Raw genomic sequence first — 57671 nt, 5'->3', positions numbered from 1 at the left:
CTAGGAATTTTCATACAATTTGTACTAATTTTTTTAATGGCTATTGCTGCACCATTTTTAAATGATCGAAGTTTTAAGCGTTCATTAATGGACTCTTTTGAAAATCAAGAAGCTATTAGCAATAATTTAACTCAAACAGAAACTTCACAATTGTTAGATCATATAAGCCAATTATTTATTGTTGCTTTAGGTTTAGTTATTGTTACGACAATCTTAGCATTAATTTTTGTATTATTAATTAATAAAATACCAAAAACAGTAGGTGTGATATTTATATTACTTGCTATTGTCAGTGTGTTTACATTAAATATTATTACGGCTTTGTTATGGTTAATTGCAGGTATTATACTGTTAGTTAAAAAACCACATAAACATAATAAAAGAAAAAAAGTACATAAAAATTAAATATTGTTCGTTGTCATGATAAAAATAGTCATTTAACAATGAATTAGATGAACTTAGAAACAATTTTAAATCGTCATCATATGAATCATACACTTTCTTTAAGTTCATAATTATATGTATAAAGAAGTTAAAGAAAGTGTTCTTTTAAAGGAATTTGAGCAATATTGAAAAAAGAGAAGTAAAATCGTTAAAAAGATAGATATAAAATGCGATTTATTTTTACAAAAGTTTTTGTAAGCGATTGCATTTGTTGTGTGATACCTATACAATAAAAATAAGAATGGAAGTTTTCCATTTTAGTTTTCTATTTACAAACTTACATGGGGGTAGAAAAAATGGTTGTCAACTATACAAATGAACCAGGCATTGACTTTACTGATAATAGCAATGTCGAATCATTCAAAGAAGCATTAAAGAAAGTTAAAGGTGAATTAAATCAAAAACTTCCGTTAGTGATTAATGGGGAGAAAATTTTTACTAAGGATACATTTCAATCTATCAATCCTGCAAACACTTCTGAAGTTATTGCTGAAGTATCAAAAGCTACAACAAAAGAAGTAGATAAAGCTTTTGATGCGGCTAATGAAGCTTATAAATCTTGGAAACGATGGACACACAGAGATCGTGCTGAATTTTTAATTAGAGTTGCAGCAATTATTAGACGACGCAAAGAAGAAATATCGGCAGTGATGGTGTATGAAGCTGGTAAACCATGGGACGAAGCAGTTGGTGACGCAGCTGAAGGTATTGATTTCATCGAATATTATGCTAGATCAATGATGGAACTCGCAGATGGTAAACCAGTATTAGATAGAGAAGGAGAACACAATCAATATTTTTATAAACCAATTGGTACTGGGGTAACAATCCCACCATGGAACTTCCCATTTGCAATTATGGCGGGTACTACTTTAGCACCAGTTGTTGCTGGTAATACAGTTCTTTTAAAACCTGCAGAAGATACGCCGTTAACAGCGTATAAATTAATGGAAGTATTAGAAGAAGCAGGTTTACCAAAAGGTGTTGTGAACTTTGTTCCTGGTGATCCAAAAGAAATTGGCGACTATCTTGTTGATAGTGTGCACACGCACTTTGTGACGTTTACAGGTTCACGTGCGACAGGTACACGCATCTTTGAAAGAGCTGCAAAAGTTCAAGAAGGACAACAATTTTTAAAACGTGTTATCGCTGAGATGGGCGGTAAAGATGCGATTGTAGTTGATAAAGATATAGATACAGACTTGGCAGCTGAATCGATTGTTTCATCAGCGTTTGGCTTCTCAGGTCAAAAATGTTCTGCTTGTTCACGCGCAATCGTCCATAAAGATGTATATGATGAAGTTTTAGAAAAAGCTGTTAAACTTACACAAGATTTAACTTTAGGAAATACAGAAAACAACACATACATGGGACCAGTTATAAATCAAAAACAATTTGATAAAATTAAAAATTATATCGAAATTGGTAAAAAAGAAGGTAAGTTAGAACAAGGTGGTGGTACTGATGGTGCTACAGGTTACTTTGTTGAACCTACAATTTTCTCTGGTCTTAAATCAAGCGATCAAATCATGCAAGAAGAAATATTTGGACCTGTTGTTGGTTTTGTAAAAGGAAAAGATTTTAATGAGTTATTAGAAATTGCTAATGACACAGATTATGGATTAACAGGCGCAGTTATTACGAATAACCGTGAAAACTGGATTGAAGCTGTTAAAGAATATGACGTTGGTAACTTATATCTAAATCGTGGTTGTACTGCAGCAGTCGTTGGCTACCATCCTTTCGGTGGCTTTAAAATGTCTGGTACAGATGCAAAAACAGGTAGCCCAGACTATCTATTGCACTTCTTAGAACAAAAAGTTGTTTCAGAAATGTTTTAATTATAAAAAATGACTAGGAAATCATCCTAGTATCAAAAAGCCCGTAAATGAATTTTCTGAAATTCATTTACGGGCTTTTTATATATCATATTGCCTACTTACCATATTTAAGGAACTGCACGGTAAGCAAGTTTAGTTTGCTTAGAATTACTTTGTAATACTCACTTTTCATACTATTGTATTAAATACTTACTAAAAATTAAATTAACGTTGATGCAATTCGTCAAAATTATTGATGTGCTAATTTTTTATTCATCATTAACTTGAATATTAATCATTTTATGAAAAAGTGCATCAATGGCTTGAGGTGACATATTGTTACTATGTTCACGCATCCATTCCATAAAACCATATAAAGTAGCACCGTAAACATAAAATACTAAATCTATTGGAACGCTTTGGTCAACCGTTATCCGATGTTCGTTTGCTTTAATATCATTTTGTAGTATACGAATAAAATGATTCTGAACCGTACGTTCAAATTCTTTATCATCTTCTTGTTTATGCTTTATTTTACTAAAATCGTCAATGTGTGTGACGGATTGATCCAAGCTAGTAAAAGGGTTGTTGATACGTTCTTTAATATCTGTTGAAAAGTAATCTTTGGTTAAGTAGGTCATTAAATAAATAAGTAAATCATATTTATCATAAAAATGCTTATAAAAAGTTGTGCGATGAACCAACGCTTCATTGCAAATTTGATTTACTGAAATAGTTGAAAATGCATATTTTTCTAATAATGCATATAAGCTTTGAGATAGTGCCCGCTTTGTTTTGATTACACGCAAATCTTTTTCATTCATTCTACAATTCTCCTAATCTGTAGTTTAAGTATACGGAATTGCATATTTAGTTCTTTTTTAAATAGGGTAAATCATTATAAGATGTCAATAGAAATAATCTACAGTATATGTATAAACTATAACGTTGTTTAATTAAGGAGGCAATAGTTTGGCAAAATTTTTATACAAATTAGGTTCATTTGTTGCAAAGCACAAATGGTGGAGTGTAGTTGCTTGGGTGATTATTCTTGCAGCAATTATTATACCGCTTACAATAAGTTCGCCTAAATTTGATAATGATATAACAATGAATGGCTTACAGTCATTAGATACGAATGACAAAATAGAAGACGAATTTGGACAAGATAGTGAGAAAGCTCAAATTAGAGTAGTCTTTAAAAGTGATTCAGATAATGGCATAGTGAAGCAAGATATGACTAAAGATATCAAAGATACATTGAAAGATATTAAGGATGATGAAGATATTAAAAATATCTCAGATCCTTATGACAATAAACAAATCAGTGAGGACAAATCTACAGCAATCGCTGATATTAATTATGATGTGTCTGCAACGTCATTAAAAGAAAATTCAAAAGATAAAGTGAAAGATCAAGTTGAAAAATTAGAAGATGATCATAACGTACAAGTGGAACTAATGGGTACAGGTATGGAATCTACTGAAGTTGGTGGTTCTTCTGAATTAATCGGAATTATTGTAGCATTTGTTGTACTTCTAATTACGTTTGGTTCGTTTATCGCAGCAGGTATGCCGATTATTAGTGCTTTACTTGGTTTAGGTACTGGCGTAGGCATCATATCATTATTAACCTATGCATTTGATATTCCAAATGTGACTTTAACATTAGCAGTCATGATTGGTTTAGCGGTAGGTATTGATTATGCACTATTTATTTTATTTAGATATCGGCAAATTGTTAAAAGTGAGCCCAATCACATTAAGGCAATAGGTTTAGCAGTAGGTACTGCAGGCAGTGCAGTTATCTTTGCTGGTGTTACAGTTATTATTGCCGTTTGTGGCTTGTCACTTGTTGGTATAGATTTCTTAGCCGTGATGGGCTTTGCTTCTGCAATTAGTGTATTTGTCGCAGTGATTAGTGCATTAACTTTATTACCAGCATTGATCAGTATTTTCCATAAACAAATTCATCCTAAACAAACAAAAACAGAGTTTGCAGGAGATGTAGATACGAAATGGTCTAAATTCGTAGTTGGTAAACCACTTGCAGCAGTACTGATTGGACTTATTATTTTAGTCGTAGCTGCTATACCGATTAATGATATGCGTCTAGGTATACCAGATGATGGTATGAAACCAGCGGATACGACTCAGAAAAAGGCCTATGATATTGTATCTGATAAATTTGGAGAAGGATATAATGGTCAAATTGCAATGCTTGTAAATGTGAAAGATCAAAATGATAATCCTGAAGCGTTGCAAAAAGATTTACAAAGTTTGAGTAAAGATATTAATGATATGGATAATGTGAAGATGGTTGCACCGCCACAATTGAGCAAAAGTAAAGATTATGCATTAGTAGCGGTAATTCCTGATAAAGGTCCAAATGCTAAATCTACTAATGATTTAGTTCATGATTTAAGAGATTATAATGATGATGCTAGAGACAAATATAATTTCAAAACCGAAGTATCTGGACAAAGTGTAATTAATATAGATATGTCGCAAAAACTAAATGAAGCTATTCCATTATTTGCTGGCGTTATCGTAGCATTAGCGTTCGTACTATTAATGGTTGTCTTCCGTTCTATCATTATTCCACTAAAAGCAGTTCTAGGTTTCGTACTTTCTTTAGTGGCAACATTAGGCTTTACTACTTTAGTAATGCAAGAAGGATTTATGTCTGAACTATTTGGCGTAGATACAACGGGACCATTACTAGCATTCTTACCGGTTATTACAATTGGCTTGCTCTTTGGTCTGGCGATGGATTACGAAGTATTCCTTATGTCCCGTATTCATGAAGAGTATAGTAAAACAGGTAATAATGAACACGCGATAAAAGTAGGTATTAAAGAAAGTGGTCCAGTCGTTGTTGCTGCAGCACTTATTATGTTTAGTGTGTTTATTGCATTCGTCTTCCAAGATGATGTGATGATTAAATCTATGGGATTATCACTTGCCTTTGGTATATTGTTTGATGCATTTATCGTACGTTTATTATTGATTCCTGCATTAACACAATTATTTGGCAAAGCATCTTGGTATATGCCAGCATGGTTAAATCGAATATTACCACATGTAGATATTGAAGGGCATGCTCTACAGGGCGAGATGCCGGCATCTAATTATGCACATATCAATCAGTCTGCAGGTAATGATAGCTATGATCGTACATTTAGCATCCGCAAACAACAAAACGCATATAATGAAGAAAATAATACAATATCTGTGGATCAAAAAACGAAAATGCTATATAACGAAATTGCACAACAAACAACGCAACGCGCATTTTTATATGAAGCTTTAAAATCATATAAAAAAGATTTAACACAGTCGCAAAATGAAAGTGATATATCACCGGCCATTTCAACTCGTGTTGATAACAAAAACGAAAATTCGCTTGGTAGTGAAGATGATGAAATTGTTAAGCTACTAGCGCAACAAAGTGAAAATATTCGTCATTTGAATGAATTAATTGAAAAAACAATTAATAAAAAATAAAAGTTTTAGTATGTAACACACATATTTAAAGCAAAAGACTAATCCGTACAACTGCGGATTAGTCTTAGACTGTCGACAAAGTCTCCGACTTTGTTGGCAGTTTTTTTATGCACGCTTTCCGCGGGCACTACCTTAGACTGTAGTCTTCGGCTAATGCTATTCCCGCAGGAGTCGGCATAAATCACTGACAATATTATAATATATTTGGAGACGTGCTCCTTTATGTCTAAATAACGACAAATTAAAAAACAAAATAGCAAACACACATTTATTTTATTAAAATATATTTTAATAAAGAGGTGTGCTATGGAAAAATTTTATAATATCGAATTTAATCACAACAATAATTCAGTGTTTAATTTTAATGATGGTGTACGTATCGTTCTCGTGTTAAAAAATAAGTTGAAATTCGTCAGTGGGACTAGTTTTCATAAATTTCAAGCAGGCGATGTTTTTATTATCAATCATCGAGAGCGCTATCGACTTATAGAAGAGGAAGATACCTTATATACCGCCATTCATTTGAAAGAATCGTATTTAAAGCAATATATTAGTGATTACAATGACAAAATATATATTTTAAATCCACAGACATTGCAAAAAGTTATATACCAACAAATTCTGAATGTTGTGGCTAAGATAGGTATCGTCTATATTCGAAAAGGGAAGTTTTATAGATTATATATGGAACAACTGTTAATTGACTTAATGTTTATGATTGTAAGATATTTGCCAGCTTATGAAAATATAAATCATGAACATGATGTTAATGATCACCGCTTAGATTTTGTATGTAAATATATTGAAAGAAATTTCACCAAACCAATCACGTTAAGTGAGGTAGCTGAGAAGGTGCATTTAAGTCACACATATTTGTCAAAGTTATTTACAAAACATATGGGAATTGGTTTCAATCATTATGTTAATCATATTAGAATTGAACATTGTAAAAACGACTTAGTACAAACAAATGATGCTATTACTCACATTGCCTTGAAAAATGGTTTTAGTAACTCTAATATGCTGCTGAAATATTTTAAATTAGACACCAAATTAACGCCTTCGCAATATAGAAAAAGGTATCAGGTTGGAGATATTGTGGACACTGCCAAAACAACAATTGAATCGGAAAACTATCAAATGTATCTATACTATTTAAATACTTATATCCAACAAACGCTAGGTACTATGATTCAATCTCCTTATAATCAAAAAGTCATTGATATTACGCTGAATTACAATCAAACACACGATTTGTCAGATTATGATCATGTGATTCAAATAGGTAGCCTTGATACATTACTTTTTCAAAGATACAGAAAACAACTGATAGAAGTACAACAATTTTTAGGTTTGGGCCATGTGCTTATCAAAGATCCTATTTTAAAAGGCTATATTGAAAATAAAGTTATTGAAAGTGATGAACTTATTCCTACTATACATCCATATATGAAAGTAGATGAATGCTTAAGTTTTTTATTTGAACATCACATTGGTTTAGGAATTGAAATCGATCCTCCAACATTAACATCACAATTTGTACAATATACAAACGAATTAAGATTTTTATTAGAGCATATTTATAATACAGTGCCGAATAGAAAACAATTTAAATTAGTCATTTACTTGAAGGGTAAAAAAGCCAATGTACTATTAAAAATAATAAGGTTATTTAAAGAATATTTTGAGCATACTCAGATTATACTTAATACGGACATCACTGATGTCAATGAATTGGCAACTGCTAAACAAATTTTGGATAAATCAAGTGAAAGTATTAATAGTATAGCGTTTAGTGCAAATCAAAATGATATTATCAATTTCAATTCAATTGAAAGTAAACAGTATGATTTAGCTAAACGACATATCATAGAACAGTACAATAAGATTACTGATGTGTTCAATATAAAGGGGAAAGATGTTTCGGTTGTGTTGCTTAATTGGAACACATTAACAGGTAATACAAGTCTTACAAATGGTGAATATTTTAGAGCAGGTATCATTTTTGAACAGTTGATTGATATAAATTCTCAAATACAAGCAATTGGCTACTGGCTTAATCATGAATTACACCATCAATATAATTCAAATGAGATTACCTCCGAATTAAATGGTATTGATTTATATCATCAATTTGATGGGAAAAGGCCTGCATTTTTTACAAGTATGTTTTTTAAAAAGTTATTTAACCAAGTGCTTTTTAAAAACGAAGACTGCATGGTTGTAGGGCAGAGGGACCATTTTCAAATCGTAGTGTGGGATGCAGAACATTATAATCCGTATTATACAACAAATGAACAAACAGATTATTTAAGTCATAAAGAGTACCAACTCAATATATCAAATGCCACCACTGGCTCGTATAAAATAAAGCATTTAACATTAGATAGAAATAATGGTGCACTTTATCAAGTTTGGCAGCAGTACAATACACAACATGGCATGGATACAGAGACAATCAATTATGTTAACAGAATCTCTTACCCTAAGTTAGATGTCAGCGAAGTGGATGTCGTAGATACGATTTCTTATCATTTGAAATTGCAAACCAATGCAATACAAATGATTGAATTTAAAAAATACTTTTAATTGTAGTTGTAGAGTGACATAAAAATTGATATATCGCTGTGTCGTATGTTTGGCGATAAAATAATCAGCTTATTCATTTGCAGTTTGGTACAAAATGACAAAAATAATATAGTTCATTTTTGTCATTTAAAACTACAATTGTTATTTAGAAAATAATCGATACTAAAAACCACAATTATTATATATTTTAACAAAATATATCCTACTACTATATTTTATAGAGAGGATAGCAAGTATCATTTATTGAAAATGTCGATAATAAGTACATTTTCCAACTAAGCTAATCTTCCCTATTTGTCATTTTAAAAATATTTTAGGAGGATGAACAAATGACTCAACAGGGAAATACGAAGAGTTATCAAGGTGACAACAAATTAATATTAGGTATTGTATTAGGAGTTGTCACTTTTTGGTTATTTGCGCAATCTTTATTAAACGTAGTTCCTACGTTACAACAATCATTTAATAGTAATATTGGCACAATAAGTATTGCTGTTAGTATTACAGCACTATTCTCAGGAATGTTTGTTGTTGGTGCTGGAAGCTTAGCAGATAAAGTAGGGCGTGTGAGAATAACATATATTGGTTTATGGTTAAGTATCATTGGTTCTTTATTGATTATAATTAGTAACCTGCCGATATTGCTCATTATAGGAAGAGTAATTCAAGGTTTATCAGCAGCAGCGATTATGCCCTCAACTTTAGCAATTATGAAGACTTATTTTGAAGGTAAAGATAGACAGCGTGCACTGAGTTATTGGTCGATTGGTTCATGGGGTGGATCAGGATTAGCATCTCTATTCGGTGGTATGGTTTCAACTTTTATTGGTTGGAGATGGATTTTTATTTTATCTATTATTATTGCCTTAGTTGCAATGTTATTAATAAAAGGCACACCGGAAACCAAATCTGATAATACAACAAACTTGAAATTTGATTTTACTGGGTTGATGCTTTTTGTAATTATGATGTTAAGTATTAACGTCGTAATCACTCAAAGTGGTACATTTGGCATGCTTTCACCTATAATAATAGGACTAGTTATTGTATTTATTATCACAACCATAGCTTTTGTAATAGTTGAAAATAAAAAACATAATCCATTAATTGATTTTAAATTATTTAAAAACAAAGCTTATACAGGGGCGACATTATCCAATTTCTTACTAAATGGTGTTGCAGGTGCTTTGCTTGTAGCCAATACATTCGTTCAAAAAGGTATCGGTTTCAACGCATTCCAAACAGGACTTTTATCGATTACATATTTGGTTACTGTATTGTTGATGATTAGAGTCGGTGAAAAAGTTTTACAAAAAGTAGGGGCTAAAAAACCTATGTTGTTAGGTACAACGTTTAATATGGTTGGTATTATTTTAATATCATTTACATTTTTACCTAGTGCGCTATATGTCGTTGTATGTATTATTGGTTATTTACTCTATGGATTAGGTTTAGGTTTTTATGCAACACCTTCTACAGATATGGCGATATCTAATTCTCCTGAAGATAAAGTTGGTGTAGCTTCAGGTATTTATAAAATGGCTTCCTCATTGGGTGGCGCATTTGGTATAGCTTTATCAGGAGCTTTATATGGCGTTGTTACAGAAGCTACAAATGTGAAGTTTGGTGCGATGGCTGGTTTATGGTTAAATGTATTAATGGCATTGCTTTCATTCGTCATTATTCTTCTAGCTGTGCCATCGTTTAAGAAGCAAAATAGAGCATAATTCATTAATACAACGTTGTCATTTGAAAAGTATATAATGGCATTAAGGTATCGTATATTTCATTGGAGGAATGATTATAATGAAACAATTGATTGAAACATTGAAAGAAAAAGAAACACGTATGATAGAAATACGTCGTTACTTACATCAACACCCAGAACTATCTTTTTGTGAGAAAGAAACACCTAAATATATAGAAGCATTTTATGAAGGTAAAGATTGTAAAGTTGAAACGAATGTGGGTCCAAATGGTTTGAAAGTTACTATTGATAGTGGTAAACCAGGCAAGACAATCGCAATTCGTGCTGATTTTGATGCTTTACCAATTCAAGAAGATACAGGCCTAGCATTTGCTTCGAAAAATGATGGTGTCATGCATGCATGTGGGCATGATGCACATACGGCATATATGTTAATTCTTGCAGAAACACTTATTGAAATGAAAGATCAATTTAATGGTAAAGTTGTTGTCATACATCAACCAGCTGAAGAAGTACCTCCTGGTGGTGCACAAGCAATGATTAAAGACGGTGTTTTAGATGGTGTTGATCATGTATTGGGTGTTCATGTCATGAGTCATATGCCTGCAGGTAATATCTATTACAGAGAAGGTAACGTGCAAACTGGACGTGATTTCTTTAAGCTTAAAGTCAATGGTCAAGGTGGTCATGGGTCGTCTCCACATACAGCAAATGATAGTATTGTAGCAGGTGCATACTTTGTGAATGCATTACAGACGATTGTTTCAAGACGATTAAATCCGTTTGAAACGGGTGTTGTCACAATAGGTTCATTTGATGGTAAAGGACAATTCAATGTGATTAAAGATAGTATTGAAATAGAAGGTGACGTACGCGCGTTAACCGATGATACTAAAAATACAATTAAAAAAGAAGTGACACGTTTGTCCGAAGGATTGGAAGCAATGTTTGGTGTCACATGTGAATTAGACTACCATGATGATTATCCAGCCTTGTACAATGATCCTGAATTCACAAAATTTGTTGTAGATACTATACAAGAAGCGGATACTGATGCAATTTCAAGTGTTGAAAGATGTGAGCCACAACCGCCTTCAGAAGATTTTGCTTACTACGCTAAGGCAATTCCTGGCACATTTATTTATGCTGGAGCTGCACCAGAAAACGGTGATATTCATCCGCACCATCATCCTAAATTTAATATCAGTGAAAGTTCAATGCGAGTTTCTGCAGAAGCTGTAGGATTAACAGTATTAAATTATCTTAAATAACATATTTGTGTTCATTTGTGAATGTTACCATGTGTTTACTGTGGCATACACGAGTTTACAATATTATTTAAAGCCAATTAAAATTTGAGATTAAAAGCGTGCGCATACGGAGTTTATTACATGATAAACCATCTGTATACGCACGTTTTTCATTGTATGAAAAACAAGTATATATAGAAAAAATAAAATTACGATGAAGACTTTTGAGCTATTTCATTAATACAAAAAAGTACGTATGATAACTAAAGGTTTAATATGAGGTCATTTGGTGTATATGTTAAATGAAAAAAGAAAGGAATGATTACATTGAATGGCGAGAAAAAAATAAATACTTTGTTAGAAGACTATAATAAGCAATTAAAAAAATTATTTAAGTATGATAAAGCAAATGCACTTGCTTTTGATAATGAAAGTAGAAGTAAAGTTGCAGAACAAAAAGGTGTTTTTGTGATTTTTGAAAATAAAACACCAATATTTGTAGGACAAGCTGGTGGATTTATGACTGGTTTTAAATTTACGCAAAAAGATTTATATGATAAATTAGGACAATTTAATTCAGCTTCAGACACTGGAACTACAAAATTTAGAAAGGCTTATATAGAACATCACGGTTTAGATGAAGCGGAAATGAAAAACATTAAAGCAAATGAAAAAAAGTTAAAGTTTCAATATATTAAAGTTAAAGATAATTTAGCTTTTATCAATATTTTAGAAATTTTAGCATTAGAGTATGCTAAGAAAAATAAAATAAAATTATTTAATTTCTCTAGTTAAAGCGTGGTGTTTTTGAACTGCTAAGAAGGTGGTGATTAAAATGAATGTTAAAACATTTAAGATTCATTTTCAAGAACATGTGATTTTTGTGAAATTGCCCAAAGCATATGATGAAAAGAAAGAAAGTGGCTATCCGCTGATATTAGTGCAAGATGGAGACGCGTTATTTAAAGATGTTGAGCGAGATATTATATTTGTCGGAGTGCTTCCCAACAATAGAAATCAGGAATATAGCCCATGGGGAGCAGTCGTAGATGGGATTAATTATAGAGGGGAAGCAGATGCTTATATTTTATGGATAACTAAGCATTTGCTTCCTTATTTAAGAAAATGTTTTAATATATCTCAAAGAACTGAAGATATCGGTATAGCTGGTGCTTCATTAGGCGGATTACTTTCTTTGTATACATTATTTAAAAGTCCAGAAAGTTTTGGCCGTTATATATTAATATCACCTTCAGTATGGTATCCAGGATTTGTGGCATTTATGAAACAACAAACGATTATTAAAGAGGACAAACAAATTTATTGGTATGTAGGAGAGCTTGAAGGACAGCAACAGCTTAGCATTAAACAAGAAATGTTTGTTCAAACAGAATTAGCTGTAGATATATTAAGTGAATTAATGATTTCTGAGAAGGCATTACTCTATTATACTACCAATAAAAGAGGCCAACACAATGTAACGTACTTCAAAAGATATTTTGCTAAAGCGATCAAAAAATTATTTTGATATTGTCAATTTTAAGAAAAAATTAAGTTTTTTAAATTTAATTATCAGAAAATTCATAATAATTAGAGGGTAACATCCCAATTTTCTATAAAATAGTGATAATATTTTAGGTATATGAATTTTTATAAATTGTATTATAACTCATTATAGTATTCAAATTTATAAAATGGTGAACGAATGGATTCATCATTATCATTATTGAAATAGGGGATGCTTTTATGACAATGAAGACAGAAAAAGTCTCAGGTAGCATGTTGTTAACTGGTATTGTTTTATCTATATTAACATATTGGTTATTTGCTCAATCTTTTTTGAATATTGGGCCTAAAATACAAACCACTTTTGATGTGAGTCCAGATATCGTAAATATTTCAGTGAGTTTAACATCATTTGTGACAGGTGTATTTATGGTAGTGGCTGGGAATATATCAGATAAATTTGGTAAAGTGAAATTAACTAGAATTGCTTTAGTGTTGAGTATTATCGGTTCGCTGATGTTGATTGTTTCTGGAAATATTGTGATGCTACTACTTGGTAGAATTGTACAGGGCTTTTCTGCAGCGATTATCATGCCAGCCACAATATCTATAGTGAATGACTTTTTTGATGGAGATGATAGACAAAAAGCACTCAGTTTTTGGTCAATCGGTGCATTTGGTGGTACTGGCTTATCTTCCTTTTTTGCAGGTGCAATGGCTACATTTATTTTTTGGCAATCCATTTTCATATTATCGATTATATTATCAATCTTGGCTTTAGTTTTATTGCGTGAATTACCAGAAAGTCGCATTAATAAAGCGGAAGCGAGCCCGTTTGATTATATAGGTTTAATTATTTTTATTATTATGATTGGTAGTATTAGCTTTGTAATTACACAGGGTTATAAAATAGGATGGCTAAATGCTGTAACAGTAATGTTATTTGTCATATTTTTAATTTGTATATACATATTTTTTAAAGTAGAACGAGTCAAAAAGGTGCCATTTATTGATTTAGATTTATTTAAAAATAGACCTTATATTGGTGCTGTTTTAGCTAATTTCTTATTAAATACTGGCGTTGGAGTAATTGCCTTATTAAATATGTACGTACAAAGTGGTTTGAAATTAACAGCTTTCCAAGCAGGATTGTTAACATTGCCTTATTTAATTTCGTTATTGCTTGTCATTCGCTTAGGTGAGAAAAGTATAAAAAGATTTGGTGCCAAACGTGCGATGATTATTGGACCAATATTTACTGGTTTAGGTGTATTAATGTTTAGTTTGACATTTTTTGATACTGCTATTTATGTTGTTGTAGCGCTAATTGGCGCTGTGTTTTTTGGTGGTGGTACAGGATTATTTGCTACACCAGCTTTAAGTACAGCGGTTTCCACGACACCACCAGAAAAAGTTGGTGTCGCTTCAGGTATTTTTAAAATGGGCTCTACATTAGGTGGTGCATTTGGTATTGCAATTATGACTTCTATTTTTACTGGTATTATTCAGAGTGGTCAAAACATGCATATTGCTGCAGGTGTAGGCTTCATAGTAGGGACTTGTTTAGTATTATGTGGTGTTTTAGCAAGTGCAATCGTTATACCAACACGGAAAGTTAAATAGTGAAGACATTTCTTTTATTCATAGTTACGTTGAGTCTGGGACATCATTGATTTGTTCCAGGCTCATTTATATTGTCAGTAGATGGTTTAACTGAAAATTAACGTCACTACTCAATTTATTGAATTAATAGGGCTTATGAATGAACTTCAGCTCGGGTCATCATTTTATATTTTTTAAATACTAGTCATCTTTGTTGGTATTGGACGACGAAATTTATTTGCATAAAATTAGATTTTTCTCTTGTCCTTTATCATAAAGCAAGTGAATTGAGTGGTCAGGTGGAAATAAATATATCATGGTAAATTGAGTCCAATGTAGTAATTGCGCTTTTTGGTATGCAGTAACTAAGTAGCTATGTATTTACTTACGAGGGCTTTCTATTATGAAGAAGTATCAAGATCTATTTTACATTAAAATTTAAAAGGATTATGATAATTACAAAATATACTAGAAAGAAGTGATACGATGCACTATAAGACATATTATGAATCACCAATTGGTCGGGTTGCACTAACGTCGGATGGCGAAGCAATTACAGGATTGTGGTTACCTAAACATGATGATTTTGAATCAAATTATGATGAATCGTTAACAGAAGCAGACTTACCAATTTTTGAAAAAGCGATTATATGGCTTGATAAATATTTTTCTGGAAATAATCCTAAAATAGATTTTGCACTAAAACCTATAGGAACCGAATTCAGGGAGCAAGTTTGGGATGTTTTATTGAAAATACCATATGGAGAGACTGTCACTTATGGTGATATTTCTAAAGAAATAGGTATTAAAAGAAATAAACCAAATATGTCTTCACAAGCAGTGGGTGGTGCTGTTGGTACAAACCCGATTTCTATTATAATTCCATGTCATAGAGTAGTTGGCAAAAACGGTAGTCTTACTGGTTACGGTGGTGGCATTGATACTAAAATTGAGTTATTGAAACTGGAAAAAGTAGATATGCAAACACTTTATAGACCGAAACATAGTACAAAACCGTAAATATAACATAGTTTCCTGACTGAAAATTATTGTAAGTAAATATTATTATTTTATACATTTTGTATTTTTTATCAATAAAATTTCCTAAAAATATAAAGTTGTTTCTCTTACTCAGTGTGTTATCCTATAAAACGTCTTTTTATTATTATTAGAGGGGTGGAAAATTTGGATAATACAAAAAAGTCGTTTTCTAGTGTGTTTATCTATTCGGCACTAGTCGTAGGCTTATTAGTAGTTATTGGAGCTATCTTTCCAGCTAAATTTGGAGAAATTACTGGCGTTATTTCTTCTTGGGTAACAAAAACGTTTGGCTGGTATTATATGTTACTGTATACAGTAATTTTAGGTTTTTGTGTATTTTTAGTCTTCAGCCCTATTGGGAAATTGAAATTAGGTAAACCAACAGATAAACCGGAATTTCACACGGTATCTTGGTTAGCGATGTTATTCAGTGCAGGTATGGGCATAGGTCTCGTATTTTATGGTTCTTCAGAACCGATATCACATTATTTAGCGCCGCCAACAGCAGATCCTGAAACAAAGGAAGCAATGGCACAAGCCTTTAGATCCTCATTTATTGATTATGGATTTCATCCTTGGGCAGTATACGGTGTAGTGGCATTAGGCTTGGCATATTCTCAATTTCGTAAAGGAGAAAATGGCTTAATTTCTAGAACGCTAAGACCAGTGTTGGGCGATAGAGTGGATGGCCCAATTGGTGTCGTAGTAGATGTTTTAGCGGTGTTTGCTACTATTATTGGTGTAGCAGTTTCTTTAGGTGTAGGCGCAATACAAATAAACGGTGGTTTAAATTATTTATTTGGTGTGCCGAATAATGCTGTTGTTCAAGGAATTATTATTGCTGTAGTTACAGTGTTATTTTTATATAGTGCGTGGAGTGGCTTGAGTAAAGGTATCCAATATTTAAGTAATTTAAATATGTTTTTAGCAGCATTATTACTTATTGTTATTTTTATTGTAGGACCAACCGTACTGATATTAAATATGATGACAAGTGGTACTGGTGATTACCTTAATTCACTTATTTTTAATAGTTTAGACGTGGCACCATTAAATGAACAAAAAGCTGAGTGGTTGAAAAGCTGGACAATTTATTATTGGGGCTGGTGGATGAGCTGGAGTCCATTTGTTGGTATATTTATTGCGAGAATCTCTAAAGGTCGTAGTATTCGCGAATTTGTAATTGCCGTATTAGGTGTACCAGTTGTGATTAGTATTATTTGGTTTAGTGCATTTGGTGTAACTGGTATAGACGTAGGGCAATCTCATAGCGAGATATTTAAAATGCCACCAGAAACGCAATTATTCGGTATATTTAACGAGTTGCCATTTGGATTTATACTATCAATTATTGCGTTAGCATTAATCGCTTCATTCTTTATCACTTCTGCAGACTCTGCAACCTTTGTTTTAGGTATGCAAACTGCATATGGTACATTGAATCCGTCAGGATTTATAAAAATTGTCTGGGGACTTGCATTAGCAGCTATCGCGTACGTACTATTATTGGCTGGTGGTGACACTGGATTAGATGCACTGCAATCTGCGGCAATTATTTCAGCATTACCGTTTAGTTTTGTAGTTATCTTAATGATGATTTCCTTATATAAAGATGGAAATGAAGAACGTAAATATTTAGGGTTATCGTTACAACCCAAAAGAGATATTGAAACGCAAGATTTAGACGAAACGAACCGTGGTTAAATCTCATAGGTAATCTAATCATAATGTGTTTAACATAATAAAAGAGGATGGCTTTTATGTAAGTGAAGTAAAAGTCATCCTCTTTATTTTATATAAAAAAACCCGTAATTGAATATCAAAAAATTCATTTACGGGCTTGAATATTTGGAATTGTATTTAACCTTCGATTTTAGATAAAGTTTTTTAGATACATATACCATTTTCTATGTCACCAATCATACTAAATGAAGTGAGGTAAGATTAAGTGAATTGAAACTTAATTTAATGTATTATAATTACGAATATGATCACTGATGCTTTCGAGATAGAAAATACCTTTTGTTTCATTTGCTAACTCTATATCATGATCAAATTCAAGGTTGTCGAAACGTTTGAAAAATGTTTCATATGTGTCAACAGAGATTTCTGTACGATGATTTAATAGATCTTTATGTTTTTCTATATCAAGTGCATCTTGATAGCCTTCGACTAATTTACCACTAAAGAATTCACCAACAGAACCTGAACCATAGCTGAACAAACCAATTGTATCACCAGCGTTTAATTCAGTATGTGTTTCTAACAATGAAATTAGACTTAAGTACAATGACCCAGTATAAATATTACCTACATAACGATTGTAATAAGTTGCTGCGTCATACCCTGTAGTTAATCGTTCTTTAGTTTCTGTGTTGATATCTTCTGTTAAGATAGAATCGAGTGCTTTTTTACCCATTTTAGTAAATGGTACGTGGAAACATAATGATTTAAATGTATCTAATGTAGTATTATATCTACGTGCATATTCATTCCAACTTTCTTGGAATGAGTGGATATAGGCATCTTTTGATAATGCACCATCCACTAACGGGTACGGTTGTCCACTTGGACGCCAAAAATCGTATACATCTTCTGTAAATGCGACTGCGTCATCATTTAGTTCAAGAATACGTGGGTTTTGTGTTATCATCATAGCAACTGCACCTGCGCCTTGCGTTGGCTCACCGCCAGATTCTAGACCATAGCGAGCAGTATCACTAGCAATAACTAAAACTTTTTCGTTAGGGCGGCTGGCAATATAATCTTTCGCTAATTGAATGGCAGGCGTAGCAGCGTAACAAGCTTCTTTCATTTCAATACAACGCGCGAATGGTTGAATACCTAATAGATTATGTATTTGAACCGCAGATGCTTTAGCAGAATCTATAGCAGATTCAGTAGCAACAATAACCATACTAATTTGTTTTTTATCATCTTCAGTGATGATTTCTTTGGCAGCATTAGCACCCATAGTTACAATATCTTGGCTCATTGGGCTAACTGCCATTTCATTTTGCCCAATGCCAATAAGAAATTTATTTGGGTCAACTTGACGAGATTCGGCAAGTTTAGCCATGTCTACATAAAAATTTGGAACATAAAAATTGATTTGATCAATACCAACTGTCATAAAGTGTATCGACACCTTTCTTTTAATAAATAAGCAATTGTATCATATCAAATCATATGTATAAAAGACAATTATTTACAATATGCTCAAAAGGAGAATAATAATGAAAAAAATAGCAATCGTAAGTGCCAAGCGGACACCTATAGGAAAATTCAGAGGTAAATTAAGTAATTATACTGCAGTAGAATTAGGTACAAAAACGTTAGAGGCTGCTATGTCAGCCATTAATCTCAAACCTGAAATGATAGAGCAAGTCATTTATGGCAATGTACTTCAGGCTGGAAGTGGCCAAAATCCTGCACGACAAGTTAGTATCAATGCTGGTGTGCCTAATACAACACCTGCGATGACGATTAACGAAGTTTGTGGTTCTGGGTTAAAATCTATCATACTTGGCAAGCAACAAATCCAATTAGGAGAAGCAAAAGTAGTAGCTGTTGGAGGTATTGAAAGTATGACAAATGCGCCCAAAATACTATTTGATGAAGAAGCAACACCAGTTGAAAGTTTTATGCATGACGGTTTAACTGATGCATTTCTAAATGTACCAATGGGTGTTACAGCAGAGAAAATAGCGGAAAAATATAATGTCACACGAGAACAACAAGATGCGTTTGCGAACGATTCACAACATAAAGCAGCGCAAGCTTCAGAAGCAGGTAAATTTGATAATGAAATTGTTACATTAACAGATAATGAAGGCGAATTAATGACGGTAGATGAAGGCATTCGTGGCAATAGTAGTATTGAAAAATTAAGTACTTTAAAAACAATATTTAAAGAAGATGGCACTGTCACAGGTGGGAATGCTTCAAGTATCAATGATGGCGCATCAACAATTATTTTGATGGATGCGGATTATGCAAGGCAAGAAGGCTTTGAAATTATTGCAACATTAGGTGAACACGCGGAAATTGGCTGTGATCCTACCTATATGGGGTACGCGCCGTATCATGCAGTGACGGAATTATTAACAAAATCCAAGAAAGACATGGATGATATTGACGTTGTGGAAATGACAGAAGCATTTGCTGCTCAAAGTATACCGGTTAAAAACAATTTAGAGATACATCCTGATAAGCTTAACTTATATGGTGGTGCCATTGCTTTAGGTCATCCAATAGGTGCAAGTGGTACACGATTGGTGACTACTTTAGTAAATATCTTATCACAAGAAAATAAACGAAACGGGATTGCAACTGCATGTATTGGTGGCGGTTTAGGTATCGCATTATATGTAGAAAAGGGGGATGCCTAATGTTACCTTTAGGTAAAGATTTTCGCCATTTATCACGTGAGGAGAAGTTAGATTGTCTACTTGATTATGGTTGGTTGAATAAAGATAATCACGATATGTTATTAACACATCCTTTAATTCCAGAAGAAATTGCCAACAGTTTAATTGAAAATGTGATTGGTCAAGGTGCGTTGCCTGTCGGGTTACTACCTGAAATTATTGTAGACGACAAATCATATGTTGTTCCAATGATGGTTGAAGAACCCTCTGTTGTTGCAGCTGCAAGCTATGGTGCAAAGTTAGTCAACGAAACAGGTGGGTTTCATGTCGTAGCTAGTGAGCGATTAATGATTGGACAAATTGTTTTTGATAACGTAAAGGATACACAACGTTTATCTCAAAATATTAAAGATCTTGAGCCGAAGATTAAGCAAATTGCAGATGAGTCTTATCCTAGTATTATTGAAAGAGGTGGCGGTTACCGTCGAATTGAAATAGATACTTTTCCAGAAGCGGAGTTATTATCGCTCAAAGTATTTGTAGATACAAAAGATGCAATGGGTGCTAACATGTTAAATACAATATTAGAGGGGATTTCTGCATATTTAAAAACGGAACTTGAAGATGTAGATATATTAATGAGTATTCTATCTAATCACGCCACTGCTTCTGTTGTTAAAGTACAAGGTGAGATAGATATTCAATCACTATCCAAAGGTGGACGTGACGGTGCCGAAGTAGCACGTAGAATGGAAAGAGCATCTGTGTTAGCGCAAGTAGATATTCATCGTGCAGCGACGCATAACAAGGGTGTGATGAATGGCATTCACGCAGTTGTCTTAGCTACAGGTAATGATACGCGTGGTGCTGAAGCTAGTGCTCACGCATATGCGAGTAAAGATGGACAGTATCGAGGTATAGCTACTTGGCAATATGATGTAACACGCCAAAAATTAATTGGTACGATTGAGGTGCCAATGACACTGGCAACAGTTGGTGGAGGTACACGTGTCTTACCTATTGCTCGAGCTGCTTTAGATTTAATGAAAGTTGATTCAGCACAAGAACTTGGTCATGTTGTAGCTGCAGTTGGTTTAGCTCAAAACTTTGCAGCATGTCGTGCACTGGTTTCGGAAGGTATTCAAAAAGGTCATATGAGTTTACAATATAAATCATTAGCAATTGTTGTGGGTGCGCAAGGTGATGAAATCGCTAGAGTCGCTGAACTGTTAAAAGAAAAACCGAGCGCAAATGCAGCTATGGCAGAACAGATTCTCAATCAAATTAGAGAAGCACATTAGCGATTGAATTATATTTTTGATAGGTATCATTGAGACTTTAAAATATTTAATATGATTGACGGAGTAATGACTCATTGTTTTCATTACTCCGTCTTTTTGCGCAATAAATGAATTTGAATTAAAATATAAATATTTTATTTTGTGATTTGAGTTCCATATAATATAAATTACAAGCTCGAAAGAAAAGATTAAAAGAAAAGAGAGAGTATGATGGGGAATAATCTACCGGCATTATCATATGATCACAAGAATCATTCTGTGGTGCCAATTTTAGCATCGGAACAAAGTCTACAAACAATAACTGCAGAACCTTGGTTGGAAATTTCAAATGAAGGATTACAATTAGAAGGTTTATGCTTTGATAGAAATGGTGATTTAACACTTTGCGAAGTGTTTGGGGGAACTGTTTTTCATGTGACTTTGCCAGACAAAAAAGTAACTCAGCTTTTTACATCACATAAAGAAAATCCTGCAGCTGTTAAAATCCACAAGGATGGAAGATTATTTGTTTGTTATTTGGGTGACTTTGAGCGTTCAGGCGGCGTGTTTGCAGTTAATGCTGAGGGAGAAGCAGAAGAGACGATTGTGTCAGACATTGACACAGAATATTGTGTAGATGATTTAGTGTTTGATAGTAAAGGTGGATTTTATTTTACTGATTTTAGAGGATACTCTACGAATCTTAAAGGTGGCGTATATTATGTTGCGCCAGATTATAAATCCATAACACCTGTGCTTCAAAATTTAGCTGTTGCCAATGGCGTAGCTTTAAGTACTGACGAAAAAACACTTTGGGTAACTGAAACAAATGCGAACCGATTACATCGTATTGATTTACTAGAAGACGGTGTAACCATTGCACCATTTGGCGCTTCTATACCTTACCATTTTACTGGACACGAAGGGCCAGATTCATGTTGTATAGACAGTGATGATAATTTATACGTAGTAATGTATGGACAGGGCAGAGTATTAGTGTTTAATAAAAAAGGTTATCCTATTGGACAAATTTTAATCCCGGGTCGTGATCAAGGGCATATGCTTCGTTCAACCCATCCAGCATCCAGGGACGGATCAGTTAGTGATTTGTGCTAATGATATTGAACAAGGCGGAGGTTCTTGGATTTATACGGCGAAAGGCTTTGCAAAAAGTCATCATAGCTATCAATTTCAGTAAATATGGCTCATAAAAATGTTTTAGAGCGCGGATAGAAATCTAATTTTATTATAATAATTTCGTCATCTCAGCTTGGCAAAGATGACGAATATTGAAGAAAGTATAAAATGATTACCTGAACTTCACTTCATGTATAAGCACTACTAACTCAATTACAGACAATATGAAAAAGTCTAGGATGAAGCAATGTCGTCTAGACTTTTTTTAGTATATACCACCTTTGTTAATGGTATTTATATTTTATTGTTGTAAAAATCAAAGAATTTAAATCATTATTTGAAGTTTACAGACAGGAGAGTAAGTCGAGTAATGACGCTGATTTTAAGTATAACAATAAATTAATTGAGATAAAATTCATTAAAAATTTATAAATACACTATTGAAAGCGCATACATTTTTAAGTATGATATAAAATAACAAAGGTAGGTGTTTGTTATTTTAAAGCCAAAAGATAAGCATAACGAAGAAAAACATGATTTAAAGAAGCCACTAGGTGTTACGTCGGCAGTCGTTACATTGTCAATTATGATTATTACGATGTTAATAACTGTGGCTGTATTAGAAAAAGAACCTCATATTCCTCTAATGATTGGTACTGCGGTCGCTATCATTGTGACTATGTTGCATGGATATGAATTTAGTGAAGTAGAAGAAATGATGTACAAGGGCATACGGCATGCTTTGCCAGCGATTGTTATTATTATACTTGTAGGTTTAGTTATTGGCTCATGGATTGGTAGCGGTGTCGTAGCAACAATGATATTTTATGGGCTTCAGTTAATAGACCCTCGTTATTTTTTAGCAGTTGTAGTTATATTATGTGGTGTCGTAGCGTTAGCTATCGGTAGTAGTTGGTCGACAATGGCTACTGTTGGTGTTGCATCAATGGGTATTGGTGTTAGTATGGGTATTTCTCCAGGCATGGTCGCTGGTGCAGTCATTTGTGGTGCTTATTTTGGTGATAAGATGAGCCCATTATCAGATACGACAAATCTTGCTTCAGGATTATCTGGTGTTGAATTATTTGAGCATATTAAACATATGTTCTATACCACAATTCCAGCTGTGATTATTGCGTTAATTGCATTTTTCTTTATTGGTATACAGTATGGTAATAAAAATTTTGATACGAAGCGTATCGATGCAATTCTTAACACTATGCAAGATAATTTTGTGATTACACCATGGTTGTTGTTAGTACCTTTAGTAGTTATTGTATTAGTAACGTTCAAAGTTCCAGCTATTCCAGCAATTTGTGTCGGCATTATATTTGGATTTTTTGCTCAAATTTTTGTGCAAGGTGGAAGCATAACGGAAGCGCTGACTGCTTTGCAAACAGGATATACGATTGAATCAGGTAATAAACTTGTAGATGAACTGTTTAATCGTGGCGGTTTAGAATCAATGTTTTATACGATTTCATTGACTTTAGTAGCGATGACTTTTGGTGGCGTATTGGAATATTCGGGTATGCTATCTGCATTAATTTCGGTGATTTTAAAAGTAGCGAGAACAACTGGTTCATTGATTGCATCAGTGATTATTTCTTGTATCGGCACTAACTTTACATGTTCAGAACAATACATATCTATTATTGTACCTTCTAGAATGTATGCGAGTGCTTTTAAAGACAAAGGCTTACATCCTAAGAACCTATCTAGGGCATTAGAAGATGGTGGAACATTAACTTCAGTATTCGTACCTTGGAATACATGTGGTGTATTTATCGCATCTACGTTAGGTGTATCGGTAATGGAATATGCACCATTTGCCATTGTGAATTATACAGTTCCTATAATTTCAGTTATTTTTGGATTTATTGGGTTTAAAATAATTAAATTAAAAGATTCAGATGAAGGAAATACAGACAATGCTAACTTAGCTTAATTTAGCGGAGTTTATGAAATTCTATCATTTACTATAAAAAGAGGAGAAATCAAGTGTGATATTTGGTTTCTCTTTTTTATAGTGAAAATGAGCATAGAAATTGATTATACATATCAGGATGATTTTTCAATAGTCCTAATCATTTCAATACATTAAATAATGCATAAACTAAAAAGATTGAAAAAATAGTATATAACCGTATACTAGGATATACACATTGAAGTTAAGTATAGAGGAGCACGCATATGGATATTAAACATATGAAGTATTTTGTAGAAGTAGTAAACCAACAAGGTATGACAAATGCATCTAAATCATTGTATATCGCTCAGCCAACGATAAGTAAAGCAATTAAAGACATTGAAAAAGAATTGAATATGCCATTGTTTGATCGAAGCAAACGTCAACTTGTCCTAACGGATGCTGGCTCAGTTTTTTATCATAAAAGTAAAGAAATCTTATCATTATACAAAGATCTGCCTAAAGAAATTAATAGTTTATTAGGTTTAGAAACAGGTCATATTAGCATTGGTTTGTCTGCAGTCATGAATATGAATAAGTTTATTCATATTTTAGGTGAATTCCATCAGCAGTATCCTAATGTAACGTATAACTTAGTGGAAAACGGTGGCAAAATGATTGAACATCAATTAATTAATGATGAAATAGATATAGGAATTACAACATTACCAGTAGACCAATCTATTTTCCATTCCTTGCCATTATATCAAGAAGAGTTGAAATTAGTTTTGAATAAAGAACATCGTCTTGCTCAATATCAACAAGTGAAAATGAGCATGCTAAAAGACGAAGATTTTATACTTTTTAATGAAGATTTTTACTTGAATGATAAGATTATCGAAGCGGCAAAAAATGCAGGTTATATACCTAATACAATATCCAAGATTTCACAATGGAACTTTATTGAAAATCTTTTAAATGCTCATTTAGGTGTAAGTATTTTACCAGAGAATATAGTGGGATTATTAAACAGTGACTTTAAAAATATAACACTTGAGGATCCAGGCATGAGTTGGGAATTAGGTGTGATATGGAAACGAGATAAATATTTAAGTTATGCAACCAGACAATGGATAGATTTTATGAAACAACGTTTATAAAGACGTAGGTTAGTATTCATATTATGTGATAATGAAACAACATTTGAATAAAACGATTGAATCAATTGTGTGTTAATAATAGAAATTTCAACCATAGCGTAGAGTAATTTTAGGTATTGGTGGGAGTAGATTGCGCAATCAAACGGATGTTTTGATTCCAATCCTGTTCCCACTATTTTTAGTTGTAAAAGCTATGCTATGAAATCATTTGAAAAGGACACATAGTAAAATAGTTGATTTGTTTTATTAACTATAGCTAATTGGAATATGTAAAATCGCTTTCATAGAAAAAAGTAATTGGTATTATGAAAAAACAATATTTTTATTATATTTAATGGCGCGTTATACTTAGTCATGTAATCAACAAAGTAGTTAAAAATAGTCAGCAGTTCAAAAGTAATAAAAAGGGTGATGAGTATTGCAGGTAGTGCTAAAGATAATCAAAATTATGTTTCAAGCATTAATTATTATGGGTATTACTTTTATTGGTAATAAAATTCAAATGATTTTTGATATTCCGATTGCAGGTAGTATCGTTGGATTAATATTATTTTTCTTATTACTACAATTTAAAATTATTCCAACAAAATGGGTAGAAGAAGGCTCTAAATTTTTCTTAGCTACCATGGTATTTTTCTTTGTTCCATCTGTCGTAGGTATTATGGATGTCGCTAATATGATCAATTTTAATTTTATTTTATTCTTTATCATGATTGTTCTAGGCACATGTTGTGTTGCTTTAATTTCAGGGTTTATTGCTGAAAAAATGGTTAAAGCTGAACAATACGGGAATGGTCAAGATTAGATGGTACTTCTAAAAGCATTGTTAATGATTCTACTGACAGTTTTTATGTACGTTGGAGCAAAAAAATTACAGTTTCAATACCGGAGCCCATTTTTAAACCCTGCACTTATATCATCAATTGGAATTATCGTTGTATTATTGTTATTTAACTTAGATTATAAACAATATATGGTCGGTGGAAAGTGGATACACCAACTGTTGAATTGTACAGTGGTAACATTAGCGTATCCACTATATCAAAATCGTCATAAAATATTAGCTAATGGTAAAATTATATTTAGTAGTGTGATTACAGCAGTAATTTTGAACTTTGCATTTGTTTATGTCATATTAAAAATGTTTGGTTATTCAAAAGAAGTTATTGTTACGATGTTACCAAGATCAATTACAGCTGCTGTAGGTATTCAAGTATCTCACCAAATGGGTGGTGTGGATGCAATAGCAGTGTTATTTATCGTAGCAACTGGTTTAATCGGGAGCATTTTAGGTGCGTATTTGATTAAATTTGGAAGATTTAAAACTTCTATTGCAAAAGGTTTAACATTTGGTAACGCATCACATGCTTTTGGTACAGCTCAAGCACTTGATATTGATTTAGAAGCAGGTGCGTTTAGTTCAATTGGTATGATTTTGACTGCATTATTAAGTTCAATCGTTCTCCCGATACTCATAATCTTTTTATATTAAGCGTAGTGTTAAAACACAGTATTAACTATTTTAGGGTAAAAATAAATCGTTAAAATTTGGAAGGAGCAATTTTTACAATGGCAAAAATTAAAGCAAATGAAGCATTAGTAAAAGCATTACAAGCATGGGAGATAGACCACTTATATGGTATCCCAGGAGATTCTATAGATGCGGTAGTAGATAGTTTAAGAACTGAAAGAGATAATATTGAATTTGTTCATGTACGTCATGAAGAAGTAGCAAGTTTAGCAGCTGCAAGTCATACAAAATTGACTGGTAAAATTGGAGTTGCATTAAGTATCGGTGGTCCAGGTGTCGTTCACTTACTTAATGGTATGTATGATGCGAAAATGGATAATGTTCCTCAACTTATTTTAGCAGGACAAACAGATAGTACAGCTTTAGGAACAAAAGCATTCCAAGAAACAGATATTAGCAAAATGGTAGACGATGTAGCTGTTTATAACCGTCAAATCTCTGAGAATGATAAAGATATATTCGGCATTGTTAATGAAGCAATCCGTACGGCTTATGAGAAAAAAGGTGTTGCAGTCTTAATTCTGCCAAATAACCTATTGACAAACAAAGTGAAAGATACAACAAATACACCAATGGACACTGCACCACCAGCACGTGTTGCACCAAAACCACGTAGCATTAAAAAAGCCACTAAGCTTATTAATAAAAGTAAACGTCCGGTTATGATTATCGGTACTGGTGCTAAACATGCTAAAGACGAAGTGCAAGAATTTATTGAAGCGGTTAAAATTCCGTCAATCATTACTTTACCTGCTAAAGGTATCTTAGCAGATGCTCACCCATATAATTTGGGTAACTTAGGTAAAATTGGTACTAAAGTGTCTTATCAAACGATTCAAGACGCTGATTTACTAATAATGGTAGGTACAAACTATCCTTATGTTGACTATTTACCTAAGAAAAATATCAAAGCAATTCAAATAGATACAAATCCAGAAAATATTGGACATCGTTTCGACGTGAATGCAGGTATAATTGGTGATAGTAAATTAGCATTGCAACAATTAACAGATAGTGCCAAACACGTGAAAAATCGTGATTTCTTAAATAAAACATTAGAAAGAAAAGCAACTTGGGATTCTTGGATGGATAAAGATAAAGCAGATGAAAGTTCACCAATCCGTCCAGAACGTCTAATGGATGCAATCAACCAAGTGAGAACAGATGACGCGATTTTCTCAATCGATGTCGGTACATCTACTGTATGGTCAACACGTTATTTAGATCTAACAGTGAATAATAAATTCATCGTTTCTAGTTGGTTAGGTACGATGGGCTGTGCATTACCAGGTGCATTAGCAGCAAAACGTGCTTACCCTAACCGTCAAGTAGTGGGTATAGCAGGCGATGGTGCGTTTGAAATGGTAATGCAAGACTTTGCAACAGCAGTACAATATGATTTACCAATGACTATATTTGTTTTAAATAACCAAGAACTATCATTCATTAAATATGAACAACAAGCTGCTGGTGAATTAGAATATGCAATCAACTTCACTGATATAGACTTAGCACAATTTGCGGAAAGTTGCGGTGGCGTTGGTTATACGCTTAAAGATCCTAATAGAATTGATGAAGTTGTAGAAGAAGCAATGGCTCAAGATAGACCAACAATTGTCAACGTTTATGTTGATCCAAATGCTGCGCCATTACCTGGTAAAATTGTTAAAGACGAAGCAATTAATTACGGTAAATGGGCATACAGATCTATTACTGAAGATAAAAAATTAGATTTAGATGAAATTCCTCCAATGTCAACAGCTGTTAAACGTTTCTTCTAAGTTGATATAAGTAAAAAATTAGAGACTTTAATTTCTCTGACTAAAAATAAACGCCAATTTCTATTGAAATATTATAGAAATTGGCGTTTTCTTTGCTTTGTGAAGTTTTGCATCACGTTCGTCTTGAATCGAAACCTAATAAATTAAAATGATGTCATAGTGTGCTGAAATCTAGAGGAATGATATGAGCGAGAGACTACAGACTCGAATCATATCTCAGGCAAGCATGCACGTTTAAAATCATAATATTTTAAAAGATATAAAATAGCTGCAACATGAAATGATTAGCTTGAATGGATTTAAGTCAAAATATTTTTCATTTGTACTAAATATCTCCCATCGTGATTTTGTAACGTGCTGACGCCTAGGGAAAAGATATGAACGAGAGACTACAGGCTCGAATCATATCTCAGGCAAGCTATGCACGTTTAAAATCATAATATTTTATGATTTAGTTAAAGATATTTAAAAATAGATTGAAAATTCAGCATAATATCTATAAAGTGTATTATTATAACAGTAATTTATTAAATTGATTGATCAGGTTATTTTTTAGATTATGATTTTTTTCAATTAAAAACCATTTAATGGGGGATATTTAAAATGTTCAAATCAATTTTTAAAAAGATAACATTTAAAACACCACATACATATGCATTGTTATTATTTATCATTGTTGTGGCAAGTTTACTTACATATTTAATACCAGCTGGGGAATATGCACGTGAAAAAAAAGATGGACAAACATTAGTTATATCTGGTTCATATCAAGAAGTGTCACAACATGGCGTTTCGTTTTTTGATATATTTCGAGCAATTCCAGAAGGATTACAGAGTGGCGCTGAAATTGTATTTTACATTTTCTTAGTGGGTGGCGCATTTGGTATTGTCCATAAAACAGGCGCATTTGAAAATGGTGTGAATAAAGCAATGAACACATTAGGATCTTATAAAGTACTAATGATTCCATTGACTATGACGATATTTTCTATATTAGGTTTTTCAATTGGATTAGCAGAAGAAACGATTATCTTTGTTCCTATTGGAATTATTATAGCGAGAACATTAGGATATGATGCGTTGACTGGAGCAGCAATGGTTATACTTGGAGCAGCAAGTGGCTTTATTGGTGGTATGTTAAACCCATTTACTGTAGGTGTTGCACAATCTGTAGCGGAGTTACCATTATTTTCAGGTTGGGGGTTGCGTTCGATTATTTATATCTTTATCTTGTTGGCAGCTATTACAACAGTGATGATATATGCACGTAAAGTGAAACAAGATATGTCGAAAAGTATTGTATACGAACTGGAAAAAGTTGAAGGACAATCTACGGAAGCGATGGATACGCCACGTTTTACGAAGCGACAGAAAGTTGGTTTACTACTCATTGTTGCAGCGATCGTATTAAATGTGTTTGGTATTTTTAATTATGGTTGGTCCTTTAACGAGATGAGTGCTAACTTCTTATTGGCAGGTTTACTTGCAGGTGTCATAGGAGGATTGGGCGTCAACGGTACATTTGAAGCCATGATAGAAGGTATGAAAGATATTTTGTTTGGCGCAATGATTGTTGGCTTTGCTAAAGGTATTATTGTCATTTTAGAAAATGGCCAAGTAATAGATACCATCGTACATGGTATGACAACCTTGCTTACAGATGTACCTTCCTCGGCAGTTATCATCGCGATGTTTATCTTACAATTCTTTTTGAATTTCTTTATACCATCAGGTTCTGGACAAGCATTAACTACTATGCCATTAATGGTACCAATCTCTGACTTATTACATATCAATAGACAAATTACTGTACTTGCGTTTCAATATGGAGATTCAATCAGTAATGTCTTATTTCCAACTTCTGCAATTTTAATGGGTGCTTTAGCTGTTGGAAAGATATCTTATACTCAGTGGCTTAAATTTGCTTGGAAATTAATTTTAGTATGGGTAATCATATGTTGTATTGGTATGTCTATTGCCTTAATAATAGGTTATTAAGTAATAATTTGCTAAGTCATTTAGCTAACTTGAACTTCATGTTATTAGGAGTAGTCTCAGATATTAAAGTATTAATTAGATATCTGAGGCACTCCTATTTTTTATGTCTAATCATTAAAATGTTGAAATATTCAGAAATTACAAATAAGATATGATATAAGACATAATTAAAGAAGGTGAGACAATGCAATATAGACCGTTTATAGAAATACTGCCGAACGTTTCATTAAGACCACCAGATCTTAAAATGGCTGAATCATTATTTGAAACCATTCAAGAAAATTTTACGCATTTATCACGATTTTTAGATTTCATTACTGAAGATCTCACTGTAGATGCGGAAAAATCATATTTAAAAATGATGATACAACATCAAGCTGAAAGTAAAGGTCAATTATTTCTAATCTATTATGAAGATGAATTGATTGGCACAATAGATTTACATAAAATCGATTTAAAAAATAAAAAAGCAGAAATAGGTTATTGGATGGCGAAAGGATATACAGGTAAGCGAATTGCGACGGAAAGTGTTGTGTTTATATGTCATTATGCATTTGAAATTTTAGAATTGAATAAACTTACGATTATTGCAGACGTAAGAAATATTGCTAGTAATAAAGTTGCTAAAAATGCAGGTTTTCATTTTGTCGCAACTGATATTCAGGACATGTATGATGGTGAAAATTATCAAGATATGAATCGATATATTTTATTGAAAAATCATTTTGACTTGGCTGAAAGTCATTAAATGCTAGATTGATTGCCTGTATAGCACATGCTTAACAGTATCCGGTGTGTCCAAGTCACAAGCAATTGTTAGTAAACTTATTGTATTGACTGATATTAGCTATGATATGAAACAGACGAAAAGGATATATAAGGAGGATTACGACTTGATGGCTAGAGGTATTAATCATATTGGTTTAACTGTACCTGATATTGAAATAGCAACGGCTTTCTTTAAAGAGGCTTTAGATGGTCGTATTGCTTATGATAGCCAAACTAAAATGGATGAACCTAGAGGTGGCCAATTTGTTGAACATGTATTGGGATTGGAGAATGGCGCTGAAATTGTTAAAAAGAGAATGATGGTGTTCAATGATGGCCCTAATATAGAGATGTTTGAATTTGTATATGCAAATCAAAAAAGCGCAGTAAATTTACAAGACATAGGTTATACACATATTTCATTTTACGTGGACGACTTTGAAGCATCGCTTAATAAAATCAAACAAGCTGGGGGAGAACCTATCTCTGAACCTCACAGTAATACAAAATATGAAGATACAGCTGGTAATCGTACGGTATATGTTAAAACTCCATGGGGAAGTTTAATTGAGTTGCAAACGATACCAAATGGTTATTATTATCCTAGAGATAGCGAGGCAAGTGTATTTATTCCGGACGTGTAAGAAATATTGACGCAGGAGGTTAAAAATAATGTTAAATAGAAAGTTAGATGTCGCCAACTTACCCACGCCTATTCATAAGTTAGAACACTTAAGTAAACGTTTAGGCAAAGAAATTTATATTAAAAGAGATGATTATACTGGCACTGAAATATCAGGGAATAAAGTAAGAAAGTTAGAGTATACGATACAATATATAATTGATCATGGCTATGATACGATTATTACAACAGGTGCAATCACATCTAATCATGCCAGAGCAACAGCAGCACTATGCGCAAAATATCAAATTGAATGTCATCTCGTGTTAGAAGGTACAATGAAATCTTTTGAAGGTAATTTATTCTTAGATGCTATGCTTGGTGCACATGTACATGTGATTGACGACGATCAGTCTCGAGAAATAGCGATGGCACAATTGAGCCATACACTAGAAAGTAAAAACAAAACACCTTTTATGATACCAACTGGCGCATCAGATTGGATAGGTACGCATGGTTATATCAATGCTTTTGAAGAGGTTATAGAACAAGAGGCTGAATTAGGTTGTCATTTTGACTCTATTAATGTAGCTGTAGGCTCAGGTGGCACATATGCAGGTTTATGGTTTGGTAAACACAGTCACAACCTACCGACAAAGATAATTGGTTATGCAGTCAATGAAAGTGCAGCAGCCTTTAAAAATAAAGTGCAAACAATCATTAATCATTTAGATGAAAACATAGATACATTCGATACAATTACCATTAATGATAGTTATATTGGATTAGGTTATGCACAAGCAACAGATGAAGAATTAGCATTTTATATTGATATTGCACAACAAGAAGGTATTGTTTTAGATCCAACCTACACAGGAAAAGCTTTTAGAGGTATGGTTAAAGAAATTCAAGAAGGAAAATATGATGATCAACAAACAATTTTGTTTATTCATACAGGTGGACTACAAGGTTATACAGAGGAAACTAGAACACGTATTCAACGATTACTGCCAAATTTCAATAATGATTTGTAAATATATTTAGATATGATGATTACGTACACATTTTGTAGTCAAAAGCATATAAATTGCGAAGTATACTATATATGGTGCATAATATTAAACACTTTATAATTAAGGAGGGTGTTCTATATGACTCAAACATTAAGTTCCATGGATGAATATCATTCATTTATTAACAAACATCCGCTCGTAGTCATTCATGTAATGAGAGATAATTGCAGTGTTTGTCATGCGGTATTGCCGCAAATTGAGGACATGTTGCGTGAATTCCCAGACATACCATTAGGTGTGGTTAATCAAAGTAATGTAGAAGAAATAGCTGGTGAATTATCTATCTTTACAGTACCAGTTGATTTGATCTTTCTCAACGGTAAAGAAATGCATCGTCAAGGTAGATTTATTGATATGCAACAAATAGAACACCAATTATCCATAATGTATGAAAGTTTAAAATCATAAATGAATATGAAATAGTTGTGCATTATAAGTAATTAGACATCCTGTTGTTAGTTTATTAACATAAAAGTAATACTAATAATAGGATGTTTCAATTTAAAAACCTTATAATTAAAAGTAAATTGTCTAAAATAAAAATGAGGTAAATTAAATCACAAGTATCATATATAATAAAAATAATGTATGATAAGATTAATCTATTGAATTGAGGAGGAGTATTTATGCGCATAGAAAGAATATGTCCGAATGAAGCTGAAGCGCTGTATACTTGCATGAAAAAGATTGATCAAGAGACACAATACATGCTCTATTTACCTGATGAAAGAAGTTTTAATAAAGATAGACTTGTTGATGATATTAAACACAATTTCTATATTGGTGTTAAAACTGATGAAAATGACATTCTAGGATATTTATCTGTACATATTAGTAGATTAGCGAAAATTAAGCATATCGGTTATATTGTGACCGGTGTGATAAATGAAAAACACCATCAAGGGTTAGCAACAAAGATGTTTCAAGAAACAATAAAATGGGCTGAGCGTAAAGGGTTAAGAAGACTAGAATTAACTGTCATTACAACTAATACTCCGGCAGTTAAATTTTATGAGAAATTAGGATTCAAAATTGAAGGTATCAAACATGAATCTATTTATATGGACCATCATTTTTATGATGAATTATATATGTCAATGATGATAAATCAATCATTTTCAATAGATTCAGCTATACTCGAGAGCTAACTTAATACAAATTAACATTACATCATTTCGTAATGAAATGTACAATACATATTAATAAAATGAGTTAACGATAATTCAACTTCGCTCTAGTTTTGGAGAATTGTATCCAAAAGGCGTTTTATAGCATTTTCTTAAAAGGATTATTTGCTATATTTTGATGTGTGAAGCGCACTAGTCACACAACATATTTGAGCATGGTAGGCTTGTGTGAGGTGTTAATGTTTAAGTGTTTATTAAACTTATGGATGGAGCACAATATATAGTTTAGTTTATTGTTGATACTAACCAAGTCACGAAGTAATTGTTCATTGGAGGTAATATGAAATGCTAAAAAGAATATTAACCATTGCAAGTGTTAGTGTGATAGCTTCATATTTATACGCCAAGCTTTTAGAAAAACGTAGTTATAAAAGCTTTTTGTATGAAATAATGATTAGAGCAACAAAGATGAAACAACCATTTGAAAAGAAAGCAAACGCACAAAAAGCGCTTGAATTTGTTAAAGAACAAACACAAGGCGAGTACGAAGGTACGAATTATAACTTTGACAATGCTGTTTATACTAAAAAAATTCACAATGTAACCAATTATATTGTGAATGATAAAGAAGATCGTCAACAAAAAGTAGTGATATACATTCACGGTGGAGCGTGGTTCCAAGATCCACTGCCATATCATTTTGAATATATAGATATGTTGGCAACAGCCTTTGATGCAAAAGTAATAATGCCAATATATCCTAAAATTCCACATGCAACATATAAGGAAACTTTTGAATTACTAGAAGAGATTTATAGACGTGAATTAGAACAAAAGGTGAGTTCAGAGCGTGTTGTTATCATGGGCGATTCGGCTGGAGGCCAAATTACATTATCTTTTGCACAGTATTTAAAAACAGTGAATATGTCACAGCCAAGTGATATTGTGATGATTTCACCAGTACTGGATGGTACATTTAGTCATCCTGAAGTTTACAATTATGAAAAAATTGATCCCATGTTAGGTGTTGAGGGCAGTAAATATTTAATTAGTCTATGGGCTGGTGAACTGTCATTAACGGATTGGAGAGTTTCGCCAATTTACGGATCATTCAATGGATTAGGAAAAATAACCATTTCAATTGGTATAAAAGAAACGCTTTATCCTGACGCGGTTAAATTATCGCAAGTGTTAAATGCTCAAGGTATTCATCATAACTTTATCCCAGGATACAAGCTATTTCATATTCATCCTATCTTCCCAATTCCTGAAAGAGCACAATTTATCAATAAGTTGAAAAAAATTATAGACTGATATAATCATGTTTTAACGCGATAGAGAGTCTGGAACATAAATTTCAGAAAAATAGCACTCAGATGATTTAATTCAATTCATCTGAGTGCTTCTTTTTTATGCAATATTTCGTATTGTTGGCTCGCTTTCTTTGGGGACAGTTTCAGACTGCCCTGTTCCCTCAAGAGTCTCCCCAAAATACGTCACATTATTGAACACGAAAAATGTAGTATAGGTTAGGAAAACAAACGCGTCAAAAGCGAACTTGGCGTTGTATTAATGGCACTTGATATAAGAAAGTAGTAGATCAACGAGCTAACTATAATCAAAATAATAATGAAAAAGACAATTTCTATATTATTTCAATAGAAATTGTCTTTTTTCACTTGTCCAAGAACTTTATGTCCCATGCTCATTTGATTTTATACTATTTTATCAAAATGGTATTTATAATCGATTTACAATCATACTTCGTTTGAATTATTTAAGTAAGTAGAGAAGAAATCTGTAAATAAATCAACAAATGTCAGATATATATCTTTTTCCACGTGTTCATCTACTTGGTGTGCTTGGCTTACAGCCCCAGGGCCATACATGATAAATGAAAAGTTTTCATCTTTGTCTACTAGTAAATCAGACGCGTCGGTAACACCAGGTGAAGCTTCAGTTGGTAATGTAGTATTTAAATATTTTTCTCCCATTTCAACAGCAAGTTCAGCTAATTGGTTTTGTCCTGTAGTATAAACAGGTGGTCTAGACATGTATGTGTCAATATCGATATCCGTTTGTTCAGTTTCGACTTGTTTTAAGATTTCGTTGAAATATGAGATGAACTGTTCGTTATCATGCTCAGGAATCGTACGAATATTAAATTCAGACTCAGCATGTTCAGGAATGGAATTCACCTGATTACCACCGTTGAAAATTGTGGCATTCATAATTGCATTGCCTAATAAATCATTACTTTTAGTGAATTTTTCAAAGCCTTCATCAGCTTTATAAACAAATTTTACTAATGGTGAAATTGCATTGAAACCAAGTTGAGGCATAGAACTGTGTGAAGCCTTGCCACGAGAAGTGACGCGAATATCCATTGATCCTTTATGTGCATAAATAATTCGATCTTGAGAAGGTTCAGCAATCACTAGTGCATCAACATCATTCATATATCCTTTATCTTGAAAAGCTTTTGCGCCTTCACCTACAATTTCTTCACCAGCAGTTGCTAGTAAACGAATTTTTCCGTGTTGTAATAAGTTTTGATCATGAATATCTATCATACTGATTACTAATGCTGCTAAACCTGATTTCATATCAGCTGAGCCACGTCCGTAAAGTTTACCATCAACTTCAGTAAGTTTGAATGGATCATACGTCCATTTACTTTCATCGCCCGCAGAGACAACATCCATATGACCGGAGATACCTAATACTGGACCATCTTTACCGATTTCAGCAACTAAATTTGCGCGACTGTCGTTAATTTTAATGATGTCGGATTTTATGTCATGTTCTGCTAATAACTTTTGCAGATATTCACAAACTTCGATTTCATTGTCATTAACTGATTTAATGCTAATCAAGTCTTCTAATATTTGAATTTTTTCTTGATCAGTAAATTTACTCATAATAAAAACCTCATTTCAGATATAATAAGAAAACTAATATCTTTATTATATCTGAAAATTCAGACGCTTTGAAATTATACCCCTTTGTAAAAAATACATAATAACTAGATTTTGAACAAATTGTCAAAAATAGGTGACAAAAAATTAAACATGGTTTTTAGATGCGTCATTATCTAAAGACCATGTTTTTATAGTGTTATATTGATTGATTGTTGGTTGAGCCACGTGTTTTGATTGCAAATGTTTAGGGATAGAGCGGTTTTCTTGTGTAGATGGTTCAGAAGGTTTTGAAGTATTGTTGGTCTCATCTACATTTTCAATATGTCTTGTATTATCTGTATCAAGTACTGCACCACGCATATCATTACCTTGGAAGCTACCTACTAAAATCATGATTAAATAACCACAAGTTATGAGTGCAACAATAATGAGATAAAGTGAAACAGTTAGCTTTACAGGTTTGCTCATGTCCATCCTCCTAAAGTATCTTTAATTCCTTTCACCCTTAAGATAACATTCGAATTTTAATAATGTGTAAATTTCAAGTAAATATTATATTTCATATTTTCAGCCTTTATTATTAATTGATGAAAAAATTTTTATAATATTTTTTACTTAAATTTTTTTATTTAAGAAAAAGGATTAACGTTGATATGAAAGTATTTCATTTAACCTTTAATATAATTTTACATTGAATGTAAATGTGTATTTACATTCAATTAACAGTTAATTTATAGACTTTATATAAAATCAACAACTACGTGGTAGCATGTCAGTATTGAAAGGTATAAAGATTTGTTTATACACAAAGGCCATTTTTTGTGCTAGATATTTTCACTAGATTAATGATCTTTGCACGCATTTAATAAATACGCAGATGAAAAGAGGGACAGAGTTTGCTACTAATCATAATTTGTATAGGCGTAATTCTATGGCTAGGAATTGTCGAAAAACGAAGACATTCTGACAGATTAGAAAAGATTCCTATACGTATTAATATAAATGGTATTAGAGGTAAATCAACGATTACACGCTTGATTTACAGTATTTTGCGGGAAGATAAATACCGCGTGATTGGTAAAACAACTGGTACAGATGCACGCATGATGTATTGGTTTACACCAAGAGAATATCCTGTATATAGAAAACCTCAAGGTGCAAATATAGGTGAACAACGTGATATCGTCAGAAAAGTTGTGAAGCAAAGAGCTAATGCATTAGTTAATGAGTGTATGGCAGTTAATCCAGACTATCAAATTACATTCCAAAAAGATTTAGTGAAAGCGAATATTGGCGTCATTGTTAATGTAATGGAAGATCATATGGATGTGTTAGGGCCAACGTTAGATGAGGTTGCTCAAGCATTTACAGCAACTATTCCATACAAAGGTCATCTCGTCGTAATGAAAGATGATTATACTAAATTTTTTGCTAAAGTAGCTAAACGGCGTAAAACAAAATTAATTGTTGTTGATAAGGAAGAAGTACCAGAATCATATTTACGAGAATTTGGATATATTGTCTTTCCGGATAATGTAGCAATTGCAATGGGTGTAGCTGAAGCATTAGGTATCGACAGAGATACTGCCTTAAGGGGCATGTTAAATGCACCACCTGATGTAGGTGCTGTAGAAGTTAAATACTTTAATGCAAATAATACAACTAATGTGTATGTGAATGCTTTTGCAGCAAATGAGCCACAGTCTACTAAAGCCATTTTAAATAAAGTAGAGTCATATAATTACCCATATCAAAGAATCGTGATTATCTTAAATTGTCGTTCAGACAGGGTAGATAGAACTCGACAATTTGCAGAGAATTTCATAAAAGATGTACCGTTCGATACATTAATTTGTACCGGAAAAAGTACTCAAATGGTTACGGAAGTAATGAGAGAATTACCTGATAAAAAATATTTGAATTTTGAAGGTAAAAATATAAATGAAGTTGAACGTGCGCTTTATGCAGAATCACACAATGCTTTGATTTTCTGTGTTGGTAATATTCATGGACCAGGAAAAGAAATCGCACAATATATAGAAGGGATACATTAATATGATAGGTTCAGAGTTATATTTTTCATTATTCGTGGGGATTGTTTTAAGCCTCATTTTTGCCGAGAAATTCGGTATTAGTCCTGCTGGATTAGTTGTACCAGGATATCTAGCTCTCATATTTGATCAACCAATCATGCTACTATCTGTACTAATCATTAGTTGCATTACATATTTTATTGTGAACCATGGTATTAGTCGCTTTGTCATTCTCTACGGGCGTAGGAAATTTGCTGCAATGATATTAACTGGAATGGTATTAAAATTTATATTTGACTTAATTTACCCCTTAACCCCGTTTGAGATGGTAGAAATGTCCGGTATTGGTGTCGTAATACCAGGTATCATTGCAAATACTATACAAAAACAAGGTGTTGTAATTACTTTATCTACATGTATGTTACTAACATGTATTACATACATTGTTTTATTCTTTTATAGCTTTATTAATTAGTAAGGAGCAGATATATGAAGCAATCTAAACGATTCTCTATCGATGAGCGTGTTTTGAAATGGACAAAACGCCATAAAAGAAGGAATTCCATATATACCGGCTTGATATTAATTATAGCGTTGATTTTGTTAGTATTTGTGTTGAAGCATCAGGATTTTGAGCCTGTTAAAGCTATGAATAAAGGAAAAGATGAAATTAAACTAACATATCTAGGTAATGTGGAATTAAATAGTCATACGAGAAAAAACAATATTAATGATACCTTTAGCGCCGTTGAAGACATGTTAAAAAACAGTGATTATTCAACAGCAAGTTTGAAACTAACCAAATTTTCAGATGATAGAAAAACAAATATTACTAAAAATTTAGAAAATGTAATGTTTTTAAAAGGTTTAAATATTAAAAGTTTAAATATCATAAATCAAGTCACTGATAATATTACAGCAAGAGATTTTAGTAGAGCTGTTGAAGCACAAAATGGTTATAATTTTTTAACTGGTAATGGTTCTAATCCTATTAACAGTAAAACAGTACAACAAACGGTGAAAGGTAAGAAAGTAGCAAACGTTTCCTTTACAGACGTTGAGTCTGATTACACAGATCCATTGAAAAATACTACGTCCATCAGCTTGGAACCCAATATCTATGTTCCATTAATAAAAAAATTGAAAGAAAAAAATGATTATGTAGTAGTTAATGTGGACTGGGGGATAACTGATGAAAGGTCAGTAACAACAAGACAAAAAAAATATGCACACTCTTTAGTAGATGCGGGTGCTGATGTCATCGTCGGACATAATACAGTTGTTCAGGAAATTGAAAATTATAAAGACGCTAGCATTTTTTATAGTTTAGGTAATGTCACCTCAGAAGGTTTCTTATCAAAGAATAAACAAGGCTTAGCTGTCCAACAAAATTGGAATGGTAAAAATTCTAGGTTTATGATCACCCCAATAAAAACAGTGGGTGGTAAATTGACTAAATCTACACCCAACAAAATTGAAGAAACTAAATTATTAAACAATATAAAAGGTGACAACATTAATCTTAAAAAAGAGAATGGAGGTTATATTTATGAACATTAAAGACCATTGGGTAAGTATTACAATCATTGCAGTTGTATTGATAATATTCTTACTAATTGTATTCGCTAGAGCGAATGAAGGTTTAGACCATTATGAACAAAATGAACTTAAATCTTCACACCATCAATATTTGTCTAAAGGAGCTTAGCTATGAGTATTTACAATAAAAAAACGCTCATCGTAATATTACTCCTTACTATTATCATATCCTTCACATTTTATATGATTACAAAAAAGGATAATTATAATAAAGATGATTTATATGAGAATAAAATTGCAGATCATCAACAAGACATATCGGATAAAAATTACGGTGTAGCTTCCAATAATCCGATTGCTACACGTGTTGGAGAGAAAATTTTGCAAGATGGCGGTAATGCAGTTGATGCTTCAATCGGTGTCTCATATGCGCTTGCTGTCACTGAACCACACTCATCAGGTCTAGGTGGTGGAGGTGCAATGCTGGCTTACGATGGTCAAGAAAATGTTGCGCCGAAACAATGGCAATATAAAGATATTTCTTCCTTTAATTACAAACAAAAAGATAAAATCGGTGTGCCAGGTTTCGTTCGAGGTCTTGAAGATGCACATAAAGAAGCGGGGAAAATGGATAGAAAGAAAATCATGAACTATGTTATTCCTTTAGCTGAAGAAGGTTTTGAAGTTGATTCAGAACTAGAAAGAAGTTTGAAACTATATGGTTCGGACGTAGATAGAGATTCACCTTTCTTTGAAGGAGAGCAAACAAAAAGAGAAGGTGATGTCATTAAACAACCAGCTTTAGCTAAAACATTGAAAGGTATTAGAGACAATGGTCCTAATTATTTCTATGATAAAGTTGGTAAAAGTGTCACTAAGCAAACGGATGACAAACTAACAGAAAAAGATTTTCAAAGTTATAAAACGGAGAAAAAAGAGCCAGTGAGTACAGATTACTTAAATAATAAAGTTTATGCGGCTTCAAATCCTTTAGGAGGATCATTGATGCTTCAAGGTTTAGAAATTGACGAAGCTACAAATAATCAAGCAGCTCAAGGTAATCGTCTAGATTATATTACTGGTATATTAAAATCTAGAGATTTAATGTATCGAAATAGGGATATTGTAAATGGACAAGATGAAGATTATGATGAATATCTTTCACAAGATTACTTGTTAGGTAGATTAAATGAAATTAATTTTGAAAGTAATTTTAATACCAATAACATCGATAATACAAGTACAACACACTTTGTAGTAGTTGATAAAAATGGACAATTGACAAGTACAACGAATACATTAGCAAGCTTCTTTGGTTCAGGAAAGTATATGAAAGAAGGGTTCTATATGAATAATTCATTGAGCAACTTCTCTTCTAATCCATCTAGTCCAAATTATGGTGCGAAACACAAGCAACCACGTTCATTTACTTCACCGAGCATCGTAGTTGGTCCTGATTATTATATGGGTATAGGAACGCCAGGTGGTAACAAAATTCCGACTACATTAAATGAGGTGATTATTGATTACTTACGTAACGATGGTACGCTACAAGAATCTATCAATAAACCGCGTTTTTATAACGATGGAGGCAAAATCTTTTATGAAAATGCTACTGACCAGCAAGATATAGACATTTTCAAAAGTTTAGGTTTTGAAATTGAAGAAAAACGTAATGATCCTAACTTTGGAAGTGTACAAGCTGCGCTTTATAATAAAAATGATAAAACAGTAGAAATCGGTCATGATGTGGGGAATAGATAGTCTGTTTTCAATAAACTCAATAAAAAAGTCCAAGGCATAAATTAATGTCTTGGACTTTTTTTATTGAATTTTAACGGCTGTCATTTATGTACTACGTTTATTGACGAAATTATTATATAACGTACGCACAAAAATGATAACTACAACAATTGCTCCTATATAACCTACAAATGGATATATAATGGATACTAATTCTCCAAAAGGTAATGTACCACAAATTATAAAAATAATACCTAACACAACTGTTACAGGAACGCTAAGTTTTGATGGGAAAATCTTCATAAATTCATTTTTAACTAACCAATACATTGGTGCAGTTGTAGAATAAATCCCTAATAAAATACATACTGAAAATATAAATGCTATAAACGGCGCAATCGTATTACCTAAATAAAGTACAGGAACCTCTAATTCAAATACATGATCAGAATGCACTAATAGCGCAATAATCATTACAATTACTGTTAACATCAACACAGAGCCTCCAACAATTCCAGTAATACCAGCTTCTTTTCTACTATTTGATCGTTGACCAAGTTGTGAAAAGAAGATACTGCCTGCTAAGATGTTGTAACAGAAAAATAATCCGCCAGATTGCCACCAATGTGTTGTTGGTTGTAAATTTTTAGCGCTTTCTGGTAAATAGAGCATATTAGATAAACTACCGATATTTGAGAAGAAAACAATTAAGCAAATACCAATTGTTAAGATGACAATAATCGGTCCAACGGTACCAATAATATCGACTAACTTTTGTAATCCTAAAATAACTGTAATCATTGCGACAATGCCCATACCTAGTACACCGACTAGATTTGGGAGATGGAATTGTTCTGCTACTACAGCTCCTGTACCAGCAATCATGATGACAACAATGCTAAAAATAAAAATAATTGTAAAATGTTCAATCAGCGTACCCAAGATGTTGCCGCAATAATACTTAAATATTCTGCCTGGCTGTTTTAATTGAAGATCAAATCCTTTCATCATTAAGGTGGAGCCAAGTAGACAGAATAATAATGCGCTAACTAAAGCTCCGAATATACCATATATGCCAAAGGATGCAAAAAATTGCATAACTTCTTGTCCAGTTGCAAAACCAGAACCTATGAGATAAGCGATGTAAGCACCGCTAAGTTTTATAACATTTGTGAGTTTTATTTGTTGTTGCATCATTGATCCCTCCAATTTTACCAACCTTGACCAGCAATGTCGTAATTGTCTAATTTTCCAGATGCTAAATCTTCAATCGCAGATTCTAAGACATTTAATGCTGTATCAAGTTGGTTATACGTTATGACTAACGGAGGTTGGAAACGGAGTACGTTTCCAGCTACTGCAATAATAACAACACCATTATCAAAACAGCGATTGCAAATTTTTAATGCGGCTTCCGCATCACGTGTCTTATTTTCTTTATCAGAAACGATATCTATCCCGATAGATAACCCTTTACCTCTAACATCTCCAACAGCATCAAATCGTTCGATCCATGAATCCATACGGTTACGTACATACTCACCTTTATCTGTACTCGCTTGAAGTAAATTTTCATCCTCTATCATACCAATTGTAGCTAATGCCGCTTCACAGCTTACTGGATTAGCGCCAGTTGTAAATAAATGTGCTGGTGCTTCTAATGTATCCATTATTTCAGCACGACCTACAATTGCAGACATAGGCAGACCGCCTGCTAACGATTTTCCAAATGTAATCAAATCTGGTTCAATATGATAATGTGAAACTGAACTCCATTCACCAGTACGACCAAGTCCTTGTTGGATATCATCCACTGCTAATAATATGCCGTGAGCTTTACATAAATCTTGTAAAGCTTTAAAGTAACCATCGACTGGTTCCAATAATCCACCATCACCTTGTATCGTTTCAATCACGATACAAGCTACTTCATCAGCAGGTACATATTTTTCAAACATTTCTTTAAGTGGCGCAAGATATTCATCGACAGTGTTAGCGTTTGGACTACCAAACATACCTCTGTATCTATCAGGGAATGGAATATGATAGAATCCTGGTAACATTGGGCCATACTTTTTTCTCATGTTTAAACTTATGGCAGACATCGATAATGACCCATATGTAGAACCGTGATAAGCATTAACGAAACTGATGATATAAGGTCTTCCTGTATACGCTCTTGCAAGTTTAACGATGCCGTCGTTTGCATCTGAACCAGAAAGTCCGAAAAGTACACGTTTTTCATAATCCCCTGGTGCAATTTCACAGAGTTTCTTAGCAAGTTTAACTAAAGGTTCATGATACATATAAGCAGGCGTATAGTGTATGAATTTATCTACTTGTGATTTAATAGCATCTGACACTGGTTGAGGTGCATGTCCTACATTTTGTGAACTAGCACTCGCAAGTAAATCGATATATGTATTGCCATCCATATCAACGAGTGTTGCGCCATAGCCATGAGAAATAGCTAATGGATAGTATTTTATTCTTCCCGGTTTCGCAAAATACTTACTATCTTCATTGATTAATTGTGCAGCTCTCTCCATTTTCTCCATAATTTTCAATCCTCCCATGTATTACTTAATATAAGTCTGTTTAATAGTTATACAAATTAAATACACACCTTTTACTTCATATCCCGTTGTTTAAAGAGAAAGGTGTTATTAAATATTTTTCGTTTACTTCAATAATTTTTAAAAATGAAATGAAGTGGTGATACGTATGAATATACTAAGAAAATTCGGAATTGTAAATATATTCTGAAAATTTAAAGTTGAATAACACTTAAAAAATGTAATATGACACATATAATCTTGAGGAATGGATTGTATGATGACAAAATGTATTATCTTTGCTTTTAGAAATGACGTATTGATTTTTGTGGAAAATAAGAATAAATGAATATCTAAATGTGAAATGGAAAGTTAGTTTTTGAGAAGTTTTTCGTTTATAATATAAATAAGAGGAGCTATGCAATACGATGTAATTGATAATTATTTTCAATTATAGTATCTTGAGTCTACAATGATGTTATAGCTTAATTATGTCTACTTGTAATATTAATATTTATCGTTATGTGTAAAGAGGGAGTTTTAGATGAATAATAGTAAGATAGAAGTTAAAGATTTAATAAATATAGGACTCTTTACGGCAATATATTTTATTTTTATAGCACCTCCTGGCATTTTAGGTATTATACCTATATTCATGTTATTGCTTCCTGCAATGGTTGGTTTAGTAGGTGGCATACCTATTATATTACTGATATCAAAAGTTCGAAAATTTGGTGCATTGACGATATGCGGTACGATTGTAAGTCTTATTTTAGCTATAATGGGGCATCCATGGATTGCGTTGATATTTAGTATACCTGTTATATTAATTGCAGATGGCTTAATGGCCATGAAACACTATAAAAGCTGGAAATACAATTGTTTAGGGTATATTCTCTTTTCCTTTTGGCCTATTGGTACATTTATACCATTTTACTTTATGAGAAATTCATATTTATCTTTTATTCAAGACAAATACGGTATTGAATATCAGAATACTGTCGCCACTTTATTTTCTGTTGAAATGATACCAGTTATTATTATTACTACAATAATTGGTGCATGGATTGGCGTTTATATAGCAAAATTAATTTTAAAAAAACATTTCAAACGTACAGGTATGATTTAAAATGTATAGTCAAACTATCCCACAGACCTATTTATTAAATTTAGACCCAAGAATTAAAATTGCGTTAATCTTGATGATATCACTAGTTGCATTAACAGGTGGCGTTACAGGTGTTGAAGTGTATTTAAGAGCAATAATAATACTTGTTCCAGCATTACTATTATTATGTATTAAGAAATATACAATAGGGTTATTCATTTTGATTTTAACTGTGATAGCGTGGTATGGAGAAGCATTTGTAGCGATTGGTGGTAACCAAGTTGCCACATTATTGATTTTTGTACCTTTGGGCATCATAACACGCTTTTTACCTTCACTTGCAATGGGCTATTATATTTTTAAAACTACACAAATTGAAGTGTTAATAACAGGATTAGAACGGATGAAATTATCAAGAAAAATCACGATCCCGATTGCCGTTATGTTTAGGTTTTTGCCAACAATTAGAGAAGAGTCAGCTGCTATAAAGGATGCTATGAAAATGAGAGGTATATCTTTGAAAATCGCCTTTATACATCCAATACAATATGTTGAATATCGTGTTGTCCCATTACTAAACAGTGTTGTGAAAATTGGTAACGAATTAACAATTGCTTCAATTACACGCGGTTTGAATTTAACGCATAGACGTACATCAATTATTTCCCTTAAAATTCGTTGGTTAGATTGGTTGTTATTAATATTATTACTGTTACTTTGTATCATTTATTATGTAATGTGAGGGTAGAATATGATTCAATTAAAAGATGTGTCTTTTAAATACGAAGAAAGCAAAAGCAAGATATTAAATAATATTAACCTTACTATTGAAGATGGTGAGGTTATTTGTTTAACTGGGACTTCAGGCTGTGGAAAAACTACCTTAACGAGGTTGCTTAATGGTATTATTCCTAACTTTTATAAGGGAGACATAGACGGCCAAATTTTAATAAATCATAAAGATGCACAACAGCAAGATGTTTATGAGTTAACACAACAAAGTGGCTCTGTTTTCCAAAACCCAAGGTCACAATTTTTTTGTTTGAATACGACAAGTGAACTTGCATTTGAACTTGAGAATTATGGTATATCACCCAGTCAGATTATGACACGAATCAAAGAAGCTGCTGAACAATTTAATTTTAAACACCTTTTAGATAGGGACATATTTAATTTGTCAGGTGGCGAAAAACAAATGCTGGCTTGTAGTGCTATTCAAGTATATGGTCATGAATTGATTATTTTAGACGAACCTTCGTCAAATTTAGATTTTAATACCATTTTTAAAATACAACAAATGATCAAAATTTGGAAAAATGAAGGTAAAACAATTATCATTGCCGAACACCGTTTACATTATTTAACTGAAGTAGCAGATCGCTTTATTATAATGAAAGATGGGAAAATAAGTGAAATTTATGAAAACGAACAATTTAATGCTTTATCAAATAAACAATTAGCAACTCTAGGATTAAGAAACATTCATTTAGAACAATTGAATGTAAAAGCTAAACGTAATAATAAATTGGGATACTTAAATTTGCAAAATTATTATTTTAAATATAAAAGAAGACAGAAATTAGCTTTAAATATAGATGATGTCAATATTAGTAAGGGCAAAGTGACAGCGATTATTGGTCATAATGGCTCAGGTAAATCAACATTTGCACGTTGTTTAACAGGTGTCGAGAAAAAATTTAAAGGCTTTATTGATACTGGAGAAAAGAGGATAAAGACACAACAAAGCCTAGTAGATACTTATTTGGTATTTCAAGATGTTAATAATCAATTGTTTGCTGAAAGTGTGGAAGAAGAACTGAGGTTGAGTAATCCAACTTTAGATGATGAGACAATAAAGCGATGTTTGCAAAACTACAATATATCTGAACATTTTGATAGACATCCTTTATCGCTATCTGGAGGAGAGAAGCAGCGTTTAGCTATTGCTAGCGCAGTAGAAACGAAACGAGATATTCTGATTTTTGATGAGCCTTCTAGCGGTCTAGATGGTCATCATATGCGTGAAATGAGTACAATCATTAATAAATTAGCAAATGAAGGGCATACTGTGTTAGTTATAACTCATGATTATGAAATGTTACTTTCATGTGCAGATGAAGTGCTTCATTTGGAAAAAGGTAAAGTTAAAAAACAATATGAGATTAATGAAGATACTGTTGGATATTTGCAATCATTTTTTAATATCGTTTAAAAAATAAAAGATTTAAATATTATCAATGAGTAAACGAGTTCGGGATATAAATGTATCTGACTAAACAGAAAACGATAATTTCTATTGAAATATGTAGAAATTTGTTGTTTTCTTTATTTTTCTTAAATTTAATGCCATTAGGACAAATCCTAATTCTCTTTTGCCTTTCTCTATCCCTCGAACTGGCATTCGAGTGAAACCCAAAATAGCCTTCATGAATCCAAAAACTGGTTCTACATCAATTTTTCTTTGACTGTAGATTTTTTTAGTCTCTGGTTCTGAAAGCTGTTGATTAATTTGAGATTTAAAATATTCCCAATTAAAATGCTTCATTATCTTCTTATTCGTTTTTGAATTATTTTTTCATACATAAATTTTTAAGTGGACATTTTAAACAATCATCACATTCGTATAATTTGAGTCATGTTATAATCTTTATACATAAGGCACCTCGTTAATTTGGTTTAGTAGTGTTTATTAAATTATACGAAAGGGCCTTATTTTTTGAATAAAAATGCAAATTGTACTGATTTTGTAACGTGCTGACGCCCGGGGGAATAGTATGAGTGAGAGACTACAGGCTCGAGCCATACCCCAGGCAAGCATGCACGGTCAAAATCGGAAGATTTTAAATATAAAGAGGACAAATCCATTGTTAAGGATTTGCCCACTTATTTTGAGAATGGGGATTTATGTCACAGTCTCTTTTACTTTGCTTTCGAATCATTTTGTTCATCAAGAGTGAATCGGAAACATGATATATTTTATTTCTGATTCTGAAACTTTAATCGTCAATAAATTATGATAACTATGCATCGTTAACTTAGAAAGAGGAATATTTGCATTGTTGATTTGTTCGAGAATTTTGGAATCAATATAACTTAAGTCAAGATTATTTGGGATTAACTGTGATATGAGACCGTGATTTTCATTAAGTACTCGAGTGTAAACTGGAAAATCGGTGATGTAATTATGAACGATATTTGCAACCAGGTCAGATTTTTGTGTTGAATAATTTAAAGTATTAAATAATAGTATGTGAAAGTGGTGCTTAGATTTTCCAATTAAACCGTAAGGCAATTTAGCGATATGCAAATTAAAAAAAGGTTTTAATAAACTGAAAACGTGAACAATTGGCATCGTACTACAATTATGGTTAACCAACATAAATTGGTCATCATCTTCAGAAAAATATGGAAATGCAAAGCCACCAATTAATGTTTGGAATTCAGTTAATAAATGCATAAGTAAAATATGTGGTGATACGGACATTGCTTTATAGTAATGTTTTAAATTAGAGTGCGTGATATTATTAAAAATTATCTTTTTAGCAATAGATGGATGTAATTGGTTTAAAAATAGCATGATGAGCTGACGGGTATCAAAAGTATTATCAGAGTTGAACCAATTTTTTGATAGTATGCTTTTTAGTAAGTAGCAATCAGTATCAATAAAATAATAATCTGCATTCAATGTACCAATATTTTTTTGGAACCTTGCAAAATTCCCACTATTTTCTAAGATGTGTCTAACATTTACCGCACATTTCAAAGTGGGAAATTGTTGTTTAAAGTTTTCAATTAATCTTTGATCATTTTTAAACGTTTTATGATTTGTCTCAACAAGCAAACTAACATTTGAAATATTATCATTAAGTAGTGTTAATAAATTTAATATTTTGATGATTTGATAATCAATTGTTTGCGAAAAAGGCGGGTTGTCAACTTTTAAAGTTATTTCAAAACCTTTGATAAGCAATTGCTTGATCGCTTCAAAGACGTTGTGATAATCTAATTTGTTTAAATCATCGAAATTAGTGTGAAGTAAAATTAAATTTGGCTTTGAAATTAGCGATAGTATTTTAATTGAAAAATTTGATCGATTAAATGAAATTAACTTATGTAAATCTTCAAATGTGATAAAAGTAGGTGTCACATTAAATTTGTGAGTATACTTCAGTTTATCCAAAACGATTTGATTAGACGAAATATGTTGATTATGAGAAAAGTTACACATTTTGTTGATAATCTTAGTTAAGTTAGATGTGCTTAAAGAAACTTGGTACGGTGAATTCAAATCATTTTTCCTGAATTGATGAATATAGTATTTTGGTGGCATTTTTACATAAAATTTGAAGTTTTTAGAATATGTACTAACGTTAGTGTAACTATATTTTAATGCGACATCGTAAATACTTTGTTCCTTTTCTAATAAATCAAATAGGGATAATGCAATTTTAAGAGAACTTGTATATTGTTTGAAATTCATATTTAATATTTTGGAAAATAAAATAGATATATACGATTGTGATATATAAAAAGCTTTAGACACTTGCTTTGTAGTTAAAGGTTCATTGATATGTTTATGTATGTATTGAGTCAGACGTTGAACTAAAGGATGCTTGGTATACAAAGTTGGTAGATATTGATCATCTAAATGGACTTTTGCTTCTTTAAGTAAAAATTCAATAATATTTGATATATAAAGATGCATGTATTTTCGATTTTGAATGTGATTATGTAATTTTTGCAAAATTAAGTTACGAAATTGTTCTATATATTTATCTTGTTTGATATCAAAAAAGGCGTTAACGATGGATTTATCCTTTTCTATAAATAAAGGGAGTGGTATTTTAAGTTCTATTAGATTTTCAATATCAATATATTGATATAAATCTGCATTATTAATTATACAAGCATGGTCAATGGTTATCATCGATCCATTTAAATTTATTTTACACGACTTATTTATAGGAATTAAGATAATGATTTCATTTATGCATCTCGCTAATTCAGTCATATAATGATTTTTTATTGATAGAGAACTTATCACAAAGATCACCTTTACTTTATTATGTGACACTCACAATTAAATTATTAACGTTATTGTACAACTGACGCATACAAAATAGTTAGGTTACAAATAAAGTTTATTAAAATGATAGTAAGAATTAATAATTCGTATTTTGAATATAAGGGTAAATTGCAAAATCTTTATTTTGGAAAATAAAACACCCTTTGAAGTAATAAAATGATTAGTGTCCATTCAAATTACGCGATAATGAAAAATTTCCAAAATTTATGATAGCGTTTGCATTTATTATTATAAATATATATAATGAATTTAGCTGACAAGAATATGTCGAAGCAAATAACTTAAACGTTTAAGGTGGGGGATATGGTAAAAAACAAACCTACACTTCATGATGTAGCAAAAGTTGCTGATGTATCTATTGCGACCGTTTCTAATGTTTTAAATAACAAAAGTACTGAATTAGGAAAAAAGACGAGGCAAAGAGTATTAGATGCAATTGATAAACTGCACTATGAACCAAACCAATTTGCAAGAAGTTTAAAAACTGGACAATCTAATTTAATTGTTTTCATTGTACCTGATCAAAATCCCTTTTTCACAGAAATACTGACAGAATTAAATAACGAATGTCAAAAACATCAATTACATGTAGCTGTTGTGTCGTCAGAGGAAAATGAACTAAAGCAACAAGCCTTAATAGAAACGTTTATCGCACAAAATGTAAGCGCTATTATATTAGTGCCTGTAAAATCTAAATTGAAGTTAAAGAAAGAGTGGAAGCAAACACCTATCTTGACAATAGATAGAAAAATAGATGGCGCAGATTTACCTTCTATAAGCGTAGATAACAAAAAAGCAGCGTTTAATGCAACTCAAAGAATTATTGATAGTACCTGTAAAAATATAGGGTTATTGTTAGCAAATCCTGATATTAGCACAACCTCAGAGAGAAAATTGGGTTATGAACAAGCGTTGAAGAAAAATAATATAAAGTTAGATGAACAAATTATTTATTATAGTAATCAGCAACTGGGCACGGATGCGCAAATTGATAGCGGCTATCATGCGACGAAATCATTAATTAATAAACATGTTCAAGCCATTGTGGCAACTAATCATTTATTGTTATTAGGTGCGTTACAAGCAATAAAAGAGAGTGGCAAAAAAATCTCTAAAGATGTAATTATAATTGGTTTTGATGATAGTTATTGGAATGAAATTTATACTCCGAAATTATCAGTCATTTCACAACCTACAAAAGAGATAGGTCGTGTCGCCGGAGAAATGATCAATCATCTAATTCAAGGGGAAAATGTTTCTTCGGTAGAACTAGATACGAAATTAATTATCCGTGAATCATGTTCATTTGCTGAGGATAAGAGATTATGATTAAAACTTGAAAACATATTCTTAATCTAATAGCTGTTGATGCTTGTTATGGTTATATACAGTTGAAAAGCTATAGTTATATAGATTATTTAAGCAAGACGGGTTTTTAAAATCATTTGATTTTAATCCCGTTAACTTAATCACTAAAACTTAAACGTTTAAGTTTATTTTAATCATTTTTTAAATAAGGGGGAAATATTTTGGATAACGTTACAATTTCTAAAGATAGTCCAAAAACATGGATGGGTATTCCGAAAATTATTTTTATTGCACTTATAGCTATATTTATTTTTATGACAGGAGATGGTATTGAACAGGCATTTTTATCAAAAAATATTGTTGATATAGGCTTTTCTAGTGGTCAGGCTTCTTTAGTTTTTACAGTTTATGGTGTGATGGTAGTTGTGGGGTCATGGCTAGCGGCTGTTTTATCTGATGTTTACGGTCCTAGGAAAATAATGGCTTTAGGAACGGTGATATGGCTGATTTTCCATGTGCTTTTTTTACTGTTTGGAATAGGAATGGAGAATTTACCCATGATGTTAGTGTTATACGGTATTAGAGGATTGGGTTATCCTTTGTTTTTATATGGTTTCTTAGTATGGGTGACCTATATTACTGATAAAGCAAGACTAGCCACAGCAATAGGTTGGTTTTGGGCAATGTTCTCAGTAGGTATGGGAGTAATTGGTACTTATTTGCCTAGTTTCACTATTCCATTTATAGGTTTTAATGGAACATTATGGATGTCTTTAATATGGATTTTTATCGGCGGTTTAATCGCATTTATAGTTGTAGGAAAACGCGATGTAAAACCGAATATAACGCTTTCAGTTAAACAAAGATATACTAAAGTATTAAAAGATATCGGCGTCGTGTATAAAAATCCAGACATTATTAAAGTTTTTATCGTACGTATCATCAATCAATTATCATTATTTGGGTTAGTTATTATCTTCCCAGTATTATTTACGGAAACTATTGGTTTTTCAATGCAACAATGGTTATGGACATGGGGGACAATGCATGTGACATGTATCGTTGGAGATGTAGTTTGGGGTATTATCGCTGATAAAATTGGTTGGAAACGCCAAGTAATGTTATTCGGTTGTATTGGTTGTGGCATCACGACATTATTATTCTATTACTTACCAATTCTAAGTGGTGATGTGTTTGCAATCGCAATTTTATGTGCAGTATTATTTGGTATCACTCAATCAGCATTTGTTCCTATTTTTGCGATTTTTACAGCCTTAGAGCCCGATCATATTGGTGCTACACTTTCTTCACATAATCTTGCGGCAGGATTGAGTAATTTTATTGCACCATTAATTGCTACGCTTATTTTACCATTATTTAATGAAGTGGGCGTTGTATGGGCTTTTGCAATTTGTTATTTCGTAGGTGCAGCAATCACTTATTATATTAAAGTTCACCAACCTGGCTTTGGAGACGATAAAGTTAGAACATTAAACACACAAGTTGAAAATTATTAAGAAAGGGAGAGGTAAATTGGAAAATGTTGTACTTGGTGTAGATTTAGGTACGAGTTCAGTGAAAATTATCGCTGTGAATAAATGTGGTCATGTTATTGAACAGTCAAGTATTCCTTTGAAATTGAGTCAACCATATGCTGGTTATAATGAACAGGATCCTGAATCGTGGGTTGATGCAGTAAAAGAAGGTATAAAAAAATTGATAAATAAAGATGCAATGGCAAATATACGTATTAGTGGTCTTTCATTTTCTGGACAAATGCACGGTTTAGTACCATTGGATAAATCATACAAACCTATTAGAAATGCAATATTATGGAATGACACTAGAACTACTAAACAATGCGAAGAACTAGAAAATAAATTTGGAAAAACGCTTTTAAATAATCCTATACTCGAAGGTTTTACATTACCTAAACTTTTATGGATGAAACAGAATGAGCCGGATTATTGGCAACAATTATCTGTGTTTTTGCTGCCTAAAGATTATGTACGCTATCGATTAACAGGTCATATTGCTATGGAATATAGTGATGCAGCAGGTACGCTTCTCTTCAATCCTAAAACAAATAACTGGGAAAAAGAAATAGGTGATAAGTTGAGCTTTGGTGATATATATCCACCGTTAGTACAGTCGCATAGCTACGTCGGTAACGTTACAGAAATTGTAAAAAATGAACTTAACATTACCGAAGATATTGCTGTTTTTGCAGGTGGCGCAGATAACGCATGCGGTGCACTAGGTTCTGGTGTTATAAAAGAAGGTCAAACGTTATGTAGTATAGGAACTTCAGGTGTGATTTTATCGTGTACTTCAAACAATGAAGTAGATTATGGCCACAATATTCATTTCTTTAAACATGCCATGCCTAATATGTCATATGCAATGGGCGTTATGTTAAGTGCAGGTCATAGTTTAAATTGGTTAAAAGAAATGCTTTTTAAAGCATATTCTTTTGATGAAATCTTGAATTTTGCTGAGAAATCTACAATTGGAGCAAATGGGTTATTGTTTTCACCATATATTCAAGGAGAGCGGACACCACATGGTGATGCATATATTAGAGGAAGTTTTATTGGCATAAATAGTAATACAGAAGAAGCGGATTTTGCACGAGCTACAGTCGAAGGTATTACTTATTCACTGTATGAATCTATTGTATATATGAGAGAAAACGGTAGGCAAATTGATGAAATTATTTCAATTGGTGGAGGTGCAAAAAACAGATTTTGGTTACAAATGCAAGCCGATATTTTCAATACTCAAGTCACTGCATTGAAATATGAAGAAGGACCAGGTGTAGGTGCAGCGATGCTCGCTGCATATGGTTTAGGCTGGTTCAATACAATGGAAGCTTGTGCTGAAACATTTATAGCATTAGGAGAGACATATAAACCTAATAAAGAAAATCATAAAAAATATAAGCAGTATTTTGAAGTTTATAAGAATATATACGCACAGACAAAAACGATGACAGAGAGCTTATTAAAGATTAATTAACTTTTAGGAGGAATTTAAAATGAGTAATAATATTCCAGAAACAATGAATATTTCAATATTAAATAAACCATTTGAGATGGAACTTAAAGAAGTAGATGTACCTAAGTTAGGAGCGACAGATGTTTTAGTAAAAGTGATGGCAGTAGGTGTTTGTGGTTCAGATGTTCATTATTATGAACACGGTCGTGTAGGAGAATTTGTAGTTGAAAAACCACTAATTTTAGGACATGAATGTTCGGGAATTGTTGCTGATATTGGTCCAGAAGTAACACATTTTAAACCTGGAGATAGAGTTGCTATTGAACCTGGTGTTCCATGTGGAGAGTGTGAATACTGTAAATCTGGTAAATATAACTTATGTCCAGACGTTAAGTTTTTAGCCACACCTCCTATTGACGGCGCTTTTAGTCAATATATAAGTCATCCTGAAGGGTTTCTATTTCATATTCCTGATGCGTTATCATATGAAGAAGCAACATTAAATGAACCATTCTCAGTCGGTGTACAAGCATGTAAACGTGCGAACGTTCAACCAGGTTCTACAGTAGTAATTATGGGCATGGGCCCAGTGGGGTTGATGGCTGTCGTAGCAGCAAAAGCTTTTGGAGCTACAAAAATTATCGTGTCAGATCTTGAACGAATAAGATTGGATGAAGCATTAGAACTCGGTGCAACACATGCTATAAATATTAAAGAAGAGGATGTTATAACTCGTATCAATGAAATAACAAATCATAGAGGTGTAGATTATGCTTTTGAAACTGCAGGCAATCCTACTGCACTACAAAATGCATTAGCGGCCTTGAACAATGGAGGAACTTTAGCAATAGTTGGCTTGCCTCAACAAGAAAACATTGAATTAAATATACCGTTTATTGCTAATCATGAAATCAATGTTGTAGGTATTTTTAGATATGCTAATACTTATCCAATGGGCATTGAAATGTTATCTTCAACTGCAGCAAATTTAAATACAATGTTTACCGATTCATATGATTTAGAAAATGCACAAGAGGCTATGGAAAGAGCGAGAACAAACAAAAGTGGTTCATTAAAAGTTATGGTTTATCCTAATGGAAAATTAAAGTAAGCGCATTATAAGAAGATCTAAAATCACTGCCTGAAAGTGATTTTAGATCTCTTTTCAAATGAGCAATTTTTGCACATTTGTTGAGAATGCAGTGCGATACCATTTGTGTTAATGGGTGCATAAAGTTTAATTCTGGGAATGGAATATAACTATGATGATAGATGGCAATAAAAGCCTAGAGATATAGCACGAAACATTCTCTTAGAATATTATATAACTTAAAATGTATTGTTACAATATAAAATTCATAAAAATTAAAATAGTTAGATGATACGCGTTATAAATAAAAAATAGTTACTTTACTGTAATAATATAAAATTGAGCTTTGAATGATTGAATAACAATGATATTTACTTTTCTTTTTGATAAAGTTCAAATGCTTTGTACAGAAATAATAGGAAAGAGATGATTAAAAACAAAGTGAATAATCCATTGAAAATAGGATTGCTAAAAAATTGAAAAATGGTAATAGCGCTCAATGATTCTAAAAATACTGAACCGGTTGTTTGTATTTGTAAGAAGTCAAATGAAAATAAAATTAAAGTAATCATCAACATATAACCTGTGGCGATAAAAAAGAGGTTTAATAAATCTAATAGAAACATTCTTCTCATAACAACCAGCCTCCCTTCTTACTGTTCTATAACCGTTTTGTAGTATAATAAAGCTATAATTAAAAAATTTACAAAAAATTAATAAATGATAGAATGCATCACCTTTCAATGACCTTTATCATTTTACAAAAATGATAAGAAACTGTTTGACTTTGTTGAAACGTGATAAAGAATAGTAAATGTGTGTTTTGAATAGGAGGTTTAAAATGTATAAAGCAATTATTTTTGATGTTTATGGAACACTTTTTGACATGTCCTCTTTAAAAAAAGGTATGACCCAATTTGATGATGAACAAGCAACATCTATTTCTAAACTGTGGAGAAAAACGCAATTAAATCACATGTTTTTAAAACAAATTATGCAACGATATATCCCATTTGATGAATTAACAAAAGAAGCTTTACGTTACACAATGGATGAGCACAAAATAAA

General features: G+C 32.4%; 46 protein-coding genes and 3 pseudogenes (2 of these 49 only partly in view). 40 read left to right on the top strand and 9 right to left on the bottom strand.

The features are described 5' to 3' along the window. Both FYJ81_RS06790 and pruA read left to right on the top strand, forming a co-directional pair. Window positions 1-405, top strand: partial view of a DUF4064 domain-containing protein gene (locus FYJ81_RS06790; protein WP_107504760.1) — the 3' portion only. Its footprint begins 33 nt before the window's first position; only the last 405 of its 438 coding nucleotides appear in the window; its start codon lies beyond the left edge, outside the window; its stop codon occupies window positions 403-405. Window positions 406-740: 335 nt separating this feature from the next. Beyond that, window positions 741-2285 (top strand): L-glutamate gamma-semialdehyde dehydrogenase, encoded by a 1545-nt coding sequence (gene pruA, locus FYJ81_RS06785; RefSeq protein WP_019470000.1) that lies wholly within the window; start codon window positions 741-743, stop codon window positions 2283-2285. A 248-nt stretch (window positions 2286-2533) separates the two neighbouring features. Here pruA and FYJ81_RS06780 read toward each other — a convergent pair whose 3' ends face one another. Further along, entirely contained in the window at window positions 2534-3088 is a 555-nt protein-coding gene (locus FYJ81_RS06780; RefSeq protein WP_107384328.1) for a TetR/AcrR family transcriptional regulator, read from the bottom strand. Window positions 3089-3236: 148 nt separating this feature from the next. Here FYJ81_RS06780 and FYJ81_RS06775 point away from each other — a divergent pair, with 148 nt between their 5' ends. The 9 genes from FYJ81_RS06775 (at window position 3237) to FYJ81_RS06735 (ending at window position 17171) form a co-directional block, all read left to right on the top strand. Further along, a complete protein-coding gene (locus FYJ81_RS06775) occupies window positions 3237-5771 on the top strand; it encodes an MMPL family transporter (RefSeq protein ID WP_154409499.1) in 2535 nt (844 codons plus the stop codon). Window positions 5772-6077: 306 nt separating this feature from the next. Next, on the top strand, window positions 6078-8360 hold the full coding sequence (gene aryK / locus FYJ81_RS06770; RefSeq protein ID WP_119517631.1) for a transcriptional regulator AryK: 2283 nt from the start codon (window positions 6078-6080) through the stop codon (window positions 8358-8360). Between the two features lie 329 nt (window positions 8361-8689). Next, on the top strand, window positions 8690-10087 hold the full coding sequence (locus FYJ81_RS06765) for an MFS transporter (RefSeq protein WP_107383982.1): 1398 nt from the start codon (window positions 8690-8692) through the stop codon (window positions 10085-10087). Between the two features lie 76 nt (window positions 10088-10163). Next, window positions 10164-11339 carry a M20 family metallopeptidase gene (locus FYJ81_RS06760; RefSeq protein WP_192942952.1) on the top strand — a complete coding sequence of 392 codons (1176 nt, stop codon included), beginning with the start codon at window positions 10164-10166 and terminating at the stop codon, window positions 11337-11339. Between the two features lie 306 nt (window positions 11340-11645). Continuing rightward, a complete protein-coding gene (locus FYJ81_RS06755; protein WP_107383983.1) occupies window positions 11646-12113 on the top strand; it encodes a hypothetical protein in 468 nt (155 codons plus the stop codon). Window positions 12114-12153: 40 nt separating this feature from the next. After that, window positions 12154-12846 (top strand): alpha/beta hydrolase, encoded by a 693-nt coding sequence (locus FYJ81_RS06750; RefSeq protein WP_154409497.1) that lies wholly within the window; start codon window positions 12154-12156, stop codon window positions 12844-12846. Window positions 12847-13070: 224 nt separating this feature from the next. Then, window positions 13071-14447 carry an MFS transporter gene (locus tag FYJ81_RS06745; RefSeq protein ID WP_432578132.1) on the top strand — a complete coding sequence of 459 codons (1377 nt, stop codon included), beginning with the start codon at window positions 13071-13073 and terminating at the stop codon, window positions 14445-14447. A 465-nt stretch (window positions 14448-14912) separates the two neighbouring features. Further along, window positions 14913-15446: a methylated-DNA--[protein]-cysteine S-methyltransferase gene (locus tag FYJ81_RS06740; RefSeq protein WP_154409495.1), complete on the top strand. Its 534-nt coding sequence runs from the start codon at window positions 14913-14915 to the stop codon at window positions 15444-15446. A 165-nt stretch (window positions 15447-15611) separates the two neighbouring features. Continuing rightward, window positions 15612-17171 (top strand): BCCT family transporter, encoded by a 1560-nt coding sequence (locus FYJ81_RS06735; protein ID WP_107383987.1) that lies wholly within the window; start codon window positions 15612-15614, stop codon window positions 17169-17171. A gap of 256 nt (window positions 17172-17427) precedes the next feature. Here the strand turns inward: FYJ81_RS06735 and FYJ81_RS06730 are convergent, their stop codons facing one another. After that, a complete protein-coding gene (locus FYJ81_RS06730) occupies window positions 17428-18600 on the bottom strand; it encodes a hydroxymethylglutaryl-CoA synthase (protein WP_107383988.1) in 1173 nt (390 codons plus the stop codon). Between the two features lie 103 nt (window positions 18601-18703). Here FYJ81_RS06730 and FYJ81_RS06725 point away from each other — a divergent pair, with 103 nt between their 5' ends. The 16 genes and pseudogenes from FYJ81_RS06725 to FYJ81_RS13105 all read left to right on the top strand — a co-directional run. Continuing rightward, window positions 18704-19858 carry a thiolase family protein gene (locus tag FYJ81_RS06725; protein ID WP_154409494.1) on the top strand — a complete coding sequence of 385 codons (1155 nt, stop codon included), beginning with the start codon at window positions 18704-18706 and terminating at the stop codon, window positions 19856-19858. Continuing rightward, the gene (locus tag FYJ81_RS06720; protein WP_154409493.1) at window positions 19858-21138 is read left to right on the top strand and encodes a hydroxymethylglutaryl-CoA reductase, degradative; all 1281 of its coding nucleotides are present in this window, start codon (window positions 19858-19860) and stop codon (window positions 21136-21138) included. The genes FYJ81_RS06725 and FYJ81_RS06720 overlap by 1 nt, the downstream gene beginning before the upstream one ends. Window positions 21139-21345: 207 nt before the next feature. Beyond that, a pseudogene (locus FYJ81_RS06715) lies at window positions 21346-22315 on the top strand (SMP-30/gluconolactonase/LRE family protein). 426 nt (window positions 22316-22741) lie between these two features. Beyond that, window positions 22742-24202: a Na+/H+ antiporter NhaC gene (gene nhaC / locus FYJ81_RS06710; protein ID WP_192942943.1), complete on the top strand. Its 1461-nt coding sequence runs from the start codon at window positions 22742-22744 to the stop codon at window positions 24200-24202. 245 nt (window positions 24203-24447) lie between these two features. Then, window positions 24448-25323, top strand: coding sequence for a cidABC operon transcriptional activator CidR (gene cidR, locus FYJ81_RS06705; protein ID WP_107383993.1), 876 nt, complete (start codon window positions 24448-24450; stop codon window positions 25321-25323). A gap of 418 nt (window positions 25324-25741) precedes the next feature. Then, entirely contained in the window at window positions 25742-26128 is a 387-nt protein-coding gene (locus tag FYJ81_RS06700) for a CidA/LrgA family protein (protein WP_154409492.1), read from the top strand. Beyond that, a complete protein-coding gene (locus FYJ81_RS06695; protein WP_107383994.1) occupies window positions 26129-26815 on the top strand; it encodes an LrgB family protein in 687 nt (228 codons plus the stop codon). Between the two features lie 77 nt (window positions 26816-26892). Next, on the top strand, window positions 26893-28635 hold the full coding sequence (locus FYJ81_RS06690) for a pyruvate oxidase (protein WP_154409491.1): 1743 nt from the start codon (window positions 26893-26895) through the stop codon (window positions 28633-28635). A gap of 603 nt (window positions 28636-29238) precedes the next feature. Beyond that, a complete protein-coding gene (locus FYJ81_RS06685) occupies window positions 29239-30633 on the top strand; it encodes a YfcC family protein (protein WP_107505103.1) in 1395 nt (464 codons plus the stop codon). Window positions 30634-30817: 184 nt separating this feature from the next. Next, window positions 30818-31381: a GNAT family N-acetyltransferase gene (locus FYJ81_RS06680; protein WP_107383997.1), complete on the top strand. Its 564-nt coding sequence runs from the start codon at window positions 30818-30820 to the stop codon at window positions 31379-31381. A 148-nt stretch (window positions 31382-31529) separates the two neighbouring features. Beyond that, window positions 31530-32045, top strand: a complete 516-nt coding sequence (locus tag FYJ81_RS06675; protein ID WP_107385991.1) for a VOC family protein — start codon at window positions 31530-31532, stop codon at window positions 32043-32045. 28 nt (window positions 32046-32073) lie between these two features. Continuing rightward, a complete protein-coding gene (locus FYJ81_RS06670; protein WP_107383999.1) occupies window positions 32074-33057 on the top strand; it encodes a D-cysteine desulfhydrase family protein in 984 nt (327 codons plus the stop codon). A gap of 117 nt (window positions 33058-33174) precedes the next feature. Further along, entirely contained in the window at window positions 33175-33504 is a 330-nt protein-coding gene (locus FYJ81_RS06665; RefSeq protein WP_107384000.1) for a thioredoxin family protein, read from the top strand. A gap of 218 nt (window positions 33505-33722) precedes the next feature. Next, entirely contained in the window at window positions 33723-34244 is a 522-nt protein-coding gene (locus tag FYJ81_RS06660) for a GNAT family N-acetyltransferase (RefSeq protein WP_107384001.1), read from the top strand. Between the two features lie 324 nt (window positions 34245-34568). Continuing rightward, window positions 34569-35537, top strand: a complete 969-nt coding sequence (locus tag FYJ81_RS06655) for an alpha/beta hydrolase fold domain-containing protein (protein ID WP_119535586.1) — start codon at window positions 34569-34571, stop codon at window positions 35535-35537. Window positions 35538-35765: 228 nt separating this feature from the next. After that, a pseudogene (locus FYJ81_RS13105) lies at window positions 35766-35995 on the top strand (hypothetical protein); the annotation flags it as partial. Here FYJ81_RS13105 and FYJ81_RS06650 read toward each other — a convergent pair. Then, a complete protein-coding gene (locus FYJ81_RS06650) occupies window positions 35981-37144 on the bottom strand; it encodes an ArgE/DapE family deacylase (RefSeq protein WP_107385993.1) in 1164 nt (387 codons plus the stop codon). The pseudogene FYJ81_RS13105 and the gene FYJ81_RS06650 overlap by 15 nt on opposite strands. Window positions 37145-37288: 144 nt before the next feature. Next, the gene (locus tag FYJ81_RS06645; RefSeq protein WP_107384004.1) at window positions 37289-37612 is read right to left on the bottom strand and encodes a hypothetical protein; all 324 of its coding nucleotides are present in this window, start codon (window positions 37610-37612) and stop codon (window positions 37289-37291) included. Between the two features lie 428 nt (window positions 37613-38040). On the opposite strand from FYJ81_RS06645, the gene pgsB reads away from it, so the two are divergent. Genes pgsB through FYJ81_RS06625 form a run of 5 tightly spaced genes read left to right on the top strand, consistent with a single transcriptional unit; the run spans window position 38041 to window position 42480 of the window. Continuing rightward, entirely contained in the window at window positions 38041-39198 is a 1158-nt protein-coding gene (gene pgsB / locus FYJ81_RS06640) for a poly-gamma-glutamate synthase PgsB (RefSeq protein WP_019470028.1), read from the top strand. Between the two features lies 1 nt (window position 39199). After that, a complete protein-coding gene (pgsC, locus tag FYJ81_RS06635; RefSeq protein WP_046206761.1) occupies window positions 39200-39652 on the top strand; it encodes a poly-gamma-glutamate biosynthesis protein PgsC in 453 nt (150 codons plus the stop codon). A 14-nt stretch (window positions 39653-39666) separates the two neighbouring features. Then, window positions 39667-40737: a CapA family protein gene (locus FYJ81_RS06630; RefSeq protein ID WP_107384006.1), complete on the top strand. Its 1071-nt coding sequence runs from the start codon at window positions 39667-39669 to the stop codon at window positions 40735-40737. Continuing rightward, window positions 40727-40885 carry a hypothetical protein gene (locus FYJ81_RS13005; RefSeq protein WP_182467335.1) on the top strand — a complete coding sequence of 53 codons (159 nt, stop codon included), beginning with the start codon at window positions 40727-40729 and terminating at the stop codon, window positions 40883-40885. Before FYJ81_RS06630 ends, FYJ81_RS13005 begins: the two co-directional genes overlap by 11 nt. A 2-nt stretch (window positions 40886-40887) precedes the next feature. Further along, window positions 40888-42480, top strand: a complete 1593-nt coding sequence (locus tag FYJ81_RS06625) for a gamma-glutamyltransferase (RefSeq protein WP_107384007.1) — start codon at window positions 40888-40890, stop codon at window positions 42478-42480. Window positions 42481-42564: 84 nt separating this feature from the next. On the opposite strand, the gene FYJ81_RS06620 is transcribed toward FYJ81_RS06625, so the two are convergent. Together FYJ81_RS06620 and FYJ81_RS06615 are read right to left on the bottom strand one after the other, a co-directional pair. Beyond that, window positions 42565-43653 carry a YkvI family membrane protein gene (locus FYJ81_RS06620; protein ID WP_154409490.1) on the bottom strand — a complete coding sequence of 363 codons (1089 nt, stop codon included), beginning with the start codon at window positions 43651-43653 and terminating at the stop codon, window positions 42565-42567. 17 nt (window positions 43654-43670) lie between these two features. Beyond that, window positions 43671-45008, bottom strand: a complete 1338-nt coding sequence (locus tag FYJ81_RS06615; RefSeq protein WP_107384013.1) for an aspartate aminotransferase family protein — start codon at window positions 45006-45008, stop codon at window positions 43671-43673. Window positions 45009-45558: 550 nt separating this feature from the next. On the opposite strand from FYJ81_RS06615, the gene FYJ81_RS06610 reads away from it, so the two are divergent. Genes FYJ81_RS06610 through FYJ81_RS06600 form a run of 3 tightly spaced genes read left to right on the top strand, consistent with a single transcriptional unit; the run spans window position 45559 to window position 48334 of the window. After that, window positions 45559-46143: an MptD family putative ECF transporter S component gene (locus FYJ81_RS06610; RefSeq protein WP_107385996.1), complete on the top strand. Its 585-nt coding sequence runs from the start codon at window positions 45559-45561 to the stop codon at window positions 46141-46143. A 1-nt stretch (window position 46144) separates the two neighbouring features. Next, window positions 46145-46864: an energy-coupling factor transporter transmembrane component T gene (locus FYJ81_RS06605; protein ID WP_154409489.1), complete on the top strand. Its 720-nt coding sequence runs from the start codon at window positions 46145-46147 to the stop codon at window positions 46862-46864. Window positions 46865-46873: 9 nt separating this feature from the next. Next, window positions 46874-48334, top strand: coding sequence for an ABC transporter ATP-binding protein (locus FYJ81_RS06600; protein WP_107384011.1), 1461 nt, complete (start codon window positions 46874-46876; stop codon window positions 48332-48334). 22 nt (window positions 48335-48356) lie between these two features. Here FYJ81_RS06600 and FYJ81_RS06595 read toward each other — a convergent pair. Further along, window positions 48357-48752, bottom strand: a pseudogene (locus FYJ81_RS06595) (transposase); the annotation flags it as partial. Window positions 48753-49069: 317 nt separating this feature from the next. Next, entirely contained in the window at window positions 49070-51049 is a 1980-nt protein-coding gene (locus FYJ81_RS06590; RefSeq protein WP_195837322.1) for a helix-turn-helix transcriptional regulator, read from the bottom strand. 462 nt (window positions 51050-51511) lie between these two features. Between FYJ81_RS06590 and FYJ81_RS06585 the strand changes: the two genes are divergently transcribed. From FYJ81_RS06585 to FYJ81_RS06570, 4 genes are all read left to right on the top strand, one after another. Further along, entirely contained in the window at window positions 51512-52537 is a 1026-nt protein-coding gene (locus tag FYJ81_RS06585) for a LacI family DNA-binding transcriptional regulator (RefSeq protein WP_154409487.1), read from the top strand. A 200-nt stretch (window positions 52538-52737) separates the two neighbouring features. Beyond that, complete coding sequence (locus FYJ81_RS06580; RefSeq protein WP_224395352.1) at window positions 52738-54033, top strand: MFS transporter; 1296 nt, start codon at window positions 52738-52740, stop codon at window positions 54031-54033. 16 nt (window positions 54034-54049) lie between these two features. Further along, window positions 54050-55534: a xylulokinase gene (gene xylB, locus FYJ81_RS06575; protein WP_154409486.1), complete on the top strand. Its 1485-nt coding sequence runs from the start codon at window positions 54050-54052 to the stop codon at window positions 55532-55534. 19 nt (window positions 55535-55553) lie between these two features. After that, entirely contained in the window at window positions 55554-56624 is a 1071-nt protein-coding gene (locus FYJ81_RS06570) for an NAD(P)-dependent alcohol dehydrogenase (protein ID WP_154409485.1), read from the top strand. 350 nt (window positions 56625-56974) lie between these two features. Here the strand turns inward: FYJ81_RS06570 and FYJ81_RS06565 are convergent, their stop codons facing one another. Then, a complete protein-coding gene (locus FYJ81_RS06565; RefSeq protein WP_107384230.1) occupies window positions 56975-57238 on the bottom strand; it encodes a hypothetical protein in 264 nt (87 codons plus the stop codon). A 206-nt stretch (window positions 57239-57444) separates the two neighbouring features. Between FYJ81_RS06565 and FYJ81_RS06560 the strand changes: the two genes are divergently transcribed. Further along, window positions 57445-57671, top strand: partial view of a haloacid dehalogenase type II gene (locus FYJ81_RS06560; protein ID WP_107384229.1) — the beginning only. 448 nt of this gene lie beyond the right edge of the window; the window shows 227 of its 675 coding nt (coding positions 1-227); it begins with the start codon at window positions 57445-57447; the stop codon falls past the right edge of the window.

Origin of the sequence: Staphylococcus sp. McC-251-APC-3A2 (genome assembly GCF_009695665.1) — a bacterium.
GTDB lineage: Bacteria > Bacillota > Bacilli > Staphylococcales > Staphylococcaceae > Staphylococcus > Staphylococcus cohnii.
This window is presented reverse-complemented; position numbering and strand designations above follow the sequence as displayed.

Bases quoted from the DNA above. Each gene is read 5' to 3' on its own strand.
- pruA (WP_019470000.1), top strand. From the start codon at position 741: ATGGTTGTCAACTATACAAATGAACCAGGCATTGACTTTACTGATAAT.
- FYJ81_RS06780 (WP_107384328.1), bottom strand. From the start codon at position 3,088: ATGAATGAAAAAGATTTGCGTGTAATCAAAACAAAGCGGGCACTATCT.
- aryK (WP_119517631.1), top strand. From the start codon at position 6,078: ATGGAAAAATTTTATAATATCGAATTTAATCACAACAATAATTCAGTG.
- FYJ81_RS06765 (WP_107383982.1), top strand. From the start codon at position 8,690: ATGACTCAACAGGGAAATACGAAGAGTTATCAAGGTGACAACAAATTA.
- FYJ81_RS06750 (WP_154409497.1), top strand. From the start codon at position 12,154: ATGAATGTTAAAACATTTAAGATTCATTTTCAAGAACATGTGATTTTT.
- FYJ81_RS06745 (WP_432578132.1), top strand. From the start codon at position 13,071: ATGAAGACAGAAAAAGTCTCAGGTAGCATGTTGTTAACTGGTATTGTT.
- FYJ81_RS06740 (WP_154409495.1), top strand. From the start codon at position 14,913: ATGCACTATAAGACATATTATGAATCACCAATTGGTCGGGTTGCACTA.
- FYJ81_RS06730 (WP_107383988.1), bottom strand. From the start codon at position 18,600: ATGACAGTTGGTATTGATCAAATCAATTTTTATGTTCCAAATTTTTAT.
- FYJ81_RS06725 (WP_154409494.1), top strand. From the start codon at position 18,704: ATGAAAAAAATAGCAATCGTAAGTGCCAAGCGGACACCTATAGGAAAA.
- FYJ81_RS06720 (WP_154409493.1), top strand. From the start codon at position 19,858: ATGTTACCTTTAGGTAAAGATTTTCGCCATTTATCACGTGAGGAGAAG.
- cidR (WP_107383993.1), top strand. From the start codon at position 24,448: ATGGATATTAAACATATGAAGTATTTTGTAGAAGTAGTAAACCAACAA.
- FYJ81_RS06695 (WP_107383994.1), top strand. From the start codon at position 26,129: ATGGTACTTCTAAAAGCATTGTTAATGATTCTACTGACAGTTTTTATG.
- FYJ81_RS06690 (WP_154409491.1), top strand. From the start codon at position 26,893: ATGGCAAAAATTAAAGCAAATGAAGCATTAGTAAAAGCATTACAAGCA.
- FYJ81_RS06685 (WP_107505103.1), top strand. From the start codon at position 29,239: ATGTTCAAATCAATTTTTAAAAAGATAACATTTAAAACACCACATACA.
- FYJ81_RS06680 (WP_107383997.1), top strand. From the start codon at position 30,818: ATGCAATATAGACCGTTTATAGAAATACTGCCGAACGTTTCATTAAGA.
- FYJ81_RS06675 (WP_107385991.1), top strand. From the start codon at position 31,530: ATGGCTAGAGGTATTAATCATATTGGTTTAACTGTACCTGATATTGAA.
- FYJ81_RS06670 (WP_107383999.1), top strand. From the start codon at position 32,074: ATGTTAAATAGAAAGTTAGATGTCGCCAACTTACCCACGCCTATTCAT.
- FYJ81_RS06665 (WP_107384000.1), top strand. From the start codon at position 33,175: ATGACTCAAACATTAAGTTCCATGGATGAATATCATTCATTTATTAAC.
- FYJ81_RS06660 (WP_107384001.1), top strand. From the start codon at position 33,723: ATGCGCATAGAAAGAATATGTCCGAATGAAGCTGAAGCGCTGTATACT.
- FYJ81_RS06655 (WP_119535586.1), top strand. From the start codon at position 34,569: ATGCTAAAAAGAATATTAACCATTGCAAGTGTTAGTGTGATAGCTTCA.
- FYJ81_RS06650 (WP_107385993.1), bottom strand. From the start codon at position 37,144: ATGAGTAAATTTACTGATCAAGAAAAAATTCAAATATTAGAAGACTTG.
- FYJ81_RS06645 (WP_107384004.1), bottom strand. From the start codon at position 37,612: ATGAGCAAACCTGTAAAGCTAACTGTTTCACTTTATCTCATTATTGTT.
- pgsC (WP_046206761.1), top strand. From the start codon at position 39,200: ATGATAGGTTCAGAGTTATATTTTTCATTATTCGTGGGGATTGTTTTA.
- FYJ81_RS06630 (WP_107384006.1), top strand. From the start codon at position 39,667: ATGAAGCAATCTAAACGATTCTCTATCGATGAGCGTGTTTTGAAATGG.
- FYJ81_RS13005 (WP_182467335.1), top strand. From the start codon at position 40,727: ATGAACATTAAAGACCATTGGGTAAGTATTACAATCATTGCAGTTGTA.
- FYJ81_RS06625 (WP_107384007.1), top strand. From the start codon at position 40,888: ATGAGTATTTACAATAAAAAAACGCTCATCGTAATATTACTCCTTACT.
- FYJ81_RS06620 (WP_154409490.1), bottom strand. From the start codon at position 43,653: ATGCAACAACAAATAAAACTCACAAATGTTATAAAACTTAGCGGTGCT.
- FYJ81_RS06615 (WP_107384013.1), bottom strand. From the start codon at position 45,008: ATGGAGAGAGCTGCACAATTAATCAATGAAGATAGTAAGTATTTTGCG.
- FYJ81_RS06610 (WP_107385996.1), top strand. From the start codon at position 45,559: ATGAATAATAGTAAGATAGAAGTTAAAGATTTAATAAATATAGGACTC.
- FYJ81_RS06605 (WP_154409489.1), top strand. From the start codon at position 46,145: ATGTATAGTCAAACTATCCCACAGACCTATTTATTAAATTTAGACCCA.
- FYJ81_RS06600 (WP_107384011.1), top strand. From the start codon at position 46,874: ATGATTCAATTAAAAGATGTGTCTTTTAAATACGAAGAAAGCAAAAGC.
- FYJ81_RS06590 (WP_195837322.1), bottom strand. From the start codon at position 51,049: ATGATAACCATTGACCATGCTTGTATAATTAATAATGCAGATTTATAT.
- FYJ81_RS06585 (WP_154409487.1), top strand. From the start codon at position 51,512: ATGGTAAAAAACAAACCTACACTTCATGATGTAGCAAAAGTTGCTGAT.
- FYJ81_RS06570 (WP_154409485.1), top strand. From the start codon at position 55,554: ATGAGTAATAATATTCCAGAAACAATGAATATTTCAATATTAAATAAA.
- FYJ81_RS06565 (WP_107384230.1), bottom strand. From the start codon at position 57,238: ATGAGAAGAATGTTTCTATTAGATTTATTAAACCTCTTTTTTATCGCC.